This window comes from Frigidibacter sp., from assembly GCF_030695035.1.
Lineage (GTDB): Bacteria > Pseudomonadota > Alphaproteobacteria > Rhodobacterales > Rhodobacteraceae > Frigidibacter.
Genome location: NZ_JAUYTT010000008.1, coordinates 1 through 56,722, shown reverse-complemented (window position 1 = coordinate 56,722; position 56,722 = coordinate 1). Strand labels below are relative to the sequence as shown.

49 protein-coding genes, 1 tRNA gene, 1 pseudogene and 1 riboswitch are annotated in these 56,722 nt (G+C 67.3%); of the genes and pseudogenes, 18 read left to right on the top strand and 33 right to left on the bottom strand.

Features of this window, described 5'->3' with window-relative positions:
• Positions 1–61 precede the first annotated feature (61 nt).
• The 5 genes from Q8S30_RS04365 to Q8S30_RS04345 form a co-directional block, all read right to left on the bottom strand.
• Entirely contained in the window at positions 62–1,132 is a 1,071-nt protein-coding gene (locus tag Q8S30_RS04365; protein WP_305664817.1) for an ABC transporter substrate-binding protein, read from the bottom strand.
• A 61-nt stretch (positions 1,133–1,193) separates the two neighbouring features.
• A complete protein-coding gene (locus tag Q8S30_RS04360; protein WP_305664816.1) occupies positions 1,194–2,297 on the bottom strand; it encodes an ABC transporter ATP-binding protein in 1,104 nt (367 codons plus the stop codon).
• Between the two features lie 593 nt (positions 2,298–2,890).
• Entirely contained in the window at positions 2,891–4,828 is a 1,938-nt protein-coding gene (locus Q8S30_RS04355; protein ID WP_305664815.1) for an ice-binding family protein, read from the bottom strand.
• A gap of 242 nt (positions 4,829–5,070) precedes the next feature.
• Positions 5,071–5,157, bottom strand: a tRNA-Leu gene (locus tag Q8S30_RS04350).
• 154 nt (positions 5,158–5,311) lie between these two features.
• Complete coding sequence (locus Q8S30_RS04345; RefSeq protein ID WP_305664814.1) at positions 5,312–6,766, bottom strand: peptidoglycan-binding domain-containing protein; 1,455 nt, start codon at positions 6,764–6,766, stop codon at positions 5,312–5,314.
• 174 nt (positions 6,767–6,940) lie between these two features.
• Between Q8S30_RS04345 and lipB the strand changes: the two are divergent.
• The 5 genes and pseudogenes from lipB to Q8S30_RS04320 all read left to right on the top strand — a co-directional run.
• A pseudogene (gene lipB / locus Q8S30_RS04340) lies at positions 6,941–7,591 on the top strand (lipoyl(octanoyl) transferase LipB); the annotation flags it as partial.
• A gap of 130 nt (positions 7,592–7,721) precedes the next feature.
• Complete coding sequence (locus Q8S30_RS04335; RefSeq protein ID WP_371135441.1) at positions 7,722–8,135, top strand: cytochrome c family protein; 414 nt, start codon at positions 7,722–7,724, stop codon at positions 8,133–8,135.
• Positions 8,136–8,585: 450 nt separating this feature from the next.
• A complete protein-coding gene (locus Q8S30_RS04330; protein ID WP_305664813.1) occupies positions 8,586–9,422 on the top strand; it encodes a hypothetical protein in 837 nt (278 codons plus the stop codon).
• A gap of 390 nt (positions 9,423–9,812) precedes the next feature.
• Positions 9,813–11,492, top strand: a complete 1,680-nt coding sequence (locus Q8S30_RS04325) for a cytochrome c oxidase subunit 1 (RefSeq protein ID WP_305664812.1) — start codon at positions 9,813–9,815, stop codon at positions 11,490–11,492.
• A 2-nt stretch (positions 11,493–11,494) separates the two neighbouring features.
• A complete protein-coding gene (locus Q8S30_RS04320) occupies positions 11,495–12,067 on the top strand; it encodes a DUF2244 domain-containing protein (RefSeq protein WP_305664811.1) in 573 nt (190 codons plus the stop codon).
• Between the two features lie 94 nt (positions 12,068–12,161).
• Here Q8S30_RS04320 and Q8S30_RS04315 read toward each other — a convergent pair whose 3' ends face one another.
• From Q8S30_RS04315 to Q8S30_RS04295, 5 genes are all read right to left on the bottom strand, one after another.
• On the bottom strand, positions 12,162–12,548 hold the full coding sequence (locus Q8S30_RS04315; RefSeq protein ID WP_305664810.1) for a GFA family protein: 387 nt from the start codon (positions 12,546–12,548) through the stop codon (positions 12,162–12,164).
• Positions 12,545–13,096 carry a DUF2087 domain-containing protein gene (locus Q8S30_RS04310; protein ID WP_305664809.1) on the bottom strand — a complete coding sequence of 184 codons (552 nt, stop codon included), beginning with the start codon at positions 13,094–13,096 and terminating at the stop codon, positions 12,545–12,547. Before Q8S30_RS04310 ends, Q8S30_RS04315 begins: the two co-directional genes overlap by 4 nt.
• A 220-nt stretch (positions 13,097–13,316) precedes the next feature.
• Positions 13,317–13,502 carry a DUF3008 family protein gene (locus Q8S30_RS04305; protein ID WP_305664808.1) on the bottom strand — a complete coding sequence of 62 codons (186 nt, stop codon included), beginning with the start codon at positions 13,500–13,502 and terminating at the stop codon, positions 13,317–13,319.
• A gap of 70 nt (positions 13,503–13,572) precedes the next feature.
• Positions 13,573–14,142, bottom strand: a complete 570-nt coding sequence (locus Q8S30_RS04300; protein WP_305664807.1) for an excalibur calcium-binding domain-containing protein — start codon at positions 14,140–14,142, stop codon at positions 13,573–13,575.
• A gap of 233 nt (positions 14,143–14,375) precedes the next feature.
• Complete coding sequence (locus Q8S30_RS04295; protein ID WP_305664806.1) at positions 14,376–14,837, bottom strand: GatB/YqeY domain-containing protein; 462 nt, start codon at positions 14,835–14,837, stop codon at positions 14,376–14,378.
• Between the two features lie 195 nt (positions 14,838–15,032).
• Here Q8S30_RS04295 and carA point away from each other — a divergent pair, with 195 nt between their 5' ends.
• A complete protein-coding gene (carA, locus tag Q8S30_RS04290; RefSeq protein WP_305664805.1) occupies positions 15,033–16,199 on the top strand; it encodes a glutamine-hydrolyzing carbamoyl-phosphate synthase small subunit in 1,167 nt (388 codons plus the stop codon).
• Between the two features lie 13 nt (positions 16,200–16,212).
• Here carA and Q8S30_RS04285 read toward each other — a convergent pair whose 3' ends face one another.
• Complete coding sequence (locus Q8S30_RS04285; RefSeq protein WP_305664804.1) at positions 16,213–16,713, bottom strand: DUF4405 domain-containing protein; 501 nt, start codon at positions 16,711–16,713, stop codon at positions 16,213–16,215.
• A 183-nt stretch (positions 16,714–16,896) separates the two neighbouring features.
• On the opposite strand from Q8S30_RS04285, the gene Q8S30_RS04280 reads away from it, so the two are divergent.
• Positions 16,897–18,942 (top strand): glycosyltransferase family 2 protein, encoded by a 2,046-nt coding sequence (locus Q8S30_RS04280; protein ID WP_305664803.1) that lies wholly within the window; start codon positions 16,897–16,899, stop codon positions 18,940–18,942.
• 3 nt (positions 18,943–18,945) lie between these two features.
• Here the strand turns inward: Q8S30_RS04280 and Q8S30_RS04275 are convergent, their stop codons facing one another.
• Entirely contained in the window at positions 18,946–19,578 is a 633-nt protein-coding gene (locus Q8S30_RS04275) for a GntR family transcriptional regulator (RefSeq protein WP_305664802.1), read from the bottom strand.
• Positions 19,579–19,717: 139 nt separating this feature from the next.
• On the opposite strand from Q8S30_RS04275, the gene Q8S30_RS04270 reads away from it, so the two are divergent.
• From Q8S30_RS04270 to Q8S30_RS04255, 4 genes are all read left to right on the top strand, one after another.
• Positions 19,718–20,365: a pyrimidine 5'-nucleotidase gene (locus Q8S30_RS04270; RefSeq protein ID WP_305664801.1), complete on the top strand. Its 648-nt coding sequence runs from the start codon at positions 19,718–19,720 to the stop codon at positions 20,363–20,365.
• A 114-nt stretch (positions 20,366–20,479) separates the two neighbouring features.
• The gene (locus Q8S30_RS04265) at positions 20,480–20,719 is read left to right on the top strand and encodes a hypothetical protein (RefSeq protein WP_305664800.1); all 240 of its coding nucleotides are present in this window, start codon (positions 20,480–20,482) and stop codon (positions 20,717–20,719) included.
• Between the two features lie 81 nt (positions 20,720–20,800).
• Positions 20,801–22,000 carry a UbiH/UbiF family hydroxylase gene (locus Q8S30_RS04260; RefSeq protein WP_305664799.1) on the top strand — a complete coding sequence of 400 codons (1,200 nt, stop codon included), beginning with the start codon at positions 20,801–20,803 and terminating at the stop codon, positions 21,998–22,000.
• A 117-nt stretch (positions 22,001–22,117) separates the two neighbouring features.
• On the top strand, positions 22,118–23,209 hold the full coding sequence (locus tag Q8S30_RS04255; protein ID WP_305664798.1) for a Hint domain-containing protein: 1,092 nt from the start codon (positions 22,118–22,120) through the stop codon (positions 23,207–23,209).
• Here the strand turns inward: Q8S30_RS04255 and Q8S30_RS04250 are convergent.
• Together Q8S30_RS04250 and Q8S30_RS04245 are read right to left on the bottom strand one after the other, a co-directional pair.
• Positions 23,206–23,664 carry an Lrp/AsnC family transcriptional regulator gene (locus Q8S30_RS04250; RefSeq protein ID WP_305664797.1) on the bottom strand — a complete coding sequence of 153 codons (459 nt, stop codon included), beginning with the start codon at positions 23,662–23,664 and terminating at the stop codon, positions 23,206–23,208. The genes Q8S30_RS04255 and Q8S30_RS04250 overlap by 4 nt on opposite strands.
• Before the next feature lie 87 nt (positions 23,665–23,751).
• Positions 23,752–24,210, bottom strand: a complete 459-nt coding sequence (locus Q8S30_RS04245; RefSeq protein WP_305664796.1) for an Lrp/AsnC family transcriptional regulator — start codon at positions 24,208–24,210, stop codon at positions 23,752–23,754.
• Positions 24,211–24,334: 124 nt separating this feature from the next.
• Here Q8S30_RS04245 and ilvC point away from each other — a divergent pair, with 124 nt between their 5' ends.
• Positions 24,335–25,357 (top strand): ketol-acid reductoisomerase, encoded by a 1,023-nt coding sequence (gene ilvC, locus Q8S30_RS04240; RefSeq protein WP_305664795.1) that lies wholly within the window; start codon positions 24,335–24,337, stop codon positions 25,355–25,357.
• Positions 25,358–25,409: 52 nt separating this feature from the next.
• Here ilvC and Q8S30_RS04235 read toward each other — a convergent pair whose 3' ends face one another.
• On the bottom strand, positions 25,410–25,910 hold the full coding sequence (locus Q8S30_RS04235) for a hypothetical protein (RefSeq protein ID WP_305664794.1): 501 nt from the start codon (positions 25,908–25,910) through the stop codon (positions 25,410–25,412).
• Positions 25,911–26,199: 289 nt separating this feature from the next.
• On the opposite strand from Q8S30_RS04235, the gene Q8S30_RS04230 reads away from it, so the two are divergent.
• Positions 26,200–27,384 (top strand): OpgC family protein, encoded by a 1,185-nt coding sequence (locus Q8S30_RS04230; RefSeq protein WP_305664793.1) that lies wholly within the window; start codon positions 26,200–26,202, stop codon positions 27,382–27,384.
• 1 nt (position 27,385) lies between these two features.
• On the opposite strand, the gene glmM is transcribed toward Q8S30_RS04230, so the two are convergent.
• The 8 genes from glmM to Q8S30_RS04190 form a co-directional block, all read right to left on the bottom strand.
• Positions 27,386–28,729, bottom strand: a complete 1,344-nt coding sequence (gene glmM / locus Q8S30_RS04225; RefSeq protein ID WP_305664792.1) for a phosphoglucosamine mutase — start codon at positions 28,727–28,729, stop codon at positions 27,386–27,388.
• Positions 28,726–29,742, bottom strand: a complete 1,017-nt coding sequence (folP, locus tag Q8S30_RS04220; RefSeq protein WP_305664791.1) for a dihydropteroate synthase — start codon at positions 29,740–29,742, stop codon at positions 28,726–28,728. The genes glmM and folP overlap by 4 nt, the downstream gene beginning before the upstream one ends.
• 38 nt (positions 29,743–29,780) lie before the next feature.
• Positions 29,781–30,698, bottom strand: coding sequence for a dihydroneopterin aldolase (locus Q8S30_RS04215; protein WP_305664790.1), 918 nt, complete (start codon positions 30,696–30,698; stop codon positions 29,781–29,783).
• Positions 30,699–30,795: 97 nt separating this feature from the next.
• Positions 30,796–31,602 (bottom strand): cell wall hydrolase, encoded by an 807-nt coding sequence (locus Q8S30_RS04210; protein ID WP_305664789.1) that lies wholly within the window; start codon positions 31,600–31,602, stop codon positions 30,796–30,798.
• 185 nt (positions 31,603–31,787) lie between these two features.
• On the bottom strand, positions 31,788–34,358 hold the full coding sequence (locus Q8S30_RS04205; RefSeq protein WP_305664788.1) for a putative PEP-binding protein: 2,571 nt from the start codon (positions 34,356–34,358) through the stop codon (positions 31,788–31,790).
• A 175-nt stretch (positions 34,359–34,533) separates the two neighbouring features.
• Positions 34,534–36,825, bottom strand: a complete 2,292-nt coding sequence (gene glyS, locus Q8S30_RS04200; RefSeq protein ID WP_305664787.1) for a glycine--tRNA ligase subunit beta — start codon at positions 36,823–36,825, stop codon at positions 34,534–34,536.
• A gap of 1 nt (position 36,826) precedes the next feature.
• A complete protein-coding gene (locus Q8S30_RS04195; protein ID WP_305664786.1) occupies positions 36,827–37,303 on the bottom strand; it encodes a DUF6446 family protein in 477 nt (158 codons plus the stop codon).
• Complete coding sequence (locus tag Q8S30_RS04190) at positions 37,300–38,223, bottom strand: glycine--tRNA ligase subunit alpha (RefSeq protein ID WP_305664785.1); 924 nt, start codon at positions 38,221–38,223, stop codon at positions 37,300–37,302. The genes Q8S30_RS04195 and Q8S30_RS04190 overlap by 4 nt, the downstream gene beginning before the upstream one ends.
• 207 nt (positions 38,224–38,430) lie before the next feature.
• Between Q8S30_RS04190 and Q8S30_RS04185 the strand changes: the two genes are divergently transcribed.
• Complete coding sequence (locus tag Q8S30_RS04185) at positions 38,431–40,257, top strand: serine protease (protein WP_305664784.1); 1,827 nt, start codon at positions 38,431–38,433, stop codon at positions 40,255–40,257.
• Between the two features lie 170 nt (positions 40,258–40,427).
• On the opposite strand, the gene Q8S30_RS04180 is transcribed toward Q8S30_RS04185, so the two are convergent.
• The 5 genes from Q8S30_RS04180 to metZ form a co-directional block, all read right to left on the bottom strand.
• Positions 40,428–41,876 carry a TrkH family potassium uptake protein gene (locus tag Q8S30_RS04180; RefSeq protein WP_305664783.1) on the bottom strand — a complete coding sequence of 483 codons (1,449 nt, stop codon included), beginning with the start codon at positions 41,874–41,876 and terminating at the stop codon, positions 40,428–40,430.
• A 137-nt stretch (positions 41,877–42,013) separates the two neighbouring features.
• Positions 42,014–43,462 carry a TrkH family potassium uptake protein gene (locus Q8S30_RS04175; RefSeq protein ID WP_305664782.1) on the bottom strand — a complete coding sequence of 483 codons (1,449 nt, stop codon included), beginning with the start codon at positions 43,460–43,462 and terminating at the stop codon, positions 42,014–42,016.
• Between the two features lie 320 nt (positions 43,463–43,782).
• Complete coding sequence (gene folE2 / locus Q8S30_RS04170) at positions 43,783–44,883, bottom strand: GTP cyclohydrolase FolE2 (RefSeq protein WP_305664781.1); 1,101 nt, start codon at positions 44,881–44,883, stop codon at positions 43,783–43,785.
• Between the two features lie 135 nt (positions 44,884–45,018).
• Positions 45,019–45,480 carry a GNAT family N-acetyltransferase gene (locus Q8S30_RS04165; RefSeq protein ID WP_305664780.1) on the bottom strand — a complete coding sequence of 154 codons (462 nt, stop codon included), beginning with the start codon at positions 45,478–45,480 and terminating at the stop codon, positions 45,019–45,021.
• Entirely contained in the window at positions 45,480–46,655 is a 1,176-nt protein-coding gene (gene metZ, locus Q8S30_RS04160; RefSeq protein WP_371135440.1) for an O-succinylhomoserine sulfhydrylase, read from the bottom strand. The genes Q8S30_RS04165 and metZ overlap by 1 nt, the downstream gene beginning before the upstream one ends.
• Positions 46,656–46,704: 49 nt before the next feature.
• Positions 46,705–46,782: riboswitch (SAM riboswitch) on the bottom strand.
• Between the two features lie 348 nt (positions 46,783–47,130).
• Here metZ and Q8S30_RS04155 point away from each other — a divergent pair.
• On the top strand, positions 47,131–48,093 hold the full coding sequence (locus tag Q8S30_RS04155) for a hypothetical protein (protein ID WP_305664779.1): 963 nt from the start codon (positions 47,131–47,133) through the stop codon (positions 48,091–48,093).
• An 87-nt stretch (positions 48,094–48,180) separates the two neighbouring features.
• Entirely contained in the window at positions 48,181–48,885 is a 705-nt protein-coding gene (locus Q8S30_RS04150) for a glutathione S-transferase N-terminal domain-containing protein (RefSeq protein ID WP_305664778.1), read from the top strand.
• A 1-nt stretch (position 48,886) separates the two neighbouring features.
• Here the strand turns inward: Q8S30_RS04150 and hisC are convergent, their stop codons facing one another.
• The 4 genes from hisC to ftsY all read right to left on the bottom strand — a co-directional run bounded on the left by hisC (position 48,887) and on the right by ftsY (position 52,693).
• Positions 48,887–49,963, bottom strand: a complete 1,077-nt coding sequence (gene hisC, locus Q8S30_RS04145) for a histidinol-phosphate transaminase (protein ID WP_305664777.1) — start codon at positions 49,961–49,963, stop codon at positions 48,887–48,889.
• A gap of 23 nt (positions 49,964–49,986) precedes the next feature.
• A complete protein-coding gene (locus Q8S30_RS04140) occupies positions 49,987–50,652 on the bottom strand; it encodes an inner membrane-spanning protein YciB (protein WP_305664776.1) in 666 nt (221 codons plus the stop codon).
• 9 nt (positions 50,653–50,661) lie between these two features.
• Entirely contained in the window at positions 50,662–51,558 is an 897-nt protein-coding gene (locus Q8S30_RS04135; RefSeq protein ID WP_305664775.1) for an EamA family transporter, read from the bottom strand.
• Positions 51,559–51,694: 136 nt separating this feature from the next.
• The gene (gene ftsY / locus Q8S30_RS04130) at positions 51,695–52,693 is read right to left on the bottom strand and encodes a signal recognition particle-docking protein FtsY (protein WP_305665657.1); all 999 of its coding nucleotides are present in this window, start codon (positions 52,691–52,693) and stop codon (positions 51,695–51,697) included.
• A 473-nt stretch (positions 52,694–53,166) separates the two neighbouring features.
• On the opposite strand from ftsY, the gene Q8S30_RS04125 reads away from it, so the two are divergent.
• Complete coding sequence (locus Q8S30_RS04125) at positions 53,167–53,571, top strand: hypothetical protein (RefSeq protein WP_305664774.1); 405 nt, start codon at positions 53,167–53,169, stop codon at positions 53,569–53,571.
• Here the strand turns inward: Q8S30_RS04125 and xseA are convergent, their stop codons facing one another.
• A complete protein-coding gene (gene xseA / locus Q8S30_RS04120) occupies positions 53,572–55,197 on the bottom strand; it encodes an exodeoxyribonuclease VII large subunit (protein WP_305664773.1) in 1,626 nt (541 codons plus the stop codon).
• Between the two features lie 103 nt (positions 55,198–55,300).
• On the opposite strand from xseA, the gene purD reads away from it, so the two are divergent.
• Complete coding sequence (gene purD / locus Q8S30_RS04115) at positions 55,301–56,563, top strand: phosphoribosylamine--glycine ligase (protein ID WP_305664772.1); 1,263 nt, start codon at positions 55,301–55,303, stop codon at positions 56,561–56,563.
• Positions 56,564–56,722: the final 159 nt, after the last annotated feature.

Sequence of the window (56,722 nt, the reverse complement as noted above, 5' to 3'; positions counted from 1 at the left end):
CCGGTCCGGCAGGGCGGCGCACATGGCGCCGCCCCGGAATGTCACGCGAAATCCGAAACGCTTATTGCGCCAGCCAGGCGTTGAAGCGCTCGTTCAGCTCGGAATCGCGGTCCACCCAGAACTCGTAGGACGAGGCCAGAGCATTGGTCAGGTTCTCGGCCGAGGTCGGCATGTGCGGCGCCATCTCGGTCACGCCGTCCTGATAGAGCCCGACCAGCGCGCCCGAGGATTTGCGGCCCGGGCCGTAGCTGATCCATTTCGCCTGATCGGCCAGACGCTGGGTATCGGTCGAGAACTTCACGAATTCCAGCGCGCTTTCCATGTTCGGGGCGCCCTTCGGGATCACGAACAGGTCGTACTCATAGACCTGGCCGTCCCAGACGATGGCGAAGGGCTTGGACTCGGCGACCTGCGCCGCAAAGATCCGGCCGTTATAGGCGGTGGTCATCACCACCTCGCCATCAGCCAGCAGCTGCGGCGGCTGCGCGCCGGCTTCCCACCAGATCGTGTCGCCCTTGATCTTGTCGAGCATGGCAAACGCCTGGGCAACGCCCTCATCGGTTTCCAGCAGCGCATAGACCTCGTCCGCCGGCACACCATCGGCCATCAGCGCCATTTCGAGGTTGGCCTTGGCGCCTTTGCGCATCCCGCGCTTGCCCGGGAAGCCTTCGAGATCGAAGAAATCGGCCATCGAGGTCGGGCCCTCGGGGAACTTGGTCGTGTCATAGGCGAAGACGGTCGAGAACACGATCGAGGCGACGGCGCAATCGGTCAGCGCGCCGGGCAGGAAGTCGTCGGTCGCGGGGGTGCCATCGGGCGCGGGCGGCAGGATCGACGGGTCGATCTCTTCCAGCAGGCCCTCGTCGCACAGGCGGATGGCGTCGGCATATTCCACGTCGGCCACGTCGATGGTGACGTTGCCGGCCTCGACCATCGCCTTGATCGGGGTGGCCGGGTTGTCGGCATCGACCGACACGACCTTGATGCCGGTCTCGGCGGTGAAGGGCTTGTGATAGGCCTCGACCTGGCTGACGGTATAGGCACCGCCCCAGGACATCACGGTCACTTCCTGCGCGGCGGCGGTAAAGCCGACGGCGGTCAGTGCGGTGGACAGGGTCAGGATCTTCTTCATTGGTCGTCTCCCGGTTGGACTTGGTTTTTTATGTTGTTGGTCAGTGTGTTGCGAGCCGAAGTTACATCGGATCCAGCGCGCGCGCATCCTCGGCATGCCAGGCGATCTCGATGCGTTCGCCCGGGGTCAGCTTGCGCTGGCCGATGGTGTTGCGGCATTTCATCACGAAATCTTCCGATCCGGCAACCCGCATCCGGGTGCGGAATATATCGCCCATATAGACGACCTCCAGCACATCGGCGCCGATGCGGTGGATGCCGGGCGGCATCATCTCGGGCTTGAACTCCACCCGCTCGGGGCGGATCGACACCAGCGTCTGCTGGCCCTTGGCGCGGATGTTGACCGGCGTCGCGTCGATCAGCTCGCCCGTGGCCAGACGCACCAGCGCCTTCTTGTCGTCGAACTCCTCGATGATGCCGGGCAGCTTGTTGTTCTCGCCGATGAACTGCGCGACGAAGCTGTTGCGGGGGCGCTCATAGAGCTCGGCGGGGGGCGCAAGCTGCTGGATGCGGCCATCGTTGAACACCGCGATGCGGTCCGACATGGTCAGCGCCTCGCCCTGATCGTGCGTGACATAGACCACGGTGATCCCCAGACGGTCATGCAGCGCCTTGATCTCGAACTGCATATGCTCGCGCAGCTGCTTGTCGAGCGCGCCAAGCGGTTCGTCCATCAGCACCAGCTCGGGATCGAAGACCAGCGCCCGGGCCAGCGCGATCCGCTGCTGCTGCCCGCCCGACAGCTGCGCGGGGCGGCGATTGGCAAAGGCGCCCATCTGCACCATGTCGAGCGCGCGGGCCACCTTCGCCTCGCGCTCCGACTTGCCCATGCCGCGCACTTCCAGCGGAAAGGCGAGGTTCTCGCCCACGCTCATATGCGGGAACAGCGCGTAATTCTGGAACACCATGCCAATGCCGCGCTTGTGCGGCGGCACCTGGTTGATCGGCCGCCCCGCCAGCTTGATCTCGCCATGGGTCGCGGTCTCGAACCCCGCCAGCATCATCAGGCAGGTGGTCTTGCCCGAGCCCGAGGGCCCCAGCATCGTCAGGAACTCTCCCTTGGCGATGGTCAGGTTCAGATCCTTCACCACGAGCGTCTCGCCGTCGTAGCTTTTCTGGACCCGGTCAAATTCGACGAATGCCGCGTCGGCCGTGGATGCGTTCAAGTCGGGCTCCCCATCGTCTTTTTGTGGTCTTGTTTCCCCGTCATCTGACCAGAGCAAATCGTGGCAAGCATTTCAACCTGTCGTTTGCGCCCGGTCAGTGCCTGTCGATTGGGCCGAAGCCAAGGCCGCCCAACCGCCCGATTGCGGCATAGGGCGGCACAGAAGCGACGGAATCGCCCCGCTGCGGTGCTGCACTGCGGCGAAAGACGGGGTGAAGGCAGGCGCGGACGGAGGATAGCGAAGGGCGACGGGAGGCGCGGCTTTTCACAGCGCCCAAGGCTTCAGCGCCCCCCGGACCCGCACGCCCGCTGCCGGGGCGCCGGGCCGATGGACGGGTGCGGGGCGGTGCCGGTCAAAGCCGATTCGCGGTGTCGGTGTGGGGCAATTATTGCGCTTGGCGGCGGTGCCGCACGCGCGACACCGCCAAAGCTCGGGATCAGCCGCCGGACCATCTGCGGGCGCGGCAGGTCCGGTTGCTGCCGCGCCTCAGGCGCGGACGTCAGCGTCTTTGCCGGAACCCGCGGCTCACAGCCGCAAATCCACCTGGACCGCAGCGCTCCTGGCCACGCAACTCTCTCAGCCGCGAGAAGCGCCTACCACTGATAGCCCACCTGGATGGACGCGCCGAGATCTCTGGCATTCTCGGAATATTCGGAGCTCACGGTTCCATCGATGTAGAGCCCGTTCCCAAAGGACTTCCCGGCACTGGCCGAGAGCAGAAGCGAGTCCCTGTCCCCGACCACACCGCTTACCGGAAACGACACGTCAGGAACTGTCAGGAAAGATCGGTTGCCCGGATCATTCTCAATGAACTCATGCGCCCAGGCTGCCCGAAGACCGAATGTCGGCCGCATCCCGACTTGCGCGGCGGGCCATTCAAGTGCGACGCCCAGTTCAGACCGCACCGACCGCGCCGTCTCTTCCTCATAGCGCAGCGCGAAGGTATCTACTCCGGACACGGCGGTTTCCGAATAGGCCGGGGTCTTGACAGACTGCGCGCGGATCCCGGCAAAGGGGGTGAACCATCCCATCCGGTATCCTGTTTCCAGATGCGCCGCGACGGTGTCGGCCGTGGTATCCCCGATCAGCCGGTCAGCGCCCGCGATGGTCACCGTGCGGTCCGTGGTGACGTCACTGCGCCCGAAAGCTAGGGCGCCCTCCACGTAGAACCGCTCGAGCGATCTGCGGGCACTCAGCGCCATGAAGAGGCTGTCGGCGTCCCCGGAGCCATTGCCGTCGCCAAGGTCAAAGTCGGCGGTCGCGGCGGAAATGGCGATGCCGTAGGTGTCAATCGCGCTTGGCGAATAGGCAAGACCAGCGGCGATCCCCCGGTTGTTCGACGTCAGCTCATGTGCGCCGATGGACGCGTCAGCATCCGTCACGCTCTGCGAGCCATAGCCCGATACCCAAACATCCCACTCCGGCGTTTGGGCGATGATGGGATCATAGACAAGCGCCGGTGCGACGACAGCGGGTTCCCCGCCATACTTGCCGCTGTAGACCTTGTTGATCTTTTCCTCGACCATCCCGAACGGGACGCCGGGCTCTCCCCGCACCGCAACAGGCATGCTGGGATGGCGTGTCGACTGCATCACCGTATCAAGAAAGTCATCCATCGACTGCATGACCATCGGCGAGACACCCGTCCCCACTTCACCCGAAAGCTGAGCCAGGGTCGCGGCCAGTTCGTCGCCGGTCTGCGTGGCGGCGAGGATGGCAAAGCTGGCCGGAAGCACGCCGCCCGCTGCAACATAATCGGAAAGCGCCGCTGCAACCGACTGCTCATTTTCCGTCAACTCGACATCCACAGGATCGGGATCGAAACCGACTGCCGCCAAGGTGCAGATCTCGATTGTGTTGCTATCAAGGGTCACCGATCCATTGCGCGCCAAGACTGCGCCGCAATCGACCGAGGCGGCTGTGTTCATCGTGACGCTTGTCAGGGCAACGATCTGGCCCACCATATTCGCCGAGGTATCAAGCGTTGCAGAACTGCCGACCCGGAAGAACACATTGCCGCCCTGCGCCCCGTTCTCCAGCTCGATGCTCGCGCCGCTTCCAACAGTCAGCGTGGATCCGACATTGATGATGAACACCGCGTTCGGATCTCCTCCGCCATCAAGTGTCAGGGTCTGGCCCGCCGACAGTCCCGCCGAGGTATCGAAGCTGTAAACGCCTTCGGTAAGTGTCATCCCGCCAAGGTCTTGTCCGGTAAGATCGCCTCCGGTGGATGTCGGGCGACCAGCCAGCGCGTTGTAGAGGCTGGTGAGATCGTTCTGAACCCGGCCTGCCACCGCATCCCCGAGGAAGGTCTCGCCAGTCTGAGTGACATCGACGCTTCCGGTATAGGATGTTCCGGGGCTGACCGCGATGTTGCCAACGATAGTCGTCGAACCGGTATTGGTCAGCGACTGGCCAGACACGACGCCAAAGCTGAGCAGATCCTGAGCGGCGCTGGTGCCGACATAAACCGAGCTCAACGGAATGGCGGCCACAGCGGCGCACAAGTAAAGACGGTATGACTCGGACATTTTCCACTCCTCAAGGCGTTATTGGAAGGATCATGTTCAACCCAAACGGTTGTCCCTCGCCTCGTAGGTAGCTTTCTGGACCGGTCTAAATAGGGCGCGCCCAAAATTAACAATTTGCGCAAATTTTTGTCACATTTGTGCAACGGCATAAAAAATCGGCACGTTGTCTGGAGGCACCGAACAATCGGTCCGCTGGCGTCGATCTGGCTAACCGACTGCAATATATAGAAAAGTAGGTAAAATGGTGCGGTCGAGAAGACTCGAACTTCCACGGGGGTTAGCCCACAGCGACCTCAACGCTGCGCGTCTACCAATTCCGCCACGACCGCACTCTTTCGGGGTCGCCCCCGTGAGGTGAGACGGCTTCTAGCCGAGCCCTTGGGTGATGTGAAGAGGCTTTTTCGCGCGTAGCGATTTTGCTGTCCGCGCCCGTTTTCCGCCAAGCGGCGGGGGCAGCGCAACACCTGCACCGCCCCCCTCGAGTCAGTTCCCCAGCAGCAGGAACGGCAGGCTCATCGGCCCCGGCAGCCCCGAGCCCGACGAGCCCGAGCCCGAGGCGGCGGTGACTTCGGCCGGCGCCGCCAGCGCCATCACCGGCACGGCGGGGGCCACCGGCTGCAGCGACGACTGGTCCTCGGGCGCCGCAACCGGCGCAGGCGCGGGCGCAACCGGCACTGCAAAGCTGGGCAGCGCCGCGGGCACGGGCGCCGGCACCGGATCGGCGCGCCCGCCCACCGCATAGGCGGCGCGGCGGATCAGGTCGGCCCGCTCCGGCTGGCCGGGCGCAAAGACCGCGGTTCCCCCACCCTCCAGCGCGTTCAAGCCCATGTCATACCAGCCAAGCGCCAGATCGGGCCGCCGCGCCGCGCCGAAGCCCTGCGCGAGGTGGTGGCCCAGAAGCTCGGCATAGGCGCCCTCGCCAAGCGTGCTCAGCAGCAGCGCCGAGGCGATGGCCACTTCCATATTGTCGGTCCGGTAGCCGACCGACAGGCAGATCTTGGCCGTCGCCGCCAGCTGCGCCGGGGCCATCCCGGTGCCAAGCGCGAAGCCCTGCACATCGGCCAGCACCGCCGAGGCCGGCTTCAGCGACAACCCGGCGATCTGGTCCTTCATCGCGGGGGCAAAGCCCAGGCATTGCTCGGCGATCTGCGCGGGCGTGAAGCCCGGCACCCTGGCCGCCATCTGCTCGCCCTCGGAAATCGCATAGGTCCGCGCCAGGCAGAACTGCTCGGCCAGCGCCTGCCCCGGATCGGTCATCGAGACGGCAGTGACAAAGCCGCCATTCGTCGCCGTGGTCAGGCTGACCGTGTTGCATTGCGAGGCGAGCGAGGCCTGCACCGCCACCCCGCCCAGGAAGGACGGCACCGCCGGGGCCACGGCCAGCGGCACGGCGGGGGCCACGGACACAGGCGCCACGGCGTCCACCGCCGCGGCAACGCTGCCGCCGGGAGCAAACGGGGCTGGCACGGCGGCAACCGGCGGCACGCCCGCCGCCTCGTCGCGCCAGGCCACCAGCAGCCCGCGCATCCCCATCGGGCTCTGCGCCGCCATCTGCATGGTCGCGCCGCCGCCCGCAATGCCGCGGTGATAGGAGCCGACCAGCAGCGTGCGCTCATACTCGGTCAGCTGGCCCGTGGGCGGGTAGCCCAGAACCGCCTGATACTCGCTGATCGCCGCGCGCGACTTGGGGCCGATGGACCCATCGGGCGTACCGACCGGAAAGCCGAAATAGTTCAGCGCCACCTGCACCTCGCGGTTAGCCTCGCGCTGCGCCGAGCTCTGGCCGCTGCTGCTGCTGCTGCGCGTCACCTGCTGCGGGCGCGCGGCGTTCCTCTTCTTGTTGTTCTCATTGACGATGGCCCCGCCGATCAGGCCACCGACCACGGCCCCCAGGATCGCGTCGCCCGCATCCGCGGCCGCCCTTGTGGCTGGCGTCATCACCAGCGCCGTCGCAAGGCATGTGGTTGCAATCCGCTTTGCAATCATCGCATTTCTCCTCCGAAAGACTCACCGTTAAATGCGGCGCATTTTATCACGGATTGCCCGTCCCGCCGCGCATATTCCTCCTGTCCCGTTAAGCACCACTTACCGGCAGCCAAGGTTTCAAGGAGACCCGCGATGGTCGAATGGATCCACAGCAAGGCCCCCGTCCCCTACCCCGCCGCGCTGGCGGAGATGGAGGCGCGGGTGGCCGCGATCTCGGCCGGCACCGCGTCTGAGGCGATCTGGCTGCTGGAGCATCCGCCGCTTTACACTGCCGGCACCTCGGCCAACCCCGCCGATCTGGTGCAGCCGGATCGCTTCCCGGTCTTTGCGGCCGGGCGCGGCGGGCAATACACCTATCACGGCCCCGGCCAGCGCGTCGCCTATGTGATGCTGGACCTCAACACCCGCGGCCGCGACGTGCGCCGCTTCGTCTGCACGCTGGAGGATTGGGTGATCGCCACGCTGGCCGAGTTCAACGTAAAGGGCGAGCGCCGCGCCGGCCGCGTCGGCGTCTGGGTCACGCGGCCGGACAAGGCGCCCAACCTTGACGGCACGGCGCGCGAGGACAAGATCGCCGCCATCGGCGTCAAGCTGCGCCGCTGGGTCAGCTTCCACGGCATCTCGATCAATGTCGAACCGGACCTGAGCCATTTCGACGGCATCGTGCCCTGCGGCATCCGCGAGCATGGGGTGACCAGCCTTGTCGATCTGGGCCTGCCGGTGACGATGGCCGATCTCGATGCCGCGCTGGCCGTCACCTTCCCGCGGGTGTTCTGAGCCGCACACGTTGCCGCACACGTCATTGCGCTGCATCCGCCTTATTGCGTGCTTCATGCGACACCATAGCTCATGGTATGGGCGGGGGTCGGGCCCTATTTGCCCTCTCGCTACCGAACCGGAGGAAGCCATGATCAGACTGCCGCTTTTCGCGGGCCTTGCCGCCCTCGCCCTTGCCACCCCCGCCCTTGCCCAGGACGCCGTCAAAGGTGAGTCCGAGTTCAAGAAATGCAAAGCCTGCCACGCGATCGTCGCCGATGACGGCACCGAGATCGTCAAGGGCGGCAAAGTCGGCCCGAACCTCTACGGCATCGTCGGGCGCACCGTCGCCTCTGAAGCCGATTTCAAGTACAGCGACAGCATCGCCGCCGTTGGCGCGTCGGGCCTCGTCTGGGACGAGGCAGAGCTGGCCGCCTACATGACCGATCCCAAGGCCTGGCTGGTCGAAAAGACCGGCGATGCCGGTGCCAAGACCAAGATGACCTTCAAGCTGGCCAAGAATCAGGCAGACGTCACCGCCTTCCTCGCCTCGGCCGGGCAGTAACGCGGGCCTAAGCCTGCGCAGGCAGCTCCCGGCCCCGCCACCAAGCGGGGCCGTTTGGTCAATTAGTCCCGGACGCAGGGTCTGCTTGAGGATGAAGCGACTGGCCATGCCGAGCTCCGCTCCGAGTCCACAGCGGACACACGCAGATGCCGCAGCGAATGCGGGCTCAGCGCAAGGGGGCGGCTATTCCACACATCCGTTGAACTGCTTCCGCCCGCGAGCAACGATCGGGCATCTGTCTCGTGAGCGTCTTGATGGGCTCCCTAACCTTTGGCGTCGGCCCTAGCTCTACCCGATACGCTGGTAAGCTAGTGCGAAGTACTTGCCAAAAAGGATAAGGGCCGCCCATATAGAGCGGCCCTCTCTAGAGCGTCGGTGTCCGTCACGACGAGTCGCGCTGCCGACATTGATCCGACGTTTCAGGGACCACGATAGAGGGAGACGCGAAGAATGTCAAGATTTCTGACGCCCGACGATGCGAACCACATCTCAGACTTTCTGTCAGCGCCTCGCCTGCAAACCTTTCTGAACCTCACAAAATCGGGCCTTCGCGAAGACGCAATTGAGTTGCACCAAGCAACCATGAGCTTGGGTATTGCGGTCATGGCCGTCACGGGGTTGATCGAAGTCTCGCTGCGCAACGCTGCGTGTAAGCAACTTAACATGATGTTCGGGCGGACTGACTGGCTGCGGAATCCGCCTTTGGCACTCCAGTGGCAAGACCTCGAAGGCAACTCGATCAGGCGGGCGCAGAAGCAGGCTCGCCGCGCAGCATACTCGAAGATGACCGGCCCCCAGAAGGCTGCGCTGGATGCTCAGGCGTTCCCTGATGGCAAGCCTCCGGGCATGTCACATGAAGACGTGGCGTCCCGACGACAAGCGACAATAGCTGTCGCTGACAGCCAAGTCATCGCCCAGCTCACGATGCACTTCTGGAAACGCCTCTTCTCCGATCAGTATGAGGCCATGCTCTGGAAGCGCGGCCTGCGGAAGATCTTCCCAAACAAGACTCTGAGCCGCGCCAATATCGCCTCGCATCTTGAAGTCATCTACGAAATGCGGAACCGGCTCGCGCACCATGAACCCGTTTACGGCAGCAGGTTGGACGCTGTTCTGGAGGCAATCTCCTTCGTCTCCACCTACCTTGGCAACCGCGATCCGAACGTGGTCAGCCCGTTCGCGAAGCTTATCATGCCTCAACGCGACATTCTCTCAGGCCAGGTCGCAATTATGCGCTCGACCTTTGATCGCCTGACTCCGCCACCGGCAGCGCCCGCTGGCGGCTAGCTCCAGCATATGGTGACGAAAGCAACCGCATCGGGAGCTAAGATTACGCTTACAGCGTGTATGGACGATCTCGGCCCTAGCGAGGCCGATGAGGCTGCAGGTGCAGCGAAGATTCGCTCCGTCCGCACAGCAGACCACCAACCTACAGCGTCTCAAACCCTTCCGACATGCCAACACCCGCCCCTCGGCCGTGGAGCAGCAGGCAGCTCCAAGTCGACCGTTTGCTGCCGGCCATGCCCTGCACCGGACCATTTGCCACATCGGGTGAGGCATATTTTCGCAGCCTTCCCCCCCGTCTGCGATTGCCGAGCCCCCCAACTCGCCCTATGACAAATGCAGACATGCCGCGGGGGGGAGACCCGCGCATGTGGCATGGAACGGGAGATAATCATGGCCGACGCAGCCATTCATGGCCACGGGCAACATGAACAGCGCGGGTTCTTCACGCGCTGGTTCATGTCCACGAACCACAAGGACATCGGTGTCCTCTACCTCTTCACCTCGGGCTTCGTAGGCCTGCTTTCGGTCATCTTCACCGTCTATATGCGGATGGAGCTGATGGAGCCGGGCGTGCAATACATGTGCCTCGAAGGCGCGCGGTTCATCGCCGACGCCGCTTCCGAGTGTACCCCGAACGGCCACCTCTGGAACGTGATGATCACCTATCATGGTGTTCTGATGATGTTCTTCGTGGTGATCCCCGCGCTCTTCGGCGGCTTTGGCAACTACTTCATGCCGCTGCAGATCGGTGCGCCGGACATGGCCTTCCCGCGGCTGAACAACCTCAGCTACTGGCTCTATGTCGCGGGCTGCGCCCTCGGCGTCGCCTCGATGCTGACCCCGGGCTCGTCCGATGGCCAGCTGGGTGCGGGCGTCGGCTGGGTGCTCTACCCGCCGCTGTCGACCCAGAACGCCGACACCATCTCGATGGACCTCGCGATCTTCGCTGTCCACGTTTCGGGCGCCTCCTCGATCCTCGGCGCGATCAACATGATCACCACCTTCCTGAACATGCGCGCCCCGGGGATGACCCTGCACAAGGTGCCGCTGTTCGGCTGGTCGATCTTCGTGACCGCCTGGCTGATCCTGCTGTCGCTGCCCGTCCTGGCCGGCGCCATCACCATGCTGCTGACCGACCGGAACTTCGGCACCACCTTCTTCCAGCCCGAAGGCGGCGGCGACCCGGTCCTGTATCAGCACATCTTGTGGTTCTTCGGCCACCACGAGGTCTACATCATCATCCTGCCGGGCTTTGGCATCATCAGCCATGTCATCTCGACCTTCAGCCGCAAGCCGATCTTCGGCTATCTGCCGATGGTCTATGCGATGGTGTCGATCGGGGTTCTGGGCTTCGTGGTCTGGGCGCACCACATGTACACCGTCGGCCTGTCGCTGACCCAGCAGAGCTACTTTATGCTGGCGACGATGGTCATCGCGGTGCCCACCGGCATCAAGGTCTTCTCGTGGATCGCCACCATGTGGGGCGGCTCCATCGAGTTCAAGACGCCGATGCTCTGGGCCTTCGGCTTCCTGTTCCTGTTCACCGTCGGCGGCGTGACCGGCGTGGTGCTCAGCCAGGCCGCTGTCGACCGGGTCTACCATGACACCTACTATGTCGTGGCGCACTTCCACTACGTGATGTCGCTTGGCGCCGTCTTCGCCATCTTCGCCGGGGTCTATTTCTGGATCGGCAAGATGTCGGGCCGCCAATACCCCGAATGGGCAGGCAAGCTGCACTTCTGGGCGATGTTCCTCGGCGCGAACCTCACCTTCTTCCCGCAGCACTTCCTGGGCCGCAACGGGATGCCGCGCCGCTACATCGACTACCCTGAGGCCTTTGCCTTCTGGAACTACATCTCCTCGATCGGCGCCTTCATCTCCTTCGCGTCCTTCGTGTTCTTCATCGGCATCGTGTTCTACACCCTGTTCGCCGGTCGCCGCGTGACCGAGAACAACTACTGGAACGAATATGCCGATACGCTGGAATGGACCCTGCCTTCGCCGCCCCCGGAGCATACGTTCGAAACGCTCCCCAAGCGCGAAGACTGGGACAAGCATCCCGCGCACTGACCATGCCGCATGAATGGGTCACCCGGCCTATGAGGGCCCCGGAGCAATCCGGGGCCTTTCCCATGCGCCAATCCCCCGAAGCCATCGCCGCCGCCCTGATCGGCGAGGCCGATGGCACGCCGCTGGCCGAACTCCACCTCTGGCCCTACCGCTCGCTCCCGCGCCGCGGCTTCGTGATCTTCATCGCCGCCACGGCCGGGCTGCTGCTGCTGCCGCTGCTGGCAGTCCTCGGCTCACCCGTGCTCTGGGGGATCCTGCCCTTCCTGATGATCGCGGTCGGCGGCGTCTGGCTCGCCCTGCAACGCAGCTACCGCGACGGCGAGGTGCTGGAGGTGCTGCGCCTCTTCCCCGCCCGCATCGACCTCAGCCGGCAAGACCGCCGCGGCACACGGAAGGAGTGGCAGGCCAACCCCTATTGGGTCAGCCTGCACCTCCACCCCAAGGGCGGTCCGGTGCCGGATTACCTGACGCTGAAGGGCAATGGCCGCGAGGTGGAGCTTGGCGCCTTCCTTGCACAAGAAGAGCGCGTGGCCCTGCACGGGGAGCTGCGCGAGATGCTGGCGGGGCTGCGGTAATAGGGGGGAGCGCCGGGGGTTTCACACCCCCGGACCCCCCCGTGGGATATTTGGAACAAGGCAAAGGGCAATCGGCCGGGAACTGCGCCGATCCCTACTGCGCGTTCTGCGGCAGCCCATCGGCGATGTCGTAATAATCGCCCTTGTCGGCGACGAAAATATGGATGTGCAGCCGCGTCCCCGTCTCGCCCTCGAACGCCCCCATCGCCACGGCGATGGAGTCCCGGTGCGGCGGATCGAAGAACAGTTGCGAGCCACAGGTCCCGCAGAACCCGCGACGCACTTTCTCCGAGGATTGATACCACCGGACCGCATCCTCGCCCTGCACGGTCAGCCGGTCCCGTGGCACATCCGTCGAGGCGAAGTAATGCCCCGACAGCTTGCGGCACATCGTGCAATGGCAGGCGTCGGCCGGTGCCAGCCCGCCTTCCACCTCGAAGCGCACAGCGCCGCAGAGGCAGGCGCCCTTGTGAGTGCTCATGACTTTTCTCCTCCAGATTTCCGCCGCGCCGCCACCCGCCGGATCACCTCCCGCGCCTCGGCTGGCGGGGCAAGCTCCCGCCGCTGATAGTCAAGGCCCCCCGGGCTGCGGGTGAACAGGCCCATCCCGATCAGCTCGCGCCGCAGCAAGGCGGCATCGCCAAAGCCGTGAAGCCGGTTCAGCAAACGGCTCACCTCCCGCTCTCCCAGCACCGCGTCCGCCGGAAGGCCTGCCCACAGCGCCCAGAGGCACAGCATCTGCACCTGCCGGCGCGAGGGCCATTGCGCCAGCCCGCCGCCCGCATCGAAATATCGCAGGGCGCGCTCCACCTGCGCATGATCCGCTTGCGCAGGTGGCGCAGTCTCCATCCGCACCTGTGCGGCGCTGATCGCGCGCAGGTGCTGGTAGTTGCGCAGCCCGGCGGCGCGGGCCAGCATGTTGAGCAGTTCCAGATGCGAGGGCGCGCCCCGCTCCTTGATCCCGGCCCCCAGATGGCGGGCAAAGCTGGACAGGTCGGAAACGGCAAGCGGTATCGGTGTACGGGTCATGACAAGATCCTGTTGGGCGCCGGAAATGCCGTGGTCGCTGACTTGCGGGCGCGGCGCGGGACAGGTCTGTCTGTGCTGCGATGCCTATGGCAGGTTTAGCTTCCCTTTCGGGACAGCGACGCCTCGGGAACTGCCGACCAAGGGCAGAATAGCAAGGGCGGCGCGGGCGGTGCAAGGGGGATTTGAGAGCCAATCCTGATGACACCCTTGACGGCGCGCGTCACGTGTCCTTCTTCTCCGGCAGCCCCTTGCGCTTGGTCTCGGCCAGCTCCTTGAGCTCGCTTTCGGTCATCGAGTTGACCATGCCCTTCGATGCGCCCTTCAACTCCGATTTCGCGGTCTCGCCGCGCTTGGCCGACAGCGCCGCGCCCGCCGCCTTCTGCTGTGCCTTGGATTTCGCTGGCATCGCTGCCTCCGTCAGTTGGTCACCGCGGATCAACGAAAAAGGGCCGCCGGTGTTCCCACGTCGCGGGCGATCAGCAGCCGTAGACCTTGTTCCCGTTCGCGCTGTAGTAATACCGCCCGCCCCGCGGCCCCGTGTGGCAGGTCGGTGAGAAGGATCGCCGCGGCGTATAGGTGACCGGCTTGGGCTTGTACTTGGCCACGCTCGATTTCAGCGTCTTACCCCATTCGCAGGCGTTGCCGTCCCCGTCCCCGTCCAGTCGGTGCGGATCCCGGTTCGGGCCACCGCTTGCAAGGAAGAACCGCTGCGCGGCGCCTGCCGATGAAAAATCGGCGCAGTTCTTGTCCTCGCGGGGGGAGGCCTCGGTAGCGCTGCGGGCATAGAGCGGTCGCCCGACTGTCCCAACGGTCGTGGCACCAACATAGGAGGTTGAACCATAGGTCGTCTTGCATTGCAGCGCGCCCCTGGCCCCAAGCTCGGCTTCGATTGCCAACAGTCCCGCCCCGCGGGCCGTCATATGTGCCGAGCACAGCGCGGCAGTGGTCTGCCTCGCAAGCGCCTCGCTCTGCGAAGACTGCGAGGCACCACAGGCCGCGGTGAGGAGCACGAGCCCCGCGGCCAGCACCGACTTTGCGTTCAGCATGAAACCTCCCGACACCCTGCCAGCAGGAGAGGGCACCTCGCCCGATTCTCCAAGCATCAATCGGCCGTCTCGGGCTGCGGCACTTTCTCGCCCAAACGCGGCAGCGGCGATGGCCATGGCCCGAACCGCCACCCTACCGCGCCTTCCCCCCCGCCGGGGAGGGCCGAAAAATCATATGTATGACGTCTGTATGGTTTCCATATGCATTCCATACGCCACCCAAGCCGCCAGCCTCACCCCAGACGGTCCTTCACCGCAGCCCCTGCCGCCGCGAAATCCATCTGCCCGGTATAGCGCGCCTTCAGCGCCGCCATCACCTTGCCCATGTCACGGATGCTGCCGGCGCCGGTCTCGGCGACCGCAGCGTCGATGGCAGCTGCCACTTCATCGGCCGTCAGTTGCCGCGGCAGGAACTCCTCGATCACCTTGATCTCGCTCAGTTCCTTCTCGGCCAGCTCCAGTCGCCCGCCCTCTTCATAGGCGCGCGCGCTCTCTTGCCGTTGCTTCACCATCCGGCCCAGGATCGCCAGGATATCGCTGTCGGCCACCCCCTGCTCGCCGCCGCCCTCGCCGCGCAGCGCGATATCCTTGTCCTTGATGGCGGCATTGATCAGCCGCAGCGTCGAAAGCCGGTCAGCCTCCTTCGCCCGCATCGCATCCTTCAGTGCCGAACCGATCCGGTCGCGCATGTTCATCCGATTTCCCATCCCCATGAGGTTCTAGGCGCGCATTCTACCTGCTTCGCCGGCGCGGCACAACCAAGCCGCATTGCAGCAAACCCTTGATTCCCTTCACGTTTGCGAAATGCAAACCTGCCCCCGCGCCAACCCTTGACCCTGCCTGCCCGCCCCCGTAGGTTCCGCGGGATTTAAGGCCCGGGGAGTCGCGCCATGTCCGCCAGCCATCAGCCAACACCGAAACCGACCGCCTGCCTCGCGCTTGCGGATGGCACCGTGTTCTACGGAACCGGCTTCGGCGCCACCGGCGAGACGGTGGCAGAGCTTGTCTTCAACACCGCCATGACCGGCTATCAGGAGATCATGACCGACCCCTCCTATGCCGGGCAAGTCGTGACCTTCACCTTCCCCCATATCGGCAATACCGGCGTGACGGAGGAGGATGACGAGACCGCAGACCCAGTCGCCGCCGGCATGGTGGTGAAATGGGACCCGACAGAGCCGTCGAACTGGCGCGCCACCGGCGATCTGGTCGCTTGGCTCGAAAAGCGCGGCCGCATCTGTATCGGCGGGCTCGACACCCGCCGCCTGACCCGCGCGATCCGCCAGCAAGGCGCGCCGCATGTTGCGCTTGCGCATGATCCGGACGGGAATTTCGACCTCGCCGCCCTCGTCGCCAAGGCCCGCGCCTGGCAGGGGCTGGTCGGGCTCGATCTGGCGAAAGACGTGACCTGCGCGCAATCCTACCGCTGGAACGAGATGCGGTGGGCCTGGCCCCAGGGCTATCAGCCGCGCACCGAGCCAGGGATGAAGGTCGTCGCCATCGACTATGGCGCCAAGCGCAACATCCTGCGCTGCCTGGCTTCTGCCGGCTGCGACGTGACCGTGTTGCCTGCGACTGCCACCGCCGAAGAGGTGATGGCGCTGAACCCCGAGGGCGTGTTCCTGTCGAACGGCCCTGGCGATCCGGAAGCCACCGGCGCCTATGCGGTGCCGACCATCCGCGGCCTCTTGGACCGCGACATCCCGGTCTTCGGGATTTGCCTTGGCCATCAGATGCTTGCGCTGGCGCTTGGCGCCAAGACCATCAAGATGAACCACGGTCATCACGGTGCCAACCATCCCGTGAAGGACATGGAAACCGGCAAGGTCGAGATCACCAGCATGAACCACGGCTTCACCGTGGACAGCCAGACCCTGCCCGAAGGCGTGATGGAAACCCATGTGAGCCTGTTTGACGGGTCGAACTGCGGGATCCGCATGGCGGACCGCCCGGTCTTCTCGGTGCAATATCACCCCGAGGCGAGCCCCGGCCCGCAGGACAGCTACTACCTGTTCGAACGCTTCGCCGAGGCGATGCGCGCCAAGCGCACCGCCTGAGGCAGCCTTCGGGTCACTCGGCGCTGTTCAGCATCGCGGCCATCACCGTCATTTCAGCCTGACCGCTGGCAAGGATCGCATCCGCGACCGGCTGACCCGGGGCTGCCAGCGCCACACCGGCGGCTTGCAGGCGCGCGGTCAGCTCTTCGGGTGTCACGTCCAGAACCGGCGCGATCTCGGCCACCGGATGCGCCAGCACCTGCCGGGCGAGCACGAAGGGCGCGGGGGCGCCGGCCGCGGCGTCGCCGGTAGGCCACAGGAACACCGCCGCCATCGCCAGTGACAGCGCCATCGCGATCCCCATCGGGGCGCGGGTCAGGTACATCTTCATCGGCCGCCAGTTCTTCCAGACATGCAGCACGAAGGGCAGGATCAGCAGCAGGCTAAGCCATTCATGCATGCCGTGAAACCCCATGGGGCCGACATGGAAGAACAGCGCGAGGCCCGAGATCAGCGAAACCAGAAACAGGCCGGTGATGAACGGGGTGGCGTAGCGGTTGAAGAGGGATAGCATGGTCGTCTCCTAGGGCAGCCCGGACCGGGCGAACGTCCCTGATACGGCTGGGCCTTGGGGTTCCGCCGCGCGCCGGCAGAAATAACCTGTCTCTGGCGCGCGCCCCCAAGGTGATTAATCCCCCGTTAACCTTGGCGGGGCAAAGCTGCGCGAAAGCCCTTACCCCCTGGCCCCGCGCGCAGAATGCCCCAGACACCGCAGCTTCGGCTTATTTCCTCGCCCCCTGCGGCGCCCCAGCCCGCGCGGCTGGTCCGCACGCGCGCGGCGCGAAAGCCACTGGGGCAGATCCTGCTGGAGGCAGGGGCGGTCGATCCCGGCGACCTGCTGCGCGCCGTGGCAATGCGCGACCGACAGGACTTGCCGCTTGGCGACATCTTGCAGGCGCATGGCTGGGTGGCCGAGGCCGACCTGATGGCGGCGCTGGCCACGCAATGGGACGCCGAGGCGCTGGACCTGATCGGCCAGCGCCCCGATCCGCGGCTGGTAGACCGACTTGGCGCGGAAACCTGCCTGCGTCAGGCGGTGCTGCCCTGGCGCCGGGCGGGCGGCGCCACCGTGATCGCGACCGCCCGGCCCGATGCCTTTCAGGCTCTTCTTCCGCAGCTGACGGCAGAGTTCGGCCCCTGCGCGATGGCGCTTGCGCCCGAGCGTGACATCCACTCCGCCCTGCTGGCAAGCCGCCAGACCCGGCTGGTGCGCAAGGCCGAAGCGCAGGTCCCGGCCGAGCTCAGCTGCCGCGGCGCCGATGCGGCGCGCAGCGCGCGGGTGGCGCTGGCGCTGCTGGTGCTGCTGGCGGCCGGACTGCTGCTGGCGCCAGTGCTGGTGCTGGGGACGCTGCTGGCCTGGACGCTTGTCACGCTGCTGCTGGCGCAGGGGCTGAAGCTGGCCGCGCTGCTGGTGATGCTGCGCCCGCATGCGCCACCAAGCCATTCAGCAGAGCGGGCGCCCGACGGTGTGCTGGCCCTGCCCGCCCGCCACGGCCGGCCGGACCGGCTGCCAATGGTGTCGATCATGGTGCCAATGTTCCGCGAGCATGATATCGCCCCCCGGCTGGTGCAGCGGCTTGGCCGGCTCGATTATCCCAAGGAACTGCTCGATATCCTGCTGGTGATCGAGGAGGAGGATATGGTCACCCGCACGGCGCTGTCCGCCGCCGATCTGCCGCACTGGATGCGCACCGTGGTGGTGCCGCAGGGCCCGATCAAGACCAAGCCGCGCGCGCTCAACTTCGCGCTGAACTTCTGCCGCGGCAGCATCATCGGGGTCTATGACGCCGAGGATGCCCCCGATGCCGACCAGATCCACAAGGTCGTGCGCCGCTTTGCCGAAGCGCCCGAGGATGTGGTCTGCCTGCAGGGAATCCTCGATTTCTACAATCCGCGCACCAACTGGCTGTCGCGCTGCTTCACAGTCGAATATGCCAGCTGGTTCCGCGTGGTGCTGCCCGGCATTGCCCGCATGGGGCTGGTGGTGCCACTGGGGGGCACGACGCTGTTCTTCCGCCGGGGGCCGCTGGAGGAGCTGGGGGGATGGGACGCGCATAACGTCACAGAGGATGCCGATCTCGGCCTGCGCCTCGCGCGGCGCGGCTACCGGACCGAGCTGATCCACACCGTCACCGGCGAGGAGGCCAATTGCCGGGCGTTGCACTGGGTCAAGCAACGCTCGCGCTGGCAAAAGGGCTATGCGATGACCTGGGGCGTGCATATGCGCAATCCCGCCCGCCTGTGGCGCGAGCTTGGGGCCTGGCGGATGTTCGGCTTTCAGGTGATGTTCCTCGGCTCGCTGACCCAATCCCTGCTGGCGCCGCTGCTCTGGACCTTCTGGGTGCTGGCCCTCGGCCTGCCACATGCCTTCGCCGCCGCATTGCCGGGCTGGATGCTGCCGGCGATGACCGCGCTTTTCCTGGGGTCCGAGGCGGTGAACATCCTCTGCGGCCTCTGGGCGGTGCGCGGCCCCAGGCACCGCCATCTGATGCCCTGGGTGCCGACGTTGCACCTCTACCACCCGCTTGGCACCCTCTCGGCCTGGAAGGCCCTGCATGAGGTGGTGACGAAACCCTTCTACTGGGACAAGACCCAGCATGGTCTGTTCGACGGCAGCCATGAAGAAGCGGAAGACGAAGAGGTGCTGGTGGCACCCCCGCCCTTCGCGGTGCCGATGCCATTACCGATGCCCATGCCCATCCCGGTGCCAGCGGCGTCCCCGCAGCACCCAGCCCCGCGCTGAGCCTCAGCGAGAGCGCAGCTCGCCCGCGTCCAGCTTCAGCCGCGTCTCAAACGCCTTGGAGATATGGGCCCTGAGCGCCAGCTGTGCCGCCTCCTCGTCCCGGGCCTCGATGGCGCGGACGATGGCGTCATGCTCGGCCAATGCGGTCTCGGTCCGCCCCTCGGCCGCCAGCGAGGTCGAGGCCAGAAGCGCCATCGAGCGATGCACAAGGTCGAGCTGCTGCACCAGATAGCGGTTGTGCGAGGCAAGGTGGATCAGCTTGTGGAACCGCCGGTTGGCCCGGCTCAGCGCCTTGGGATCGTTGAGCAGCAGCCGGTCGGTCTCGACCATCTCACGCAGCACCCGCGTTTCCTCGGGGCTCGCATGGCGCGCGGCCAACCGGGCGGCCAGCCCTTCCAGCTCGGCCCTCACCACGTAAAGCTCTGCCAGCTGGTTGTGATCGAGGCTCGCCACGATCAGGCTGCGCCCGTCGCGGGTCAGCATCGATTGCGTCTCCAGCCGCTGCAGCGCCTCGCGGATCGGGGTGCGCGACACGCCGAAACGCTCGGCCAGCTCCGATTCCACCAGCCGGTCGCCCGGGCGGTAGGTGCCGGCATCGATGGCCTCGAGGATCAGCGTATAGGCGTCTTTCTGCATCCGGCGTTCCCGTGCCCGTCCCTTGGTGGCGATAGGCGGGAACCCTAAGCGCGGCGGGCGGCCAAGGGCAAGGCATGAAGCGCCGCACCCCCCGCCGCGAACCGTTGCAGCCCCGCGCCCCCGCCGCTAGGATCGCCGCATGCCCGCACAGCACTTCACCCATGTCAGCCACTGGGTCTTTGACCTCGACAACACGCTTTATCACCCCTCGGCGCGGCTGTTCGACCAGATAGAGGTCCGCATGACCGCCTGGGTGATGGAGGCGCTGAAGGTCGAACAGGCCGAAGCCGACCGCCTGCGCCGCCATTACTGGCAGCTTTACGGCACCACGCTGGCGGGGCTGATGCACGAACACGGGCTCGACCCGGCGCCCTATCTGGTTGATGTGCATGATATTTCCATGGACCACCTGACCCCCGACCCCGAGCTGCGCGCCGGCATCGCCGCGCTGCCGGGCCGCCGGATCGTCTATACCAACGGGTCCGCCCCCTATGCCGAACGGGTGCTGGCGGCGCGGGGGCTGTCGGGCCTCTTCGATGCGGTCTATGGCGTGGAACATGCGGGCTTCCGCCCCAAGCCCGAACGCGCCGCCTTCGAGGCGATCTTTGCCGCGGACGGGCTGGACCCTGCCTGCGGCGCGATGTTCGAGGATGATCCGCGCAACCTGACAGCGCCGCACGCGATGGGGATGCGCACCGTGCATGTTGCGCCCGAACCCGCCCCTGCTGGCCATATCCACCACCACACCGACGATCTGGCGGGCTTCCTCGCACAGCTGCGCGGCTGACCTCGCACTTGGCCCAAGGCTCAGCCTGCGGCACGCGGTCACACTGCGGCAATCTGCTGCCTGTTCCGCTGCGCGCCGCGCAGGCAATGTACCGCCCGCGAACAGGAGACTCATATGACCGACATAACCCAAGCGCCCCTGGCGCGCCGCTGGTACTTCCATATCCCGATCTTCGGCTGGATCGCCCGCGATCTGTCCCGCGATTTCGAGGGGAATATCTGGTTTGCCATCATCTTGCTGATCAGCCTGGTGGGCATCGCGGTGTTGACCTGGGGCCTGCCCGCCCTTGGCCTGATCGCCGTCGCCTCGGTGCCGGTGGTCTTTGTCGTGCTGATCATGATCACCCTCGGCTGACGGCCCAGGGCGGCGGCGACCCATTGCCGCTTGGACAGCCCGCCCCCGCCGCGCTAGATCAGCGGTCAGGAGGGCCAAGACATGGCACATGATGCGACTGACATCCTGATTTCCGGCGGCGGTGTCGCCGGGCTGACCGCGGCGGCGGCTTTCGGTGCCGCGGGCTTCCGCGTCACCTGCGTCGATCCCGCGCCGCCCGTCACCTCGGATACCGATGCCGGCGCCGATCTGCGCACCACGGCCTTCCTGCAGCCCTCGATCCCGGTACTGCAGGCGGCGGGGCTGTGGGACCGGCTGGAGCCCTTCGCCACCCCCCTGCAGGTGATGCGCATCGTCGATGCCGGCGGGGCCGAACCGCAGGCGCGGATCACCCGCGACTTCAACTCTGCCGATATCTCCGACCAGCCCTTTGGCTGGAACCTGCCCAACTGGCTCTTGCGGCGCGAGATGGTGGCGCGGCTGGCGGACATGCCTAACGTCGATTTCCGCCCCGGCACCGGTTTTGCCAGCATGGTCCCGCGCGAGAGCGGCGCCATCGTCACCCTGACCGATGGCAGCCACATCCACACACGCATGGTCGTGGCCGCCGATGGCCGCAACAGCCCGGTGCGCGAGGCGCTTGGCATTGCCACCCGCACCACCCGCTACGGCCAGAAGGCGCTGGCCTTCGCCGTCACCCACCCGATCCCGCATGGCAATGTCTCGACCGAGATCCACCGCTCGGGCGGCCCCTTCACGCTGGTGCCGCTGCCCGACCGGGATGGCCTGCCCTCCTCCGCCGTGGTCTGGATGGAACGGGGGCCAGAGGCGGAACGGCTCGCTGGCCTGCCGGTGCCGGAGTTCGAGGCCGAGATGACGCTGCGCAGCTGCGGCCTCTTCGGTCCGCTGACCCTCGCCACCCGCCGCCCGCTCTGGCCGATGATCAGCCAGATCGCCGCGCGCTTCCACGGCCCCCGCACCGCATTGATCGCCGAGGCTGCGCATGTGGTACCGCCGATCGGCGCGCAGGGGCTGAACATGAGCCTGTCGGACCTGCGGGTGCTGCTGGAGCTTGCCTCTGCCACACCCGAACAGATCGGCGAGCCGGCGATGCTGACCGCCTATCACCGCCGCCGCTGGCCCGAGGTGCAGGCCCGCGTCGCCGGGATTGACCTGCTGAACCGCGCCTCGATGCTGGAACCGCGCCCGCTGCGCGACCTGCGGGCCGGCGCGCTGAACGCGCTCTACTCGCTGGCACCGGTACGCAAGACACTGATGCGCGCGGGGCTTGGCGTGCGCTGACGGCGCAGGGGCTGAGGCGCGATAACGCGCGGGGGCTGTGGCGCGATGACCACAGCCCCGCCCGAACCGCCCCAATTTGCCTCATTTCAGACACAATCTTCGGCCACCCGTAGATTGATGGCACAAAGCTCGATCCAGATCATCTCGACCGACAGCGTCACCGTGACCCACGCGGATGGCTCGCCCACGCGCAACGGCAACGTCATCGAGAACGCGCTGAACGGCAACGCCTTCGGCTGGGAGGTTCCCGACAACCTGTCGATCACCGTGTCGACCGCAGCGCCGGTGACGATCAGCTTTGACGATGCCGATGGGGTGCTGACCGACGATCCGGTGTCGGGCGCCAGAGTCGTCGATCAGCGGCTGACCGCGCCGGTGACCATCGACGGTGTCACCTACACGCCCAATGACACCACGATCCGCTGGCAGAATCCGGCGCCGGTCTATGTGGAAAACGAATACGAGGTCGTGCTGTTCGACGCGGCCGGCACCGCCTACACGATGGTCGGCGTGTCGATCACCACCGGCTATTCCACCACCGTCGTCGGCGTGATGTTCGACGGTGCCGCGCCCCCCGCCGGAACCACGCTCTACTACATCCAAGGCAAGTCCAGCTATACCGGCCTCGGCCAGTCCACCGCGATCGGCAATGCCACCATCTGCTTCCTGCGCGGCACGCTGATCGACACGCCGCAGGGCCGCATTCCGGTGCAGGATCTGATGGCGGGCGATGCGGTCACGACGATGGACCACGGCGTGCAACCCATCCGCTGGATCGGCAGCAGCCGCGTGTCAGGGCTTGGCGCGCTCGCCCCGATCCGCATCGGCGCCGGCGCGCTTGGCAATGACCGTGACCTGCTGGTGTCACCCAACCACCGGATGCTGCTGACCGGCCCGCGCGCCGAGCTGCTGTTCGGCGAGCGCGAGGTGCTGATGGCGGCAAAGTTCCTGACCGCCGATGCGCGGGTGCGGGCAGAGCCCTGCGACGTGGCCGAGTATTACCACATCCTCTTCGACCGGCATGAGATCATCTTCGCCGAAGGCGCCCCCGCCGAAAGCCTGCATATGGGCGGCGAAGCGATCAGCGCGCTGGAGGCAGAGGCCCGGGCCGAAATCGCCGCGATCTTCCCCGATCTGCAGCAGCGCACCGCCGGCCTCTCCCGCCCCGCCCTGACAAGGGTCGAGGCGCAGGTGCTGATGGCTGCTTAGCCCAAAGGCCCCGGCCGCCGCTCCTCCGACAGCAGCACATTCGCCTCCACCTGCCCCACCCCCGGCAGCGTCATGATCCGCCGCCGCAGCACCCGCTCGAAATCGGCAATGTCGCGCGCTACGACCCGCAAGCGGTAGTCGAACAGCCCCAGCACATGCTGCACCACCTGCACTTCGGGGATCGCCGTCACCGCCCGCTCGAAATCCTCGAGGCTGACGCGGCCCTTGGTCGCCAGCTTGATCCCCAGGAACACCGTCACCCCGAACCCAAGCGCCTCGCGGTTCAGCACCACGCGCCGCCCCTTCAGGATCCCCGCCTCCTCCAGCCGCCGGATCCGCCGCCAGGCGGCGGGCTGGCTGAGCCCAAAGCGCCGCCCAAGCGCCCCCGCGCTCTGCACCGCATCCGCCGACAGCGCCCGCAGCAGCGCCCGATCAATGTCATCAAGGTCAATCATGGGTTCTCACGTCATCATCTTCTTGCTGGTGAAAATATCCCGGGAGGGGTCCGGGGAGGGCAGCGCCCTCCCCGGCGCCAGCCAAGCTCACAACGGCAAACTCTCCGCCTCCTTGATCGTCGCAATCAGCATCAGCGCCTCGATATCGGCGATATGCGGCAGGGTCAGGATGCGGCGGCGGTAGATCTCCTGATATTGCGCCATGTCGCGGGCGATCACGTTCAACCGCACATCGACGCGGCCGAGGAAGGTCTCGATCCCGATCACCTCGGGCACCTCGCGCGCCGCGGCGATGAAATCGTCAAACGCCCGCGGATCGGTCTTGTCGAGCGTGAAGCGCAGGCTGACCTCCACACCATAACCAAGCGCGCGCCAGTCGATCACCGCCTCCTGCCCGCGCAGGATGCCCTCGGCCCGCAGCCGCTCCAGCCGCCGCCAGCAGGTGGCGGTGGTTACCCCCGCCCGCCCGGCAAGGTCGGCGGTGGACAGCATCGGATCGGCCAGAAGATGGCGCAGGATGCGGCGGTCGGTATCGTCTGCAGACATATTTCACATATCACTGTTTTGGCGCATGATCTTTGCCACAAAGCCGCCAGATCGTCAAACTTTGCAGCCCGCACATCGCCGCACTGCCTATGATCCCGGCATCACCTCCTGAAAGGACGCCCCAATGCGCGTGTATTATGACCGTGACTGCGACATCAACCTGATCAAGGACAAGAAGGTCGCCATCCTCGGCTATGGCAGCCAGGGCCATGCCCATGCGCTGAACCTGCGCGACTCTGGCGCCAAGAACCTCGTCGTCGCGCTGCGCGAGGGCTCGCCCTCGGCCAAGAAGGCCGAAGCCGAAGGCCTGAAGGTCATGGGCATCGCCGAAGCCGCCGCCTGGTGCGACCTGATCATGTTCACCATGCCCGACGAGCTGCAGGCCGACACCTACAAGAAATACGTCCATGACAACCTCAAGGACGGCGCCGCCATCGCCTTCGCCCACGGCCTCAACGTGCATTTCGGGCTGATCGAGCCGAAGCCGGGCGTCGATGTCATCATGATGGCCCCCAAGGGCCCCGGCCATACCGTGCGCGGCGAATACACCAAGGGCGGCGGCGTGCCCTGCCTCGTGGCCGTGCATCAAGATGCCTCGGGCAAGGCCATGGAACTGGGCCTCTCCTACTGCTCGGGCATCGGCGGTGGCCGTTCGGGCATCATCGAGACCAACTTCCGCCAGGAATGCGAAACCGACCTGTTCGGCGAGCAGGCCGTGCTGTGCGGCGGGCTGGTCGAGCTGATCCGCATGGGTTTTGAAACCCTGGTCGAAGCCGGCTACGAGCCGGAAATGGCCTATTTCGAATGCCTGCACGAAGTGAAGCTGATCGTAGACCTGATCTATGAAGGCGGCATCGCCAACATGAACTACTCGATCAGCAACACTGCCGAGTACGGCGAATACGTCTCCGGCCCGCGCATCCTGCCCTATGAGGAAACCAAGGCCCGCATGAAAGCCGTGCTGACCGACATCCAGACCGGCAAGTTCGTGCGTGACTTCATGCAGGAAAACGCCGTCGGCCAGCCGTTCTTCAAGGCCACCCGCCGCATCAATGACGAACACCAGATCGAGAAGGTCGGTGAAAAGCTGCGCGCGATGATGCCCTGGATCTCCAAGGGCAAGATGGTCGACAAGGCCCGCAACTAAGCGATCCTTCGACCCAACCGGAAAGGGCGCCCCGCGGGGCGCCCTTTTTCGTTCAGTATTTGCCCAGTTCCACCGTCACCTGCTCCAGCGTCTTGCCGGCCGCATCGACGGCCGAGACGACGGCGAAATAGCGGTGCCCCGTGCCGCCGGAACAGGGCGGCAGATATCCGGGCGAGGCGTATTTGCCCGAGGACTTGGCCCGTGCCACCACCGCCGCGCCGGCCGGCATCTTCTTGGTATGGCCCGGCACCGGCGGCAGCGACGCCGTCGGGCCGCTGACCGTAAAGCCGATGGTGCCGTGGCCGCCCTGCTTTGACAGCGGCGGGTAGTCGCGGTCGTTGAAGGCTACGACGACCTGCGCAGTTCCGGCCGGCAGGCCCGTCACCGTCATCGGCGGGGTCGCGCCCTTGCCGCTTCGGTTGAACTTGCACTGCTGACCTTGTGGAACGGTCACTCCGTCCCAGGGCGCGCCAAGCGCCACGGTCATGGCCGCAAGCGCGGCCGGTGTAGAGGCGAGAAACAGGAAAACAGCAGCAATCAGAGTTTTGCGCATGAAAATCTCTCTCGTGACAGCACGTCCCAACACGCGTGCACCGAAGTTTTGCACCCGCCCCGATTCCCGGCAAGACCATCCCTGCTGCAGCGCAGCGCCTATGCATCGGCGGGCAGGCGCCGGTCCGGGGCTCTCGGTGCATAAGCACGGGAACCGAAGCGCCCCCCTGCGGCTTTTGCCCCCGAACCTCCGTGCATTCCCCAAGCGGTGATGCCGGCCCGGCGCAGATCCTGCGCGGGCCGGACCCGTTCGGCTCTGCCCGGCACAACGCGAGATGAGGATTGCCGACATGCGGCTTGCAATTCTGGACGGATTCCGGGGGTTCTTCCTCCTGTTCATGATGATCGCCCATGCGAACGCGTATCTCAGCGCGCCGCTTGGCAAGTTCAATCACCACTATTTCGGCTGGGTCGAGGATGCGCAGGGCTTCGTCTTCATCTCGGGCCTCGTCGTCGCGCTGGTCTATGCCCGCAGCCTGCTGCGCAAGGGCGAGGTCGCCATGCGCGAGGGCATCGGCGCGCGGATCCGCAAGATCTATACCTATCACGCCGCGCTGATCCTGTTCTTCCTCGCCTGCGCGCTGCTGCTGCCGTTGATCGGCATTCAGGCCGACATCCTGCGCCAGCAGGCCGAGGAACCCTTCGTCTTCACCCTCGCCTCGCTGTTCCTCGTCACCGGCACCATGCATATGGGCATCCTGCCGATGTACATCTTCTTCATGATCGCCACCCCTGCCGTGCTGGTGATGTTCCAAACGGGGCGCGCGCCGGTGGTGCTGGCCGGCTCCATCGCGCTGTGGCTGCTGGCCCAGACCGGCTGGCCGGACCTGATGCAGCTGCCGGTGGAGGCTGTGGCGGCTGGGGCGGGGCATCCCTTCAACATCGGCATCTATTTCAACATCTTCGGCTGGCAGGCGCTGTTTGTCGCGGGCCTGTGGATCGGCTGGCTGGTGACGAACCGGCAGCTGGATCTCGACCGGCTAAAGACGCCCGCCATGGCGCAGGTGTTCTGGATTGCGCTGGCCGCCTACCTGATGCTCGGCGTGTTCGACGTGATGGCCTATACCGGCTGGGGCGATGATGGCTGGCGCCGGTTGGCCTATGCCTCGATCGACCGCGGCAACCTGCATCCGATCTATGTGGTGGCCTTCGCGGTGAACCTCTACCTCGTCAGCTGGCTTGTGATCGCCGGCCCGTCGAGCCAATGGCGCGGCCTCGCGCTGGTGGGGCGCTTCATCGGCTGGCTGTTCACCCGCGACGCGCTGGTGCGCCTTGGGCAGCACTCGTTGCAGATCTTCGTGGCACATATCCTCGTGGTCTATGCCCTCTCCCTCTGGGCGCAGGACCGCGAGCCGCTCGCACCAATGACAGCGAACCTGCTCCTGCTCGCCAGCATCGCGCCGCTCTACGCCGTGGCGTGGTTGCATGACCGGGTGAAGGAACGCCGCGCGCTGGCTGCGGAGGCGCGCGCCTGACCTACGCCGCCCTCTCCAGGGCGGCGACGATCCCTTCGACCGAGCGGGCCAGCAAGTCCGCATCCTCGCATTCCGCCATCACCCGGATCAGCGGCTCGGTGCCCGACTTGCGGATCAGCAGCCGGCCCTGCCCCAGCAGCGCGGCTTCGGCCTCGGCAATCACCTTGCGCACCTCCGCATTCGCCAGCGGCTCCTGCCCCGCCTGATACCGCACATTCTTCAACATCTGCGGCACTGTCTCGAACTGCCGGACCAGCGCCGAGGCCGGCTTCCCGGTCTCGGCCATCGCCGCCAGGAACTGCAACCCGGCAATCAGCCCGTCCCCGGTGGTCGCATAGTCGGTCATCACGATATGCCCAGACTGCTCACCGCCAAGGTTGAAGCCGCCCTCGCGCATCCGCTCCACCACATAGCGGTCGCCGACTGCCGTCCGCTCCAGCCGCAGCCCGCGCGCCTGCAAGAACCGCTCCAGCCCCAGGTTCGACATCACCGTGGCAACCAGCGCCCCGCCCTTCAGCCGCCCGGCCTCGGCCCACCGCGCCGCCAGCAGCGCCATGATCTGGTCGCCATCCGCCACCCGGCCCGTCTCGTCGAGGATCATCACCCGGTCGGCATCGCCATCGAGGCTGATGCCCAGATCCGCCCCATGCGCCACCACCGCCTCGGCGGCGGTCTGGGTATAGGTCGATCCGCAGCGGTCATTGATATTGGTGCCGTTGGGCGTCACCCCGACCGGGATCACCTCGGCCCCCAGCTCCCACAGCACCTCTGGCGCGGCGCGGTAGGCGGCGCCATTGGCGCAATCCACCACCACCTTCAGGCCGGTCAGCCGGCCCCGATGCGGGAAGGTGGTCTTGGCATATTCGACATAGCGCGCCAGCCCGCCATCCACGCGCTTCGCCCGCCCGATATTCTCCGGCTGTGCCAGCCGGATCTCGCCGGCCAGCGCCGCCTCGATCTCGGCCTCGACCTCGTCCGACAGCTTGAACCCGTCGGGGCCAAAGAACTTGATACCATTGTCATGCGCCGGATTGTGGCTGGCCGAGATCATGATCCCCAGATCGGCGCGCATGGACCGGGTGAGGAACCCCACCGCCGGTGTGGGCACCGGCCCCAGCAGCAGCACGTTCATGCCGGTGGAGGTGAGGCCCGCGGTCAGCGCGTTTTCCAGCATGTAGCCCGACAGGCGGGTATCCTTGCCGATCACCACCCTATGCCCGTTGCGCCCATCCGTGCGGAACCAGCGCCCCGCCGCCGCGCCAAGCCGCAGCGCCATCTCGGCGGTCATCGGATAGGTGTTGGCGGTGCCGCGCACCCCGTCTGTGCCGAACAGATTGCGTGTCATGCGTCATATCCCATCTGCAATGCCTGCCAAAGCCGGATGCCCTGCGTCACCTCGGCCACATCATGAACCCTGTGGATCTGCACCCCCTGCGCCAGCGCCGCCAGCGTCAGCGCCAGCGTGCCGGGGGCGCGGTCCTCGGCCCGCTCTGCCCCGCCGATGCTGCCGATGAAGCGCTTGCGCGACACCCCCAGCAGGATGGGGCAGCCAAGCCCGTGGAACAGCGACAGCCCGCGCAGCAGCGTCAGGTTGTGCTGCAGCGTCTTGGCAAAGCCGATGCCGGGATCGATGCAGATCCGCGCGCGGGGAATGCCCGCCGCCTCCGCCACCGCGACCCGCTCCGCCAGCGCGTCATAGACGTCCAGCAGCACATCGTCATAGCGCGGGTCCAGATGCATCGTCTCGGGCGTGCCCTGGCTGTGCATCAGGCAGACCGGCGCGCCGGCATCGGCCACCACCCCCGCCAGTGCCGGGTCGAACTCCAGCCCCGACACATCGTTGACCAGATTGGCCCCAACCTGCAGCGCCACCCCCGCCACCGTGGCCTTGCGCGTGTCGATCGACACCGGCAGCGCGAAGCCGCCGTCACGCAGCGCCGCGATCACCGGGCCTGTGCGAGCCATCTCTTCGGCCGGGCACACCTCGGGCGCGCCGGGGCGGGTGGATTCGCCACCGATATCGAGGATCGCCATCCCCTCGGCTTCCATCTTGCGGGCCCGGGCCAGCGCCGCCTCGGGCGCCAGAAACCGGCCGCCATCGGAAAAGCTGTCGGGCGTCACGTTGAGGATGCCCATCACCTGCGGGCGGTCCATCGCCAGCCCCGCCAGATCGGGGCGGGGCGCACACAGCCGCTCGCGCACATCCTCCGGCAGATCGGCCGCCGCGATCAGCCCCTGCGAGCCCTCGCGGCTCAGCACCTCCACCCGGTCGAACCAGCACCAGCCTCCGGCCAGCATCAGGGCCCCTGGCGGGCGGATCGGGTCGGTCTGCGCAATCGGTCGGTAATATACGGTCATGCCGCCATTCAGCCCATCGCGCCGGGCTTGGCAAGCGGTCAGGCGGGCACCCTCGTCACCGGCACGCGGCTTCCTGCCGGAACCGAAACATCGCCGTGAACGTCCAGCGCATCGGCCGCCAGCATCTCTGCCAGCCACAGCGCCAGCGCCACCGCATCGCGGGCGGGCGCCTTCGGCCCATCCACCGTGTCCAGCACGATCTTCGACGGGGCCCAGACGATCATCTGCCGGTGCTTCATCGCCCAGTCGATTTCGGTCCGCGTCGCCACCACCACGCAGCGCCGGTCGCGCGCCGCCAGCACCCAGGCATTCTGCTCGATGGCCAGCAGGTCGATGCGCCGCTGCGTCGGCCCGTGGTTCGAGGCGGGGGGCGGCAGATCCGCAGGCCCAACGGTCAGGATCACCGGCTGGCCGCCCGCCTCCAGCGCATCGAGCCGCGCGGCGAGGCCCTCAGCGGCGATGGCGGCATTGGACAGGAACACCACCCGCGGATGCAGCGCGCCCTCGGTCCCGTCGGCATGGGTCGCGCGCAAAGGCACAGCGGCACGAGAGCGCACGATCTCCACCCCAAGCGCGCCGGGGCCGCGGTCCAGCTTCTCGATCCGCACGAAGACACGCATCGCCTGCGGGGCGGTCAGGATGCGCTCGGCCACCCGCTCGGCCAGTGTTTCCAGCAGGTTGAGCCGCTCGGCGGCGAGTTCGGCCTGAATGGAGTCGGTCAGGTGGTCATAGGACAGGATCCGGTCCACATCATCGGCCAAGGGCGTTTGCTGCGGGCGCACCTCCACCACCAGATTGAAGCGCAGGCGTTGCGTATGGCCACGCTCCTGCTGGAAGGCGCCGATATCGGCCTCCACGATATGATCGCGTACGCTGATCCGGTCGCGCGGATCGGCACCGGCCGAGGCTTCGGCGCGCTCTTCGGGATGGGCGAAGGCCAGGCGGATATCGGTCATGTCGGGGCCCTCGGTCAGGTTCGGCCGGGATCATAGCGCCGCGGCCGGCAGGCGAAAGCCCGAAGGCGTCACCCGGCGGCCAGCAGCGACCCCGGGATCAGTCCTGCTTGGTACGGGCGCTTTGGCGCAGCGGCGCCGAGGCCGTCGCAATCTGTGTCGGCGCAGCGGAGGCCACCCGCAGCGGCTGGCGATAGAAGATGTGCGAGCCGATCTTGGCGGTGCGGGTAAAGCTGCGCGCCCATTTCGGGTTCACGGCGGGGGTGTGGAAATGGGTGGCCCCCTGCGTCAGCTCGCGCGGCGCGCCATCCAGCATCGCCCGTGCGATCCGCCCGGCCACGTCCCAGGCGCGGCGGTCGCCGATGGTCTCGGGCTTGCCGTCGCAGACAAAGGAGAACTGGCAGCCGCCATTGCCGGCCTGATTGACCACACCGCAGATGCTGTTCGGATAGGCAGAGGTTTCGACCCGGTTCAGGATCACTTCGGCGACGGCGGCCTGCCCGTGCAGGCTCTCGCCGCGCGCCTCGAAATAAAGCGCGGTGGCGAGGCAGCGGAACTGCTGGTCGCCCTTAGGGGCTGGCTGCGCGGCCAGCCACATCGGATCGGTCACGCGCGGCGCGCCCGTCGCAGCATTGCGCGCGGCGGCGCGGGTCGGCGCATTGGTGGAGGCGGCGGCGGCGAAGAGCGGGCGTTTGGCCGTCTTCTGCGGCTCTGCGACCAGACCGGCCAGCCTCGAACCCTCAACCAGGGCAAGGCCGGCGCGTTCCTGGCCCAGAAGCTGGACAAGGCGGGCATCGATAGGGGCGGTCGGGTCGTTCGACTGGCTCACACTGACTTCGGCCGAAAGGCCGCTGGAGAGGGCGATAGTCAGGGCCGAGGCCCCCGCCCAGGTCTTCAGCACATTCATCAAATGGGTTCCTGGTATTGCCAAAATGCTGCGGCCGCGAAGGCCACAGCATCGGGGACATAGCCGAAAAACCGGTTTTGGTCCACGCGAACGAGAAAAATGGGCGATAAACCGCCGACAAGCGGTTTTTCAGCCTCTGCGCGCCCGATCCGAATCAGGCCCCTGCCGCACTAGGGATAGCGGTCCTAGCGGCGATTTCCAGCGGTATTCTGCGGTCTGGCCCGATCCAGCAGCGCAAAATGCGCCGCCGCCAGCCGCGCAACCGGAACGCGATAAGGCGAGCACGAAACATAGTCGAATCCCGCCGCCCGGCAGAAGGAAATCGATTCGGGATTGCCGCCATGCTCGCCGCAGATCGACACGGTCAGATCGGGCCGCGTCTCGCGCCCCCGCTTGGCGCCGATCAGCAGCAGCTCCCCCACCCCGTCCTCATCGAGCATGTGGAACGGATCCTCGCGGTAGACCCCCTGGCTGACATAGGATCCCATGAACCGCCCCGCATCGTCGCGCGACAGGCCATAGGTCATCTGCGTCAGGTCATTCGTGCCGAAGGACAAAAACGCCGAGTGCTGCGCGATTTCCCCCGCGCGCAGCGCCGCCCGCGGCGTTTCCACCATCACCCCCAGCCGGTAGTCGAAATCCGCTCCGGTCTCATTCCGAACCGCCGCCGCCACCGCATCGGTGCGGGTCTTCACGATCTCGACCTCGCGCTTGGCCGACACCAGCGGGATCATGATTTCCGGCACCACCGCCGCCCCGCGCCGGCTTGCCTCCACCGTCGCCTCAAAGATCGCGCGGGTCTGCATGTCGTAGATCTCGGGCACGGTGATCCCCAGCCGCACCCCCCGCATCCCCAGCATCGGGTTGAACTCGGTCAGCGCCTCGACCCGCCGCGTCACTTCCGACAGCGGCCGGTCCAGCGCCTCGGCCAGCTCGCGCATCCCCTCGCGGTCATGCGGCAGGAACTCGTGCAAGGGCGGGTCGAACAGGCGGATGCAGACCGGCAGCCCGGCCATGATGTCGAACAGCGCAATGAAATCCGCGCGCTGCATCGGCAGCAGCCGTTCCAGCGCCACCCGCCGGTCCTCGCCGGTATCGGCAAAGATCATCTCGCGCATCACCGTCAGGCGGTCTTCGTCAAAGAACATGTGCTCGGTGCGGCAAAGCCCGATCCCCTCCGCCTCGAACATCCGCGCGGTGCGGGCATCGTCGGGCGTGTCGGCATTGGCGCGGATGCCGATGTCGCGCACATTGTCGGCCCATCGCAGCAGCGTGCGGAACCCGTCATCGAGCGCGGGTTCCAGCATCGCCGGGCTGCCCGCCAGCACCTCGCCGGTGGTGCCATCCACCGTCAGCGTGTCGCCCTCGCGGAATACCCTGCCATCCGCGGCGGTCAGCGTCCGCTCCCGCCCGTTCAGCCGGATGTCCGAGGCGCCGACGATGGCCGGCAGCCCCAGCCCGCGGGCGATCACCGCCGCATGGCTGGTCATCCCGCCCCGCTCCGTCAGCACCGCGACCGACGCATGCATCCCGCGAATGTCCTCGGGCGCCGTCTCGCGCCGCACCAGGATACAGGGCTCGTCCCGCGCGGCACTGGCCTGCGCGGCCGCAGCCGTAAACACGATCCTGCCGGTGGCCGCGCCGGGGCTGGCGGCAATGCCGCGGCCCACGCGGTCGCGCGGCACCCGCGGATCGACCTGGAAGTGCAGAAGATCCGACAGCGCCCGCGGCTCCACCCGCAGCAGCGCATCCTCGCGGCTGATGATCCCGTCATTGGCCATCGCCACCGCGATCCGCACCGCGGCGCGCGAGGACCGCTGTACCCTCAGCGCGTCGATCACCTTCACCGCGCCATTCTCGATGGCAAACTCGATCTGCATCTCCTCGCGCAGCCGCTCACGGCAGGCGCGGCCGTGGCGCAGCAGTTCCGCAAACAGCTCGGGCGCTACATCCTCCAGCGCCGGGCCGCGCGGGTCGGCGACCAGATACAGCGTCTCCTCGGACACGCCGCCATCCGCCCGCGGTCCCTGCTCCTGCCCGCGAAAGCGCCCGGTGATCTGCGGCGCGCCGGTCACGCCATCGACGAACTGGATGGTGCCAGACCCCGACAGCCCCGGCCCGATGGCCTGCACCATGCCCTGCACCACAAGCCCAAGCGCGGCTTCCGTCGGCGCGCCCTTGGCGGCGCGCAGCAGCCGCGCAGTGGTGCCTTCCCAGGCGCGGGCCATGCTGCGCAGCACCTCGGCCAGTTGCCTTGCGGGGTCCTGCGGGAAGGGCTCGTCCGTCTCCGCCTCATAGGCCGCCAGAGCCGCCTTCAGCGCGCCGGCCGCAGGCGGGGCGGAGAACATGTCAGGGTCCAGCCGCGCCACATGCAGCGCAAAGGCCTGCACGAAGCGCAGATACAGCGCATCCGCCGCCTCGGCCCCATGCGTTTCCGTCAGCGCGGCATGGCGCTCGGCGTTCATGCCGACGTTCAGCACCGTCCCCGGCCCGCCCCAGGCCGGGTTCTCGGGCGAGGGCCGGATCGACACCAGCGAGGCAGAGCCGAACAGCGCCATCAGCTTCGCGGTGTCCGGCATCTGCCCCGCGGCAATCGCGCGCACGCTGTCGCAGGGCAGCGCCACCGTCGGCGGCACCGGCAGGTCGAGCCGGATCAGCCGCTGCAGGCATTTCGCCCGCCAGCCATGCCGCGCGGTGCTGACATCGGCCGAAGGCTCGATCAGCGTGAACTCTGCGAAATCGGCGTGTTTCTGCACTGCGGCGAACTCCTGTTGGCCGCAGCATACGCCGCTTCCGATTCTCCGCAAGTGGGCCAAAGGGCTAATCCAGCCGCCTGTTGCCGCCAAACATGGCAGTTACGCAACGTCTGCACGATTTTCCTGCGATATATCAGCCGTTTCGCAGGAAAATCGCCGGATCGGCGCTTTGCCCCTAGCCTTCGATCTTGTTCAGGTCCGCGACCGAAAGGCAGATGGCGCGGATCCGGCTCAGCAGGTTCAGCCGGTTACGCCGCACCACAGCATTCTCGGAATTGACCTGCACCGCGGTGAAGAAGGCATCAATGGGGGCGCGCAACCCCGCCATCGCCGCCATCGCCGCGCCGAAATCCTCGGCCTTCATCGCCGGGGCGATCACCGCCTCGGCCCCGTCGAGCGCCGCGAACAGCGCGCGTTCCTCATCGGCCTCGGCGAACTTCACCTCGGCCCCGAACGAATACTCCACCCCGTCCTTGGCCTCGGCCTGCGCAAGGATATTCGCCGCCCGCTTGAAGCCCTGCAGCAGGTTGGCGCCATCCTCGGTCTTGAGGAAGGCCGCCAGCGCCTCGGCCCGCTTGACCAGCAGCGTCAGGTCATCATTGCCGGGCATGGCGAGGCAGGCGTCGATGATGTCATGGCGGATGCCTTGGTCACGGAGGAAGACCTTGAGGCGGTCGTGGAAGAAGGCGAGGAGGTCTTCGACAAGTGTTTCCAACTTCGCCGTAGAGGTAAGGTCAGCTTCGTCAGGATACTCTGCAATGCGGTACTGAGCTCTAGAAAGGTGAAACAGGCCACCCTCTAGGGTCTCCCGAACGAACGCTCTGCCGGAAAACTCGCCATCTTGGGTGCTGTAGAAGCTCAAGAAAACCGAGTCCGCTGGATTATTTGGGTTTCCAGCCTGATAAAATGCAGAGAGCCCGCGAGCCCGCATTTCCGCTAGGTTTACTATTGCCGCTTCAAGTTGGGCCCTCAGCGGGATTTTTCTGCTGCTTCCAAGCACCAACCGGATCACCCCCAAGGCCGCCCGGCGCAGCGCGTAGGGGTCCTTGCTCCCGGTCGGCTTCTCGTCGATCGCCCAGAAGCCGGTCAGCGTATCGAGCTTGTCGGCCAGCGCCACCGCCACCGAAACCGGGTCGCTCGGCACCGCGTCGGACGGCCCCAGCGGCTGGTAATGCGCCTTGCAGGCCAGCGCGACCTCCTCCGGCAGCCCCGCGGCGCGGGCGTAGTAGCTGCCCATCAGCCCCTGAAGCTCGGGGAACTCCCCCACCATCGCCGATTGCAGGTCGGCCTTCGCCACCCGCGCCGCTTCGGCGGCAAGATCGGGCGAGGCACCAACCAGCGGCGCGATCTCGCGCGCCAGTGCTTCGATGCGGGCAATGCGGTCGGCCTGCGACCCGAGTTTGTTGTGGAAGGTCACATTGGCAAGGCCCGCGGCCATACCTTCGAGTCCTTTGTGAAGAACGGCCCGCAAGTCATTCTCCCAAAAGAACTTTGCGTCACTCAGCCTGGCGCGCAGAACCTTGCCGTTCCCGTGCAGGATCGTCGCCCCGTCATCCGCCGTCTCGCGGTTCGCCACCGTCACGAACCGCTCGATCCGGCCCGACTTTGGGTTGCGGACCGAGAAGAATTTCTGGTGTTCCTTCATCGAGGTTTGCAGCACCTCGGGCGGAAGCCCCAGAAATTCCTCACCAATCTGGCCCATCAGCACCACCGGCCATTCCACCAGCCCGGCGATCTCGGCCAGCAGCGCGCGGTCCTCGACCACTTCCAGCCCGGCAGCAAAGGCACCGCTGGTCGCGTCGGCCCAGATATGCGCCTCGCGTTCGGACTGGTCCAGCACCACGAAGGCGCGCTTTAACTTCGCCGCGTAATCCTCGAAATTCGTTACAGAAAACCGCGCCGGCGCCATGAAGCGGTGCCCCTGCGTCGTGTTCCCTGCCACGATCCCGTCCACGGTCAGCGGAACCACCTCCGCCCCCGCCTCATCGGTCAGGATGCAGAGGATCCCGTGCAGCGGGCGCACCCAACGCAAGCTGCCCTCGCCCCAACGCATTGATTTCGGCCAAGGAAAGCTGCGGATCGCACCTTCCAGCACCTCGGCCACGATCTCGGCGGCCTTGCGGCCCGGTTTCTCCACCACAGCGAACCAGACCTGGCCCTTCTTGTCGTCGCGCAGCTGCAGCTGGTCCTTCGTGAGCCCGGTGGAGCGCAGGAAGCCCTCCAGCGCCGCTTCGGGCGCATCCGCCTTCGGGCCCTTGCGTTCCTCACGCAGCAGCGGGCTTTCGGCCGTCAACCCCTGCACCGTCAGCGCCAGCCGCCGCGGCGTCGAGAACGCGGCGGCCCCGGCATAGGTCAGCCCGGCCTCAACCAGGCCATCGGTCACAAGTTTCTTCAGGTCGTCGCGGGCCTTAGCCTGCATCCGCGCCGGAATTTCCTCGGAGAAAAGTTCGATCAGAAGGTCTGGCATGTTACTTTTCCAAGGTCTCGTTGATCTGGTTCCAGGCATAGGCGCGGCCATCGGGGAAGATCGCCACGACCCGGTCCACGCCCGGACGGATGTTTTCTTCGGACAGGAACGCCACCGCCTCGCCGGTTTCCAGCGCCTCGCCGATCCGGTTCGCGTCGAAACACTCGAACCAACCCGGCGCGATCAGCGGGGTCGGCGTGTCATAGACGCGGTAGGTTTCCGTCAGCAGCGCAAGGCTCATGGGCGTGTGGAAGCAACCGCGATAGCGCAGGGGCGAGGTGTCGGCGTCGATCCCCTCGAAGCTGTCGGCCAGGATCGGTTCGGGCTCGCCGCTGGAAACCGAGGTCAGCCGCAGCTCCGCCCCCGGCGCTGTGGCCGGGATCGGCTGGTAGTAACCATAGACTTGGAGGTAGTAGAGCACCGCGCCCGCGCCCAATGCCGTCAGCACGACGAAACTCCCGACAATCTTGCCATTCACGCCGCGACCTCGCTGGTTGCGCCGCCGGCTTCGGTGGTGACGAAGGCGTCGGCGCATTTCTTGGCCAGCGCCCGGACGCGGCCGATATAGGCCTGGCGCTCGGTGACGGAAATCACGCCCCGGGCATCGAGCAGGTTGAACAGGTGGCTGGCCTTGATGCACTGGTCATAGGCCGGATGCGCCATGATGATGGCCCGCCCGGCGCTGTCTTCCAGAGGCGCCGCAAGGATGCGCTCGCACTCCGCCTCGGCATCCTCGAAATGGCTCAGCAGCATCGCGGTATCGGCCTGATCGAAGTTCCAGCGGCTGTATTCCTGTTCCGTCTGCCGGAACACGTCGCCGTATTTCAGCGCGATGGGGGCCTGCGGGTCGTTGTAAGGCATGTCCATGACGTGATCGATGCCAAGCACATACATCGCCAGCCGTTCCAGCCCATAGGTCAGCTCGCCCGAGACGGGGCGGCAGTCATGCCCGCCGACCTGCTGGAAATACGTGAACTGGCTGACCTCCATCCCGTCGCACCAGACTTCCCAGCCAAGGCCCCAGGCGCCGAGGGTCGGGCTTTCCCAGTCATCCTCGACAAAGCGGATGTCATGCAGGGCAAGGTCGATGCCGATGGCGGCGAGGCTGCCGAGGTACAGCTCCTGCAGGTCGGGCGGCGAGGGTTTGATGAGCACCTGGAACTGGTAGTAATGCTGCAGGCGGTTCGGGTTCTCGCCATAGCGCCCGTCGGTCGGGCGGCGCGAGGGCTGGACATAGGCCGCTGCCCAGGGCCGGGCCCCAAGCGCGCGCAGCGTGGTTGCCGGGTGGAAGGTGCCCGCCCCCACCTCCATGTCATAGGGTTGCAGCACGGCGCAGCCCTTGGCCGCCCAGTAGGTCTGCAGGCGCAGGATGATCTCCTGGAAGGAACGAGGAGCCATTTGGGTGGGGGCCGTATCTGTCATCGTCGTCTCCCGGCGGGCTGGGTCGGGCCTGCGCGGCAGTGCGGCGCAGGCGCGCGTTCTCAATAGGCAACAGGCGCGGGGCGGTCAATCAGCGCCCCGCGGGAAATTGAACTCGCGGCCTTGACCTCTCTGTTACGTTCCGGGCAGGGATTCGGGGAATAATTTCTGCGGGGTGCAGGCTGAATGAGACGTGCTGGTGTGTGGGTTTGCGTGGCGGTCACGGTGGTGGTCGCCTCGCTGGGAATGGTGCAGAGTGCGTCGGCGCAAGAGGCCTATGTGCAGATCGAGGCGCAGCCGAGCCTGCGCGCGGCGGAAGAGCGGGTGCGGGCCTATTCGGGCGTGTTCCCCGATGTGGCCGGCTTTGCGATGGATACCGGCTGGTACGCGATCGCGCTTGGCCCCTTCTCGCCAGCGGAAGCCGAACGGCGGCTTGAGGTGCTGCGCGGCGAGCGGATGATCCCGGCCGACAGCTACCTTGCCGATACCAGCCGCTTCCGCCAGCAGTTCTGGCCCGTGGGCGCGATGCTGGGGGCTGAGACGTTCCCGGGATCGGGCATCTCGCAAGGTGCCGCGCCGGAGGCCATCGCGCCACCGGTGGTGCTGGAGACGTTGCCGGAGACGACCCTGCCTGAGACCACCCTGCCCGAGATTGCAGAGCCGGTCCTGCCCGAGCCGGAGCCCGAGGAGACGCTGCAACAGGCCCGCGCCGGCGAGGCGGCACTGACCAGCGCAGAGCGGCAGCTGCTGCAGACCGCGCTGCAATGGCAAGGCTTCTACACCGCCGCCATCGACGGCGCCTTCGGCCCCGGCACCCGCGCCAGCATGGCCGCCTGGCAGGCGGCGGCGGGGCATGACGAGACCGGCGTGCTGACCAGCCGCCAACGCACCGAACTGCTGGACGGCTACCGCGCCGATCTGGCGGCGCTAGGGCTGGAGAGTGTCACCGATGCCGAGGCCGGGATCGAGGTCACGATGCCGACCGCGCTGGTGGAGTTCTCGCGCTACGAGCCGCCTTTCGTGCATTACACCGAAAAGGCCGGGTCCGGCGTGCAGGTGATCCTGGTCTCGCAGCAGGGCGATGCCTCCTCGCTGGCGGGGCTCTATGACCTTCTGCAGACGCTGGAGGCGATCCCGCTGGAGGGACCGCGGTCGCTGTCGCGGGACCGGTTTACCATCGAGGGCGTCAGCGCTTCGGTGCAGTCCTACACGCAGGTCGAACTGCGCGGCGGGCTGATCAAGGGCTTCATCCTGACATGGACACCCGCGCAGGCCGAACGGATGCCGCGGGTGGTGGAGGCGATGAAGACCTCGTTCCGCGGGATCGGCGACCGGGCGCTGGATGCCTCGCTGGGTGTGCCCTCGACCGAGAGCGGCGCTGCGCTGATGGCGGGGCTCGAGGTGCGGCGGCCGATGCTGGCGCGGTCGGGCTTCTATATCGACGCGGGCGGCACCGTGGTGACGACGGCCGAGGCGGTCGCGGGCTGCAGCCGGATCACGCTGGATGGCGGGCCGGAGGCGTCGGTGGCCTTCGTGGATGCGGCTTCGGGCGTGGCGGTGCTGCGGCCGGCGCAGCGGCTGGCGCCGCCGGCGACCGCCGAGTTCCGGTCTGCCCCCTTGCGCGCGGGCAGCGAAGTGGCGGTGGCGGGCTTCGCCTATGCAGACGTGCTGCAGGCCCCGGTGATGACCTTCGGCAGCCTTGCCGAGACGCAGGGCCTGAACGGCGAGCCGGACCTTGCGCGGCTGGCCCTGGCGGCGCTGCCCGGCGATGCCGGCGGCCCGGTGGTCGATGCCAGCGGCGCGGTGACGGGGATGCTGCTGCCGCGGGCGCACACCGATGGAAGGGTGCTGCCCGCCGATGTCAGCTTCGCGCTGAACGGCGGCGTGCTGGCGACGCTGCTGGCCGCGAACGGCTTCAGCCCGGCGCCGAGCACCGGCACAGGGGCGATGGCGGCGGAAGATCTGACGGATCACTCGCTGAAGATGACAGTGCTGGTGTCGTGCTGGGAGTGAGGTGAGGGGGGCGGGGCACGCTGCCCCTCCCGGCCCTCGGCAGTTGCCTCGGGCGTTCGGCGCTGAAAACGCTCCACTGGAGCGTTTCCTCATCCCGCCCTCCCGGCCCGATCCTTGCGAATCGTGCGTTCGCGGAGGAAACGCTCCACTGGAGCGTTTCCTCATCCCGCTCACCCCCTCCAAAACCTCGGCATCAGCAGCACGAACACCGACAGCAGCTCCAGCCGCCCCAGGAACATCCCCACAATCATCACCCACTTGGCGGCGGCGGGAAACCCGTCCATCGCCCCGGTGGAGCTCACCTCCGGCCCCCAGGCGGGCCCGACATTGGCGATGGAGGTCCAGGCGGCGGTGATGGCGGTCTGGCTGGACAGCCCTGTCAAGGACAGCGCCACGATCAGCACGCCGAAGGTGACCATGAACAGCGTGAAGAAGGCCATCACCGAGCTGATCACGTCCTCATCCACCACCCGCCCATCGAGACGGATCGGCTGAACCCGGTGCGGGCTGTGCAACCGGCGGATCTGCGCGCGGATCGCGCCCAAAAGTATCAGCCAACGAAACACCTTGATCGAGCAGACGGTCGAGGACGAGCACCCCCCGACCAGCCCCAGCATCACCAGCACCACCAGCGTCATATGCCCCCAGGTGGTGACATCGCCCGAGGCAAAGCCGGTGCCGGTCATCACCGAGATCACGTTGAAACTGGTCTCGCGCACCACGTCGACAAAGGCCAGATCATGGCGGATCAGCCGGTAGGCGACCAGCACCGCCACCGCATAGGCGATCCAGCGAATGAAGGCGCGCACCTGCACATCGCGGAAGATCGGCCCGCCCTGCCCTTGCGCCAGCTGCACGTAGCGGATGAAGGGCAGCGAGGCGAGGATCATGAACACCGAGGCCGCAACCTCGGAGGCATCGGGCAGCGCGGTGAAGCTGGCGTCATAGGAGGAGAACCCGCCGGTCGAAACGGTGGTCAGCGTATGCATCACCGCATCGAACGGGGACAGCCCAAGCAGCGCATAGGCCGAGGCACAGGCAATGGTCAGCGCCAGATAGACGCGGATCAGCGCCGAGGAAATGTCCATCGCCCGCGGCAGGATCTTGCCAAGCGTGTCGAAACCTTCCGAGCGGAAGAACTGCATCCCGCCGACCTTCATGATCGGCAGGAAGATCATCGCCACGATGACGATGCCGAGCCCCCCCAGCCACTGCAGCAGCCCCCGCCAGAGGTTGGCCCCCAGCGGCAGATCGTCAAGCCCCACGATCACGGTGGCGCCGGTGGTGGTCACGCCCGACATCGCCTCGAAATAGGCATCGGTGAACCCGAGGCCGGGCGCCCCCAGCATCAGGGGCAGCGTGCCGAACAGCGGCACCATCAGCCAGATCCCCGAGGTCAGCACGAAGCTCTGATGCAGGGTCAGTGCCCGCCGCTCCTGGCTGCGGCAAGCGAGTGCCAGAAAGCCGCCCGCCGCGCCGGTGATGATCGCGCTTTCCAGAAAGGCGAACCAATGCGGGTCGTCCTGGCTGAGATCCACCACCATCGGGATCAGCATCACCGCCGCCAGCGTGGTGATCAGCAGACCGATGATATATCCGACGGGGCGCAGGTCGATCATCCCGCAGGCTTGGCCGCAGCGCGCCGGGGTGTCAAGCCGTCCCCCTTCCCCCTCTTCTTTGCTGAAATATCCCGGGGGGAGCGGCCAACGGCCGCCGGGGGGCAGCGCCCCCCGCCTTGGCCGGCCAAAGCGCGCCCCTACGACCGCCAGAACCGCGGCAGCACCAGCACGAACAGCGACAGCAGCCCCAGCCGGCCCATCAGCATCGCTACGATCATCACCCATTTCGCCGCATCGGGGAAATCGACGAAGGTGCCGGTGCGCGCCACCATCGGGCCAAAGCCATAGCCGATATTGCCGATCGACGTCCAAACCCCGAACAAAGCCGATTCCATGTCGATGCCGAAGAAGGTCAGCAGCACGGTCAACACGCCAAGGGTGACCACATAGCCGTAGATATACATCACCAGCGCGTTCAACGTGTCCTCGTCGACGCTGCGCCCGTCATACTTGACCAGCGCCACCCGGTGCGGGGCGTGCAGACGGCGGATCTGCGCCACCACCACCTGCCCCATCAGCTGCACCCGGAACACGCTCAGCCCCGCGGCGCTGGAGCCGGAACAGGCGCCGATGATGCCGATCCAGAACGCCACGGCCATCATGTACGATCCCCAGCCGGGGAAGCTGCCCGAGAAGAACCCGGTCGAGGAGATGATCGAGACGAGGTTGAACAGCGCCTCGCGGAAGGCGGGCTCCGGCGCCATGTCGCTGGTCGCGATGCGCCAGAGCGTGACGGAGCCTACCGCGTAGCAGATCCAGCGCAGATAGGCGCGCACCTGCGGGTCGCGCCAGAGCGGGCGGGCAGAGCCGTTCACCAGCTGCACATAGCGGATATAGGGCAGGCTGCCGAGGATCATGAACAGCGCCCCGGCATACTCGCCCGCGCCCTGATACTTGTTGAACGAGGTATCCGAGGGCGAAAAGCCCCCCGTGGCGATGCTCGCCATCGCGTGGACGGCCGCATCGAGCGGCGTCATGCCGATCAGCAGGTAGACGCCGAGGCAGGCAACCGTCAGCCCGGCATAGACCTGCGCCAGCGAGCGGGCAATGTCGGCGGCCCGCGGCAGGATCTTGCCAAGCGTGTCGAAGCCTTCGGTGCGGAAGAACTGCATGCCGCCGACGCGCATCACCGGCAAGAAGATCATGGCGAGGAAGGCGATGCCGAGCCCGCCTGTCCAGTTCAGCATCCCGCGCCAGAGGTTGAGGCCGGGGGGGAAGTCATCGAGGCCCACGAACACTGTCGAGCCGGTGGTTGTGATGCCCGACACCGCCTCGAAATAGGCATCGGTGAAGCCGGCCCTCGGGCCCCCCAGCATGAAGGGCAGCGCGCCGAACAGCGGCAGGAAGGCCCAGATGCCGACAGTGACGAGGAAGGCCTGGCGCAGGGTCAGGCTGCGGCCGAGGGCGTTGTAGTTGGTCAGCGCAAGGAACACGCCGGCCGAGCCGCTGATGAAGGCGCTTTCGAGGAAGGCCCACCAGTTGGGGTTCCCGGCCGCTGCGTCCACCAGCAACGGCACGGCCATCAGCGCGCCGAGCACCGCAAGCATGAGGCCGATGATATAGCCCACGGGGCGAAGGTCGAGCATGATGGCGCGAGCCTTTGCCGCAGTGCAGCCCGCTGTCAAGATGGGGGCGGCAGTGCGGACCCTAACCATCGGCCATTCGCGGCGTGATCTGCGGGCCCGGGCCCCCGGCGCGATCAGGTGACTTGCCAGTGGCAAGTCACCTGCGACGGTTGCCCGAAGGCGCAAGCCGCAGGGCAAGGGGGTTGCGGCTTGGCCCCACTGTTCCAATTCTGATGGGTCCGCCCCGGTTGGCACGCATGTGCCCGCCAAGGGGGGCGGGCACATCAGAATTTCGTCAACGGCCGAAATCCTGGAAGGCAAACGTCACGGCCCTTTGAGGCTCACCCCGCCTTGTGCAGCGACGCAAACAGGCGCGGATCGAGGCTTTCGGTGGCAAAGGTCGGCCCTTCCGTCAGCACGCTGACCGCATCATGGCTGTGCAGCGATTCCTGATGGCTGGCGATCACCCTGAAATCCCCCACCCGCAGCTCGGCCAGCAGCCCCCCGGCAAAGCTGCGCGCGGCATCTTCCACAAAGATCGGGTTGGCGGCGTTCAGCTCGGCAAAGGCCTGTTCATCCTCGCGCTTGACCATCACCTGCGTTTCGGTCGGCACCGCGGCGCGGGCGATGTCGATCAGATCCTCGAACCACAGGAGCTGGCTGCCCACCACCTCGACCGAGATCCGCGCGACGGAGCGCTGCGAATGCGGGGTGGCCAGCTGGCCGCGGGTGCTGCGGGCATGTTCCGACAGCTCCAGCGAGCAGGGGCAGGTCGAGGAATAGACGTAATCGAGATGCACGATGCGCTTGCGCACCCCCGCCGTCTCGACCAGCTCCAGCGCGAGGTCGTAATACTGCCAGCCGCTGAGGCCCGAGCGGAGCGCCTGAACCCGCACCGGGAAGGAGAACCGCATCTGGATGCGGGCGTCGAAGCTTTCAAGGTCGTTCTTGTAGTCATCGAGCGCGGCTTCCATCACCGCGAAGCTGAAGGTGCGCTCGGCATGGGCATAGAAGGAGCGCATGATGCGGCTCATGTTGATGCCCTTCTTGTCGGCCTCGAGGCTGACGGTACCGGTGACGCTGGTTTCCAGCGTCAGCCCTTCCCCGCCGCCACGGGTGTGGTATCGGATCGGCAGGCGGAAGTTGGAAATCCCCACATGCTGGATCTGCGCCCGGGCGCCGACGATCAGGCTGGCGGGGCCGTTCTGCAGGTCCGGCAGGCCGGCCTTGTAGGCGGCATCGGCGATGAAATCGGCGGGATAGGCGCGCGACAGGTCCGGGTAGGCGGTCGCCACATAGCCCGGGATCAGCCGCGCCAGCGCCGGGTCGAGCGTCGCGATCTCGGCTTCGGTGGCGGTGGCCGCCCACCGGCGCAGCAGCGCCAGCGCATCGGCCGCCTCATCCCGCGAGGGATCCCGTTCGATCAGGCTCTGGATATTCATGGGTCGCGTCCTTGCGGTTCCGGCGGACTTTCGCTGCCCGCCTTCAATGTCATCAGGCTACGGGGCACAGGCTGCCACGGATCACATCTAGGCATTTCGGGCGCGTCCGGCAACAGGTCCGCCAAGGTGGCGCGGTCAGAAGCGGAGGCTCATGCGGAAATTCTCGATCCGCACGCCATTGCGCTCCACTTCTTGGGCGGCATCCAGCGTCCAGCCGTTGCGCAAGAAGAAGGGGCGCGCCATGCGGCTGGCCTCGGTCTTCAGGCCCGGCATGGGGCGACCCCGCGCCTCGTCCAGCACCGCAGCCAGCAGGGCATCGGCAAGGCCACGGCCGCGCCAGTCCGGGGCGACGAAGGCGAGGTCCAGAAGGCCATCCGCCGCGAGGGACATGAAGCCACAGGGGATGCCTTCATCCTCGGCCACCACGGTCCAGAGGTCGGCGAGCCGCTCGTCCCAGACCTCGGCCGTGGGGCGCTCCGGCGCCCAGGCCTGCAGCGCCTCGGCCGGGTATTTCGGCGCGGCGCCGATGCGGACCGCGTCGAAGAATATCCCAGCCAGCGCCCCGGCATCCTGCGGATCGTAGGGGCGCAGATGCATCAGGTGGCGTCCAGCGCCCGCATCACGTCGGCGATCAGGTCGCGGCCATCCTCGATCCCCAGCGAAAGGCGGATCAGGCCGGGGGTGATGCCGAGAAGGGTTTTTTGATCCTCGGGCAGGCGCTGATGCGTCGTGGTCGCGGGATGGGTGGCGATGGATTTGGCATCGCCAAGGTTGTTGGAAATCTTGATGATCTCGAGCGCGTTGAGGAAGCGGAAGGCGGCATCGCGCCCGCCCGCCACATCGAAGGTCACGATGGTGCCGCCCGAGCCCATCTGCGCCATGGCAATGGCGTGCTGGGGGTGGGCGGGCAGTCCCGGGAAGATCACAGAGCTGAGCTTCGGATGCCCCTCCAGCGCCTCGGCCAGCGCCTGCGCATTGGCGGCCTGGGCGCGCACCCGCAGGTCCAGCGTCTGCATCCCCGACAGCATGATCCAGGCGTTGAACGGGCTCATCGCCGCGCCGGTATGCTTGAGATAGGGCTCTGCCACGCCGCGGATGAAGTCGCGCGTGCCGCAGATCACCCCGCCAAGGGCGCGGCCGCTGCCGTCGATATGCTTGGTGGCCGAGTAGACGACCACATCGGCGCCGAGCGCCACCGCCTGCGAGAAGACCGGGGTGGCGAAGACGTTGTCCACCACGACGAGCGCGCCGTGGGCATGGGCGATCTCCGCCACGCCAGCGATGTCGATCACCTCCAGCGTCGGGTTCGACACCGATTCAAGGAACACCGCCTTGGTGCCGGCGCGGACATGGGCGCGCCAGGCGTCCAGATCCAACCCGTCGATCAGCGTGACCTCGACCCCGAATTTCGCGAGCAGTTCCAGCACATAGAGGCAGGAGCCGAACAGCGCCCGCGCCGCGACGACATGGTCGCCCGGCCGCAGGAAGGAAAACAGCGCGCCATTCACCGCCGCCATGCCACTGGCGGTGGCAAAGGCATCCTCGGTGCCCTCGATCGCGGCGATCCGCTCCTCGAACATCCGCGTGGTGGGGTTGCCGTAGCGGGCATAGATGAACTCGTCATCGCCGCAAGCGACGAACCGCGCCTCGGCCTGTTCGGCGCTGTCATAGGCGAAGCCCTGGGTCAGGAACATCGCCTCGGCCATCTCGCCATATTGGCTGCGGCGGGTGCCGCTGTGGACGAGTTTGGTGCGGGTGTTCCAGTCGGTCATCAGCCGATCCTCCGGCAAAGAAAAGCCCCCGGCCCTCAAGGGGGCGGGGGCGCGGGGGCCTCCGTCCACTTTAGCGGATTGTTTAACGTGGCCCGCAATCGGGGGACAAATCGCCACGGTCGTTCGCGGGAGTTACCGCGCGTGGGAGGCCGCGTCAAGGGCGGGGCCAAGCCGGGGGCCAGCCCCCCAGCCCACCGCCCCCGGCGGTGGGCGTTCGTCGCGGAAACGCTCCACTGGAGCGTTTCCTGATGCTCCTCACCCCGGGATATTTGGGCCAAAACGAATGGCGGGTTGGGCTCGGGGGCCAAGGCGGGGGCGCTGCCCCCGGACCCCCGGGATATTTCTGCCAGCAAGAAGGGGGAAGGCGCGCCTTGGACGGCAGGCCGGGGGCGCCGTCACGGTGCTGTAACGCAGCATTCACTCAGGTGTCGCAGGTTGGGGCTACACGGATACCAGATCTTGTGGAGGCTGCGGGATGGCCCTCGTCCAGGTGAATGTGCAGGAGGCCTCGCTTGTCCCGGCGGACGCCGCTGCCGGGCCTGTCGAGATGCAGCTTGCCGCAGCCCTGGCCGCCCTGCGCCCCGGCGCGCCGGTGGTGGTGATGATCCACGGCTTCCGCTTTTCCCCCAGCGTGGACCGGCACAGCCCGCATCGGCATATCCTGTCGCTCGACCCCTCGCCCGACTTCGGCAAGGCGGTGTCCTGGCCGCGGCATCTGGGCTTTGGCCGGGGCGAGCCGTCGGAGGGGCTGGCGATTGCCTTTGGCTGGGAAGCGCGCGGCACGATCTGGCGGGCCTGGCAGGCGGCGCCGCGGGCGGGGGCCGGGCTGGCGGCGCTGGTGGCGCTGATCCGGCGGCTGGATCCGCAGCGCCCGGTGGATGTGGTGGCGCATTCGCTGGGGGCGCGGGTGGTGCTGGCGGCGCTGCCGCTGCTGAACGCGGGCGATATCGGCCGGGCGGTGCTGCTGGCGGCGGCGGAGTTGCAGGCGACGGCGGCGGCGGCGATGGACAGCCCGGCGGGGCGCGCCGCCGAGGTGATGAATGTCACCACGCGCGAGAATGACCTTTTCGACTTCGGGCTGGAACTGCTGGTGGCGGGCGGGGTGCGGCGGGGCCTTGGCCACGGGTTGCCGCAGCCGCGCGCCAACTGGGTCGATCTGCAGCTGGACCATGAAGGCGCGCCCGAGGCGCTGGCGGGGCTTGGCTTCCGCATCACCGGCCCCGGCGCCTATATCTGCCATTGGAGCGCCTATCGGAGGCCGGGGGTGTTCGCGCTCTACCGCGCCTTCCTGTTCGACCGGGGGGCGACGACCCCTGCCCGTCTGCGCGCCGCGCTGGCGCTGCCGCTGGCCCCGCGCTGGTCGCGGCTGCTGCCGCGGCGCCGCGGACTTGGGCTGCCCGTTGGGCTGCGGCTGCCCTGGCTGCGGCCGCAGGCCTGACGCCGGCGTAGGCACACATGACTGCTGTCATCTTGCCACCGGCGTGAAATGCGCCATCCTGTCCGCCGCGCAACAAGAGAGATGCCCATGACCGCCCCCATCGACCTTTACTACTGGCCCACCCCCAACGGCTGGAAGATCAGCATCGCGCTGGAGGAGATGGGGCTGCCCTATGCCGTGCATCTGGTGAATATCGGCAAGGGCGAGCAATTCGCGCCCGACTTCCTGAAGATCGCGCCCAACAACCGGATGCCGGCGATCGTGGACCCGGAGGGGCCGGACGGCGCGCCGGTCTCTATCTTCGAATCGGGCGCGATCCTGCAATACCTCGCCCGCAAGACCGGGCAGTTCTGCGGGCCGAGCGAGCGCGACCGGATCGCGGTGGACCAGTGGCTGATGTGGCAGATGGGCGGCCTCGGCCCGATGGCCGGGCAAGCGCACCATTTCCTGAAATACGCCCCGGCGATGGATCCGCCCAATGACCTGCCCTATGCCAAGGACCGCTACCGGGCCGAGGTAGCCCGGCTTTACGGCGTGCTCGACCGGCAACTGGCCAAGGCGGAGTTCGTGGCGGGGGATTTCCTGTCGATTGCCGATTTCGCGATCTGGCCCTGGGCCGTGCTCTGGGAAGGCCAGCAGCAGAGCCTGGAGGACAAGCCGAACCTGGCGCGCTGGCTGGACGCGGTTGGGGCCCGTCCTGCGGTGCAGCGGGGCCGGGCCGTGGCGGTGGAGAAGCGGAGCGACGCAGCCAAGGACAAGCAGGCACAGGCGGTGCTGTTCAAGCGGGGGTGAGTCAGGCGCGCCCCGTGATATCGCCGGTCGCCTGCAGCAGGGCGTCGCAATCCTGCGCGGTGCCGACCGTGATGCGCAGCCAGTTGCGGATCCGGGGCGCCGTGAAGTGGCGCACGAGGAGTCCGCGCGTGCGCAGATCCGCCAGAAGGGTCTCGGCGGGGATGGTTTCGTGCGAGGCGAAGAGGAAGTTGGCCGCCGAGGGCAGCACGCGGAAGCCCTGCCCTGCCAGACCGTCCGTCAGCCGCGCCCGGTCTGCCATGACCTGCTGGCGCGTCTGCTCGAACCACGCGGCGTCCTCCCAGGCCGCCAGGGCCCCAGTCTGTGCGAGCCGGCCGAGCGGGTAGGAGTTGAAGCTGTCCTTGACACGGCGCAGCCCCTCGATCAGCGACGGCTGGCCGAGGGCGAAGCCGACGCGCAGGCCGGCGAGGCTGCGGGATTTGGAGAAGGTCTGCACTACCAGAAGGTTGCCAAACTCCGCCACCAGCCCCGCCGCGCTGTCCGCGCCGAAATCGACATAGGCTTCGTCGATGAGGACGAGGGTGTCCGGGTTCTGCGTCAGGATCTGGCGGATGGCGGCAAGCGGCAGGGCGATGCCGGTGGGCGCGTTGGGGTTGGCGATGACGATGCCGCCGCAGGGGGCACTGCCGTGGCCCTTCCAGTCGGCGGGGTCGGTGCGGAAGTCGGCATCCAGCGGGATCTCGCGGTTCTCGATGCCGTAGAGGGCGCAATAGCTGCGGTAGAAGCTGTAGGTGACATCTGGGAGGAGGATGGGGCCCTTGCCGCTGAAGACGGCGTGGAAGGCATGGGCCAGAACCTCGTCGGAGCCGTTGCCGAGGAAGACATTGTCCGGGGAAAGCCCGAATCTGGCGCCAATGGCCCGCGCGAGGTCGGCGGCAGCGGGGTCGGGGTAGAGGCGCAGCCCGTCATCTGTCGCGGCGCGGATCGCCTGTAATGCCAGCGGCGATGGGCCGTAGGGGTTCTCATTGGTGTTGAGTTTGACAAAGGCCCCGCCCCGCGGCTGTTCGCCGGGCGTGTAGGGGACCAGCTTTTGGGCCACCGGGCTCCAGAATCTGCTCATGTCTTGCGCCCCGCCCTGGCCCTTCAGTCGCCCTTGCCGTCTTCGGGCAGCGCGTGTTCCTGCATCAGCTTGCTCTGCGCCATGAAGAAGCCGAACATCGCCAGCGTCAGGCCGAAGGTCTTGAAGTTGACCCAGGCCTGATCGGACATGGTGCGCCAGATCGCCTCGTTCGCAATAGCCAGCGCCAGGAAGAACAGCGCGAGGCGCCGGGTCAGGATCAGCCAGCCTTGCGGGGTCAGCGGCATCACCTCTTCCATCACCAGCGCGAGGTAGGATTTGCCGCGCAGGAGGCCGAAGCCGAGGGTGGCGGCGAAGAGGATGTAGATCATCGTCGGCTTCATCTTGAAGAACCGCTCATCGTTCAGCCAGACCGAGAGGCCGCCGAAGACCACGACCAGCACCAGCGTCGCCACCTGCATCGGCGCGAGGCGCCCCGTCAGGCGCCAGAGGATCCCGGTGCAGATGACCATCAGCACGATGAAGCCCGCGGTGGCGAGGATGAAGCCGCCATATTCGGTGCCGCCGACGGTGAAGGTCGCGTCCTTCAGCCGCCCGAAGGCCACAAAGAAGGCGACCACAGGCCCCAGTTCCAGCCCCAGCTTCAGCCAGGGGCTGATCTTGCGGCCCTTGGGCTTTGCGCCCTGCAGTTCTGCAGCGGCGCGCCCGCCTGCGATCTCCTCGTCGGTCATCCTCGTCTCCTAGCCTGCCATTTTCACGATCACCGCGCCCGCCGCGATCAGCGCCATCAGGCCTGTGCGCCGCAGCCCCACCACCTCACCCAGCACCAGCCAGCCGATCAGCGCCGCGAAGACAGTCGATGTCTCTCGCAATACCGCTGCCTCGCCCACCTTGTCGAGCCGGGTGGCCAGCATGATCGACCCAAAGCTGAGATAGGCCACCACAGCGCCGAGGGCACCCCGTTTGATCAGGGCGCTGCGATCCGCGGCGGGAAGCCGCCCGATCCGCCGCGCAAAGACCAGCGGCAGCGCCAGCCCGTCGATCAGGAAGAACCAGACGAGGAAGGTGAACGGGTCGGCGCTGGCCCGGATGCCATAGGCATCGTAGGTGGTGTAGAGCGCGACGAAGCCGCCGGTCGCCACCGCAAACCCGAGTGCCGGCACCAGCGTCTCGCGGTCCACGGTGATGGTGCGCAGGTTGTAGGCGGCAAGGCCGAAGATCCCGGCCAGCAGCACGCCCACCCCGGCCCATTGACCGGGCGTGAAGTGCTCGCCGAAGATCAGCCCGGCGCCAATCACCGCGAACAGCGGGCCGGTGCCGCGGACGACAGGGTAGACGACGGTATAGGCGCCGCGGGTATAGGTCATCGCCTGCAGGATCTTGTAGAGGATGTGGATGACCCAGGCGCCGGCGAAGATCGGCCACATATGCGGCTCGGGCCAGGGGACCAGCGGGATCATGGCGAGGGCGTAGAGCACCACGAATGTGTCGATGGACGCGCGGCTGAGCCAGGGATCGTGGCGGCCCTTCTGGAGCGCGCCGAAGACGGCGTGCAGCACGGCGGCCGCCAGCGCGAGGATCAGCGCCGCCTGAGCGCCGGCCGGGGTGCCTTCGAGGGAGATGATCCAGTTGCTCATGGCTGGGGGCCGTGGCGCTTCTGGCCCGCCACGGGGGCTTTGCGCCCCCGCACCCCCTCAGGATATTTGGAAAAGGCAAAGGGCGAAGGGGCGCCTTGGCGCCAGAGCGGCAGGCTGGTCGCGGCGGGCATTGGCGTCAGAGGCCGACCAGCGCGCGGGCGAAGTCATCCGGGTCGAAGGGCTGCAGGTCGTCGATCTGCTCGCCCACGCCGATGGCATGGATCGGCAGGCCGAACCTGTCGGCCAGCGCCACCAGCACTCCGCCCTTGGCGGTGCCGTCGAGCTTGGTCATCACCAGGCCGGAGACATCGGCCAGCTTGCGGAACACCTCGACCTGCAGCAGCGCGTTCTGGCCGGTGGTGGCGTCGAGCACGAGCAGGGTGTTGTGCGGCGCCTCGGGGTCCTTCTTGCGGATGACGCGGACGATCTTGGACAGTTCCTCCATCAGGTCGGCGCGGTTCTGCAGGCGCCCGGCAGTGTCGATCATCAGCAGGTCGGCGCCGGTTTCCTGCGCCTTGGTCATCGCATCGAAAGCGAGGCTGGCCGGGTCCGATCCTTCAGGCGCGGTCAGCACCGGCACGCCGGCCCGGTCGCCCCAGACCTGCAACTGTTCGACGGCGGCGGCGCGGAAGGTGTCGCCCGCGGCGATCACCACCGATTTGCCGGCGGCGCGGAACTGGCTGGCGAGCTTGCCGATGGTAGTGGTCTTGCCCGAGCCGTTGACGCCGACGATCAGCACCACCTGCGGTCGCTTGGGATAGATCGGCAGCGGGCGGGCCACGGGTTCCATGATCCTTGCGATCTCGGCGGCAAGGGCAGTCTTGATCTCGGGCGTCGACATCTTGCGGCCCATCCGCCCCTCGGCGAGATTGGCAGTGACGCGCAGCGCGGTTTCGACGCCCATGTCGGAGGCGATGAGCAGCTCTTCGAGGCTTTCGAGCATCGCATCGTCGAGGACCCGGCGCGGAGCTTCGGCGGGCGCGGCTTCGGGTTTGAACAGGCGGCCGAGCAGGCCGGTGGGCGCGGGTTCTGGGGCCGGCGCCTCGGCGGCCTCCTCAACAATCGCATCCAGCCCCTCGCCGAGTTTCGAGGAGGAGCGCGTGAGCCGGTCCCTGAGCTTGTTGAAGAACGACATCGGCGCCCCCGGGGTCTGAGAGAAATGGTGCTGTCCCTCACCTAGTCGCTTCGGGCCGAGGATGGAAGGGATGGCGGCGGGTGGGATGTCGCTGTCCGACCTCTCGCGAGGCAGGACGAAGATGCCGCTGAGCGCCCCGCCTGCCCCGCTCTCCTTGGCGAAGGCGATGGTCTTCGCCACGCGGTAACTTTTCAGCTTGCACGGGTCGGGCCTTAAAGGCCCGGCCAGCGCCCGCCCCACCCCTGCGGGCGCTGGCCTCATTCGGTCTTGGATTGCCAGCGGCTCCGGGAAAACCGTCCCGCACGGACGAGGCGAGGTAGTGCCTCGCCTTTTTCCGCGCGAACCGACTGCCAGTCTTGTGGAAGGGACCGTCGGAAGGACCAGCCCACGCTGACAGGTCTGTGAACCTGCGGCACTGGCGAAGCGCGGCGGCATCTGGCAGGCTCTGGCCAGATCGCCGCAGGAGTTTCCCCATGTTCCGCCTCGCCCCCTTCGCTGCACTGGCACTCCTCGCCACCGCGGCCAGCGCCGATCCCGGTACGCCGCTGACGGCGGAGGAGTTCGATGCCCTGTCGCGCGGCCGGACGCTGACCTATGCGGCGGGCGGGCAGGTTTACGGGATCGAGCAGTATCTGCCGGGGCGCAAGGTGCGGTGGGCCTTTCTGGGCGACATCTGCAAGGAAGGCAGCTGGTTTCCCGATGGCGAGCATATCTGCTTTGCCTATGACGGGCTGCCGGACCTGCAATGCTGGACCTTCTATGACACGCCGGGCGGGCTGAGCGCGCAGTTCCGCGGCGATCCGGCCGGCGAGCCGCTGGTGGCGGTCGAGGACAGCCCCGAGCCGCTCGGCTGCGCCGGGCCGGATGTGGGCGTGTAATCAGAAGAGCGAGCCCTGGCCGCCATCGGCGGGGCTCCGCGGCTTGCGGGGCTTCGGGGCCGCGCCTGCGGGCTGCGGCGCGGGGCCTGCGTCCTCAGTGGCAGACGACGGGAGCGGGTGCGTCGGCAGGCGCCCGTCATGGAACTCAATCTCCAGCATGGGCGCTCCTGCGGCCGCTGCGCGGGAGGTGACAACTGTCGCGCCTGCCCGCACCACCGCATAGCCCCGCCGCAGCGTCTCGGTATATCCCAGCGTCAGCCGCATCCGGTCCAGTGCTGCCAGCCGCTCGCCGGCAGCCTGCACGCGCGCGCTGGCTGCCGTTTCCATCCGGGCCGACAGCCCGGCGAGGGTCTGCGCCTTCCGCGCCGTATCCCGCTGCGCCTCGGCCGCCGCCCGCGCCATCGCGGGGGCCAGCCGCCCCGACCAGTCGGCCAGCCGCTGCCGCGCCCGCTCCTGCCGCAACCCAAGCGCCGGGGCGAGGCGCGCCGACCAGCCCGCCAGATGCCGCCGCTCTGCCGCGATGAAGCCGGTGATGAGCCCCGGCCCCACCTTGCCCGCCAGCCGCTCGAACCCTGCCCGCCGCGCCGCCGTGGCCCCGCGCAGCGCCGGGTCGAGTTGGCCGCCGACCAGATCCAGCCGCTGCCGCGCCGGGGCGACCAGCGCCTCGGGGCGGCCAAGCGCGCGGGCGAGGTCGGTCAGCCGCTGCCGCCGCATCTGGCCGCGCTGCAAGACGGCGCGGTGCAGGCGCGCGCCCTGCTCGGCCATCAGCGCCATCAGGTCGCTGCGCACCGGCACCGCAAGCTCTGCCGCCGCCGTCGGCGTGGGCGCGCGCAGGTCGGCGGCAAAATCGATCAGCGTCGTGTCCGTCTCATGCCCCACCGCCGAGATCAGCGGGATGGTGGAGGCGGCGGCGGCACGCACCACCACCTCCTCGTTGAAGCCCCACAGATCCTCGAGGCTGCCGCCGCCCCGCGCCACGATGATCAGGTCCGGCCGCGGGATCGCGCCGCCGGGGGTCATCGCGTTGAAACCGCGGATGGCGGCCGCCACCTCGGCCGCGCATTTCTCGCCCTGCACCGCCACCGGCCAGATCAGCACCCGGCGCGGGAAGCGGTCGCGCAGGCGATGCAGGATGTCGCGGATCACCGCGCCCGAGGGCGAGGTGACGACGCCGATCACCCCCGGCAGGAACGGTATTGGCTGCTTGCGCGCGGTATCGAACAGCCCCTCGGCGGCCAGCGCGGCGCGGCGCCGCTCCAGCATCGCCATCAGCGCGCCTGCGCCCGCAGGCTCCACCTGCTCGACGATCAGCTGGTATTTCGACTGGCCGGGGAAGGTGGTCAGGCGGCCGGTGGCGATGACCTCCATCCCCTCCTCGGGGCGCACAGTCATCTTCGCCGCCTGCCCTTTCCACGAGATGGCGGCGATGACGGAGCGGTCATCCTTCAGGTCGAAGTAGAGATGCCCCGAGGCCGGGCGCGACACCCGCCCCACCTCGCCGCGCACCCGCACCAGCCCGAACTCGCCCTCGATCACCCGCTTCACCGCCCCCGACAGCTCGGACACGCTGTATTCATGGGCGTTGCCCCCGGTTTCGGGGCCGTCATCTTCGAAAAGGTCATCCATCGGCGCGCCCCGAGACTTGTGCGAGTTTCCCCCGCACCCTAGAACGCCCGCAACCGAAGGCCAAGGCACGAGCGCCAGAGTGGGCCTGACCAAGGAGGCGGCAATGAACATTCTGGTTCTGGGCGGCGGCGGGCGCGAACATGCGCTGGCCTGGGCGATCAAGCAGAACCCGAAATGCGACCGGCTGATCGTGGCCCCCGGCAACGCCGGGATCGCGCAGCTGGCCGAATGCGCGGCGCTCGATGTGCTGGACGGCGCGGCGGTGGTGGCGTTCTGCGAGGAGAACGCCGTGGATTTCGTGGTGATCGGCCCCGAGGCGCCGCTGGCGGCCGGGGTGGCCGATGCGCTGGCGGCGGCGGGGATCCTCGCCTTCGGCCCCTCGGCCGCGGCGGCGCGGCTAGAGGCGTCGAAGGCCTTCACCAAGGAGATCTGCGATGCCTGCGGCGCGCCGACGGCCGCCTATGCGCGGTTCACCCAAGCCGAGGCGGCGAAGGATTACATCCGCCGCATGGGCGCGCCGATCGTGGTCAAGGCCGATGGCCTCGCCGCCGGCAAGGGCGTGATCGTGGCGATGACCGAGGCCGAGGCGCTGGACGGCATCGACGAGATCTTCGGCGGCGCTTTCGGCGCGGCGGGGGCCGAGGTGGTGATCGAGGAGTTCATGACCGGCGAGGAAGCCAGCTTCTTCGTGCTGTGCGATGGCGAGACGGTGCTGCCCATCGGATCGGCCCAGGACCACAAGCGGGCGTTTGATGGCGATACCGGCCCCAATACCGGCGGCATGGGCGCCTATTCCCCCGCCCCGGTGCTGACGGGTGCGATTGCCGAAGCCGCTCTTGCGCAGATCGTGCGTCCGACCATCGCCGAGATGGCCCGGCGTGGCACGCCGTTCAAGGGCATTCTCTATGCCGGGCTGATGATCGAGAATGGCGCGGCGCGGCTGGTGGAATACAATGTCCGCTTCGGCGACCCGGAATGCCAGGTGCTGATGATGCGGCTTGGCGCGCAGGTGCTGGACCTGCTGCTGGCCTGCGCCGAGGGGCGGCTGGACGGGATGGCCGTGACCTGGGCCGAGGACCATGCGCTGAGCGTGGTGATGGCGACGAATGGCTACCCCGGCGACTATGCCAAGGGCAGCCAGATCCGCGGGCTGGAGGAGTTGCCGGAAACCAGCCTCGAGATGGTGTTCCACGCCGGCACTGCCGAGCGCGACGGCGGGATCGTGGCCTCGGGGGGCCGGGTGCTGAACGTCACCGCCCGTGGCGCGAGCCTGACCGAGGCGCGGGAGCGGGCTTACGGGCTGGTGGACCGCATCGACTGGCCGGGCGGCTTTTGCCGGCGCGACATCGGCTGGCGCGCGCTGTAGCGCCGGCGGCGAAGGGGTGCTTCGCGCCCCCCGTCCTGCGGACTGGCGTCCTTCGGACTCCCCCCGCGGGATATTTGGAAAAAAGCAGATCAGAAGAGCGCGCCTGATCCTCTGCTTTTTTCCAAATATCCTCGGGGGTGAATTGGCGCGAAGCGCCAA

Coding starts and splice junctions, on each gene's coding strand:
- Q8S30_RS04300 (WP_305664807.1), bottom strand. CDS start 14,142: ATGCTGAACGCAAAGTCGGTGCTGGCCGCGGGGCTCGTGCTCCTCACC.
- Q8S30_RS04270 (WP_305664801.1), top strand. CDS start 19,718: ATGCCCGCACAGCACTTCACCCATGTCAGCCACTGGGTCTTTGACCTC.
- Q8S30_RS04180 (WP_305664783.1), bottom strand. CDS start 41,876: ATGATCGACCTGCGCCCCGTCGGATATATCATCGGTCTGCTGATCACC.
- Q8S30_RS04310 (WP_305664809.1), bottom strand. CDS start 13,096: ATGACCCGTACACCGATACCGCTTGCCGTTTCCGACCTGTCCAGCTTT.
- Q8S30_RS04215 (WP_305664790.1), bottom strand. CDS start 30,698: ATGACCGATATCCGCCTGGCCTTCGCCCATCCCGAAGAGCGCGCCGAA.
- Q8S30_RS04165 (WP_305664780.1), bottom strand. CDS start 45,480: ATGCATCTGCGCCCCTACGATCCGCAGGATGCCGGGGCGCTGGCTGGG.
- glmM (WP_305664792.1), bottom strand. CDS start 28,729: ATGACACGCAATCTGTTCGGCACAGACGGGGTGCGCGGCACCGCCAAC.
- Q8S30_RS04335 (WP_371135441.1), top strand. CDS start 7,722: ATGATCAGACTGCCGCTTTTCGCGGGCCTTGCCGCCCTCGCCCTTGCC.
- folE2 (WP_305664781.1), bottom strand. CDS start 44,883: ATGAATATCCAGAGCCTGATCGAACGGGATCCCTCGCGGGATGAGGCG.
- Q8S30_RS04325 (WP_305664812.1), top strand. CDS start 9,813: ATGGCCGACGCAGCCATTCATGGCCACGGGCAACATGAACAGCGCGGG.
- Q8S30_RS04365 (WP_305664817.1), bottom strand. CDS start 1,132: ATGAAGAAGATCCTGACCCTGTCCACCGCACTGACCGCCGTCGGCTTT.
- Q8S30_RS04265 (WP_305664800.1), top strand. CDS start 20,480: ATGACCGACATAACCCAAGCGCCCCTGGCGCGCCGCTGGTACTTCCAT.
- Q8S30_RS04230 (WP_305664793.1), top strand. CDS start 26,200: ATGCGGCTTGCAATTCTGGACGGATTCCGGGGGTTCTTCCTCCTGTTC.
- glyS (WP_305664787.1), bottom strand. CDS start 36,825: ATGCCAGACCTTCTGATCGAACTTTTCTCCGAGGAAATTCCGGCGCGG.
- folP (WP_305664791.1), bottom strand. CDS start 29,742: ATGACCGTATATTACCGACCGATTGCGCAGACCGACCCGATCCGCCCG.
- Q8S30_RS04190 (WP_305664785.1), bottom strand. CDS start 38,223: ATGGCTCCTCGTTCCTTCCAGGAGATCATCCTGCGCCTGCAGACCTAC.
- Q8S30_RS04235 (WP_305664794.1), bottom strand. CDS start 25,910: ATGCGCAAAACTCTGATTGCTGCTGTTTTCCTGTTTCTCGCCTCTACA.
- ilvC (WP_305664795.1), top strand. CDS start 24,335: ATGCGCGTGTATTATGACCGTGACTGCGACATCAACCTGATCAAGGAC.
- xseA (WP_305664773.1), bottom strand. CDS start 55,197: ATGGATGACCTTTTCGAAGATGACGGCCCCGAAACCGGGGGCAACGCC.
- Q8S30_RS04315 (WP_305664810.1), bottom strand. CDS start 12,548: ATGAGCACTCACAAGGGCGCCTGCCTCTGCGGCGCTGTGCGCTTCGAG.
- ftsY (WP_305665657.1), bottom strand. CDS start 52,693: ATGTCGTTCTTCAACAAGCTCAGGGACCGGCTCACGCGCTCCTCCTCG.
- Q8S30_RS04150 (WP_305664778.1), top strand. CDS start 48,181: ATGACCGCCCCCATCGACCTTTACTACTGGCCCACCCCCAACGGCTGG.
- Q8S30_RS04245 (WP_305664796.1), bottom strand. CDS start 24,210: ATGTCTGCAGACGATACCGACCGCCGCATCCTGCGCCATCTTCTGGCC.
- Q8S30_RS04175 (WP_305664782.1), bottom strand. CDS start 43,462: ATGCTCGACCTTCGCCCCGTGGGCTATATCATCGGCCTCATGCTTGCG.
- hisC (WP_305664777.1), bottom strand. CDS start 49,963: ATGAGCAGATTCTGGAGCCCGGTGGCCCAAAAGCTGGTCCCCTACACG.
- Q8S30_RS04355 (WP_305664815.1), bottom strand. CDS start 4,828: ATGTCCGAGTCATACCGTCTTTACTTGTGCGCCGCTGTGGCCGCCATT.
- Q8S30_RS04185 (WP_305664784.1), top strand. CDS start 38,431: ATGAGACGTGCTGGTGTGTGGGTTTGCGTGGCGGTCACGGTGGTGGTC.
- carA (WP_305664805.1), top strand. CDS start 15,033: ATGTCCGCCAGCCATCAGCCAACACCGAAACCGACCGCCTGCCTCGCG.
- Q8S30_RS04285 (WP_305664804.1), bottom strand. CDS start 16,713: ATGCTATCCCTCTTCAACCGCTACGCCACCCCGTTCATCACCGGCCTG.
- Q8S30_RS04345 (WP_305664814.1), bottom strand. CDS start 6,766: ATGACGCCAGCCACAAGGGCGGCCGCGGATGCGGGCGACGCGATCCTG.
- Q8S30_RS04250 (WP_305664797.1), bottom strand. CDS start 23,664: ATGATTGACCTTGATGACATTGATCGGGCGCTGCTGCGGGCGCTGTCG.
- Q8S30_RS04320 (WP_305664811.1), top strand. CDS start 11,495: ATGCCGCATGAATGGGTCACCCGGCCTATGAGGGCCCCGGAGCAATCC.
- Q8S30_RS04295 (WP_305664806.1), bottom strand. CDS start 14,837: ATGAACATGCGCGACCGGATCGGTTCGGCACTGAAGGATGCGATGCGG.
- Q8S30_RS04305 (WP_305664808.1), bottom strand. CDS start 13,502: ATGCCAGCGAAATCCAAGGCACAGCAGAAGGCGGCGGGCGCGGCGCTG.
- Q8S30_RS04155 (WP_305664779.1), top strand. CDS start 47,131: ATGGCCCTCGTCCAGGTGAATGTGCAGGAGGCCTCGCTTGTCCCGGCG.
- Q8S30_RS04135 (WP_305664775.1), bottom strand. CDS start 51,558: ATGAGCAACTGGATCATCTCCCTCGAAGGCACCCCGGCCGGCGCTCAG.
- Q8S30_RS04275 (WP_305664802.1), bottom strand. CDS start 19,578: ATGCAGAAAGACGCCTATACGCTGATCCTCGAGGCCATCGATGCCGGC.
- Q8S30_RS04140 (WP_305664776.1), bottom strand. CDS start 50,652: ATGACCGACGAGGAGATCGCAGGCGGGCGCGCCGCTGCAGAACTGCAG.
- purD (WP_305664772.1), top strand. CDS start 55,301: ATGAACATTCTGGTTCTGGGCGGCGGCGGGCGCGAACATGCGCTGGCC.
- Q8S30_RS04125 (WP_305664774.1), top strand. CDS start 53,167: ATGTTCCGCCTCGCCCCCTTCGCTGCACTGGCACTCCTCGCCACCGCG.
- metZ (WP_371135440.1), bottom strand. CDS start 46,655: ATGACCGACTGGAACACCCGCACCAAACTCGTCCACAGCGGCACCCGC.
- Q8S30_RS04330 (WP_305664813.1), top strand. CDS start 8,586: ATGTCAAGATTTCTGACGCCCGACGATGCGAACCACATCTCAGACTTT.
- Q8S30_RS04260 (WP_305664799.1), top strand. CDS start 20,801: ATGGCACATGATGCGACTGACATCCTGATTTCCGGCGGCGGTGTCGCC.
- Q8S30_RS04255 (WP_305664798.1), top strand. CDS start 22,118: ATGGCACAAAGCTCGATCCAGATCATCTCGACCGACAGCGTCACCGTG.
- Q8S30_RS04210 (WP_305664789.1), bottom strand. CDS start 31,602: ATGAATGTGCTGAAGACCTGGGCGGGGGCCTCGGCCCTGACTATCGCC.
- Q8S30_RS04280 (WP_305664803.1), top strand. CDS start 16,897: ATGCCCCAGACACCGCAGCTTCGGCTTATTTCCTCGCCCCCTGCGGCG.